The sequence below is a fragment of the Burkholderia sp. PAMC 26561 genome, from assembly GCF_001557535.2.
Taxonomy (GTDB): domain Bacteria; phylum Pseudomonadota; class Gammaproteobacteria; order Burkholderiales; family Burkholderiaceae; genus Caballeronia.
Genome location: NZ_CP014307.1, coordinates 917,393 through 975,063 on the forward strand (window position 1 = coordinate 917,393; position 57,671 = coordinate 975,063).

Below are 57,671 nucleotides of genomic sequence, written 5' to 3' on the forward strand. Positions count from 1 at the left end.
GCCCGATGATCGCGGCGTGCAGGTTTGCATCGCATATTGAAGACGCAAATCTTCTGGCGTTCGTGCGGCGCGTGCGGGTGGATCTGTTCGGTTCACTGGGCGCAACGGGCAAGGGTCATGGCACCGACAAGGCCGTGCTTCTCGGACTCGAAGGTCATCTCCCCGACTCGATCGATCCGGATGCGATCGAACCGCGTCTGCGGGCGATCCGCGAGTGCAAGACGCTGATGCTGCTCGGCAAGCATGAAGTGAAGTTCGATGAACGCGACCACCTCGGGTTTTTCCGCAAGCTGATGCCGGGCGCGCCGGGCTCGAGCGTCGTGCATCCGAACGGCATGCGCTTTCAGGCCTTCGATGAAAACGGCCAGTTGGTCGTCGAGAAAGAGTACTACTCGATCGGCGGCGGTTTTGTGATCAACCGCGAAGGAACGCGCGTGAACGGCGTGCAATCGGGCGGCGAAGTTCCGCATCCGTTTCGCACCGGCGACGACCTGATGCGCGTGTGCCGCGAGACGGGTTTATCGATTGCAGAAGTGACGATGTTGAACGAATGTGCATCGCGACCCGAAAGCGAAGTCCGCGAAGGTCTGCTCGCAATCTGGCGCGTGATGGCTGCATGCGTGAAGCGCGGCTGCAAGGTTCGCGGCGAATTGCCCGGGCCGATGCACGTGAAGCGCCGCGCGGCCGATCTCTCGGCGCAATTGCGCCACCGCTCGGAAGAATCGCTGCGTGACCCGTTGTCGATGCTCGACTGGGTCAACCTCTACGCCATGGCCGTGAACGAAGAGAACGCAGCGGGCGGTCGCGTGGTCACCGCGCCCACGAACGGCGCTGCCGGCGTGATCCCTGCCGTGCTGCACTACTACGTGAAGTTCATGCACAACGCGACCGATGAAGGCATTGTCACGTTCTTGCTGACCGCTGCTGCGATCGGGATCATCTACAAAGAGACGGCATCGATATCCGGCGCCGAGGTCGGCTGTCAGGGCGAGGTCGGCGTGGCGTGCTCGATGGCCGCCGCCGCGCTCGCCGCCGTCATGGGCGGCACGCCCACGCAAGTCGAAAACGCCGCTGAAATAGGCATGGAACACAACCTCGGCATGACCTGCGATCCGGTGGGCGGGCTCGTGCAGATTCCGTGCATAGAACGCAATGCTATGGGCGCGATCAAGGCGCTCAACGCCGCACGCATGGCGATGAAAGGCGACGGCACGCACTATGTATCGCTCGACAACGTGATCAAGACCATGCGCGAAACCGGCGCGGACATGAAGACGAAATACAAGGAGACGTCGCGCGGCGGGTTGGCCGTGAACGTCATCGAGTGTTGAATTAACAGGTTGCAAGCCAGTTTCGCAACATCAACAAGTTCCAGGGAAACACCATGAGCCGCTATTCGATATTCAGCCTGCTGCGCAACGGCATGTCGTATCACGAGAACTGGGAGCGCCAGTGGAAGAGCCCCGAGCCGAAACAGGAATACGACGTGGTCATCGTCGGCGGCGGCGGACATGGTCTCGCCACGGCGTATTATCTTGCGAAAGAGCATGGCGTGCGCAATATCGCGGTGCTCGAGAAGGGCTGGATCGGCGGCGGGAATACGGCGCGCAATACGACGATCGTGCGGTCGAATTATCTGTGGGACGAATCTGCCGCGCTGTATGAAAAAGCGATGCAGCTTTGGGAAGGTCTCTCGCAAGACCTGAACTACAACGTGATGTTCAGCCAGCGCGGCGTGATGAACCTCGCGCATACCTTGCAGGATGTCCGGGATACTGAACGTCGCGTGAACGCAAACCGGCTGAACGGTGTCGACGCGGAATTCCTCACGCCCGAACAGATCAAGCAGATCGAGCCGACCATCAACCTGAATAGCCGATACCCCGTACTCGGCGCATCCATCCAGCGTCGCGGCGGTGTCGCGCGTCACGATGCGGTTGCCTGGGGTTATGCGCGCGGCGCGGATCAGGCCGGCGTGGATATCGTGCAGAACTGCCAGGTCACCGGTATCCGCCGAAACGGCAGCCAGGTGACAGGTGTCGATACAACCAAGGGTTTCATCAAGGCGAAGAAGGTCGCGGTGGTCGCGGCAGGCAACACCTCGACACTCGCCGACATGGCCGGCATCCGCCTGCCTTTGGAAAGCCATCCGCTGCAGGCGCTGGTCTCGGAGCCGATCAAGCCCGTGGTCAATACGGTGGTGATGTCGAACGCGGTGCACGCCTATATCAGCCAGTCCGACAAGGGCGATCTCGTGATCGGTGCGGGCGTCGATCAATACACGGGCTTCGGTCAGCGCGGCAGTTTTCACATCATTGAAGGAACGCTCGAGGCGATCGTCGAAATGTTCCCCGTGTTCTCGCGCGTGCGGATGAACCGCCAGTGGGGCGGGATTGTGGATGTATCGCCGGATGCATGCCCGATCATCAGCAAGACGGATGTCAAAGGCCTCTATTTCAACTGCGGATGGGGTACGGGTGGCTTCAAGGCGACACCGGGTTCCGGTTGGGCGTATGCGCACACCATTGCCAACGACGAGCCGCATGCGTTGAACGCGCCGTTTTCCATCGACCGGTTTTACACGGGTCATCTGATCGACGAACACGGCGCCGCCGCCGTCGCCCACTAATCCGCCTTAGGAGAAAAGATATGTTGCTGATCGAATGCCCCTGGTGCGGACCGCGTGCCGAAACCGAATTCTCGTGTGGTGGCGAAGCAGATATTGCGCGACCGCTCGATACCGAAAAGCTCACCGACAAGGAATGGGGCGACTACCTCTTCATGCGCAAGAATCCGCGTGGCGTGCATCGTGAGCAATGGATGCACACACAGGGCTGCCGCCGCTGGTTCATGGCGCAACGCGACACCGTGAGCTACGCGTTCCAGGGCTATGACACGTTCGCGCGGCCACTCGCCGTGATGGAATCGAAAGAAGAAGGACAATCGAAATGAGCCAGAAAGACCGACTCGCTACGGGCGGGCGCATCAATCGCGCGATCTCGCTCACGTTCACGTTCAACGGCAAGACGTATCAGGGCCATCAGGGCGACACGCTCGCGTCCGCGCTGCTCGCCAATGGTGTGCACTTTGTCGCGCGTAGCTGGAAGTACCATCGGCCGCGCGGCATTGTGACAGCCGACGTTGCCGAGCCGAATGCGGTCGTCCAGCTCGAGACCGGCGCTTATACCGTGCCGAATGCGCGTGCGACGGAAATCGAGTTGTATCAAGGGCTGGTCGCCACGAGCGTGAACGCGAAGCCGAGCATTGAAAACGATCGCATGGCGGTGAACCAGAAGATCGCGCGTTTCATTCCCGCCGGTTTCTATTACAAGACCTTCATGTGGCCGCGCAAGTTCTGGCCGAAGTACGAAGAAGTGATTCGCGACGCCGCCGGCCTCGGCAAGGCGCCGGAACAAGTCGATGCCGACCGCTACGACAAGTGCTTCGCGCATTGCGACGTGCTCGTGGTCGGCGCGGGTCCTTCGGGCCTTGCTGCGGCGCATGCGGCGGCTTTGTCGGGCGCGCGTGTGTTTCTCGTCGATGACCAGCCGGAACTCGGTGGCTCGCTGCTGTCGTGCCGCGCGGAAATCGATGGTGCGCCTGGCTTGAAATGGGCGCAAAAGATCGAAGCCGAATTGCGCAAGATGCCCGATGTGAAGATCCTGTGCCGCAGCACGGCGTTTGGGTATCAGGACCACAACCTCGTCACCGTCACGCAGCGTCTGACTGAGCATCTGCCGGTATCGATGAGAAAGGGTACGCGCGAACTGATGTGGAAAATTCGCGCCAAGCGCGTGATTCTCGCGACCGGCGCGCAGGAACGCCCCATCGTATTTGGCAACAACGACCTTCCGGGCGTGATGCTGGCGTCGGCCGTGTCTTCGTATCTGCATCGCTTCGCCGTGCTGCCGGGACGTAACGCGGTGGTGTTCACGAACAACGACAGCGGCTACCAATGTGCACTGGATCTGAAGGCTGCGGGCGCGCAAGTGACCGTCGTGGACCCTCGTCTCGCCGATGAAAAAGGCGCGCTGCAGGCTCAGGCAAAACGTTATGGCGTAAAGGTGCTGAACGGATCGGTCGTGACGGTTGCGCAGGGCAAGCTGCGGGTTGCATCGGTTGAAATCAACGCTTATTCGAACGCCACCGTTGGCGCAAAGCAAGCCGACCTGCCTTGCGACCTGCTCGCCATGTCCGGCGGCTGGAGCCCGATCCTGCACCTGTTCGCACAGTCCGGCGGCAAGGCGCACTGGCATGACGAAAAACTGTGTTTCGTCCCCGGCAAGGCCATGCAAGCCGAGAGCAGCGTGGGCGGTTGCGCGGGCGAATTCACGCTTGCTCGCGCGATTCGTTTTGCCGTCGATGCAGGCGTGGATGCAGCGCGTGCGGTCGGCTTGATCGTCGCACGCCCGACGCCCGTGCAAGTCGCCGAGATCAGCGAAGCACCGTTGACGCCGCTTTGGCTCGTCGGCGGCCGCGAGCTGGCGACGCGGGGTCCCAAGCAGTTCATCGACTATCAAAACGATGTATCCGCCGCCGATATTTTCCTTGCGGCGCGCGAAGGTTTCGAGTCGGTCGAGCACGTGAAGCGCTATACGGCGATGGGATTCGGCACGGATCAGGGCAAACTCGGCAATATCAACGGCATGGCGATTCTCGCGCAAGCCTTGAACAAGACCATCCCCGAAACAGGCACGACGACCTTCCGTCCGAACTACACGCCGGTGACCTTCGGCACGTTCGCCGGCCGCGAGCTGGGCGAGTTTCTCGATCCGGTCCGCAAGACTGCGGTGCACGAGTGGCACGTTGAAAACGGCGCTGCGTTCGAAGATGTGGGCAACTGGAAACGGCCCTGGTATTACCCGCGTCCGGGTGAAGACATGCACGCAGCGGTCGCCCGTGAATCGCTCGCCACGCGTACGAGCGTCGGCATCCTCGATGCATCGACGCTTGGCAAGATCGACATTCAAGGTCCCGACGCCGCGAAGCTGCTCAACTGGGTCTACACAAACCCGTGGAGCAAGCTGGAAGTGGGCAAATGCCGCTACGGCCTGATGCTCGATGAAAACGGCATGATCTTCGACGACGGCGTGACCGTACGTCTCGCCGACCAGCACTACATGATGACGACCACCACCGGCGGCGCGGCTCGCGTGCTGACGTGGCTCGAACGCTGGTTGCAGACCGAGTGGCCGGACATGCGCGTGCGCCTGGCATCGGTGACGGATCACTGGGCGACCTTTGCCGTGGTCGGACCGAACAGCCGCAAAGTCCTGCAGAAGGTCTGTCGCGATATCGACTTCGCGAATGCCGCGTTTCCGTTCATGAGCTTTCGAGAAGGGACTGTCGCGGGCGCGGCATCACGTGTCATGCGCATCAGCTTTTCCGGCGAACTGGCATACGAAGTGAACGTGCCCGCGAACGTGGGGCGCGCGGTGTGGGAAGCGTTGATGGCGGCCGGCGCCGAGTTTGACATCACGCCTTATGGCACGGAAACCATGCACGTGTTGCGTGCGGAGAAGGGTTACATCATCGTGGGCCAGGATACCGATGGTTCCATGACGCCGTACGACCTTGGCATGGGCGGGCTCGTTGCGAAGTCGAAGGACTTTCTTGGCAAGCGTTCGCTGACGCGTTCGGATACGGCCAAGGCGGGACGCAAGCAACTGGTCGGACTGCTCGCCGAAGACGGGTCGTTCGTGATCCCGGAAGGCTCGCAAATCGTCGCAGGTCCGTTCAGCGGAGAGACAGCACCGATGCTCGGCCATGTCACCTCCAGCTATTTCAGCCCTATTTTAAAGCGCTCGATTGCGATGGCCGTGATCAAGGGCGGTCTCGACAAGATCGGCGAGTCAGTGATGATTCCGCTTGCCGGCGGCAAGCAGATGCCGGCAAAAATCACCAGCTCGGTGTTCTACGACAGCGAAGGAGCACGTCAACATGTGGAATGAAAACGGCAGCAATCAGACGGTCGTCGATCGTGCAATCGGGCAGGGCGTGTGGCAGGAATCGCCGCTGGTGGGCACGGACGGGCTGCTGAAGAAACATCTGGCTGCGGGATCGAAGGCGTTTCGTCTCGTCGAGCGGCCGTTCCTCGAACTGGTAAATCTGCGAGGCGATCTGCGCGATGCAGCGTTCGTTGCCGCCGTTGAAAGCGTGCTTGGCTGCAAACCGCCCGAGGAGGCGAACACCACGGCGACAGGCAATGGCTACGATCTGCTGTGGCTCGGTCCCGATGAATGGCTCGTGCGCTCGGTGGCATCGCATTCGGCCACGCAAGCGGCGCCGATGGAAGCAAAACTGCGCAACGCGTTCAGAGGTCTGTTCGCAGCCGCGGTGGATATCGGCAGTGGTTATACCGTGCTGGAAATAAGCGGTGCACGTACGCGCGATGTCCTCGCCCGCGGCTGTCCGCTCGACTTGCATCCGCGTTTGTTCGGCGCGGGACAATGTGCGCAGAGTCATTACTTTAAGGCATCGGTGACGATCGTTCCGACTGGAGATGACAGCTTCGACCTCGTGATCCGCCGCAGCTTCGCGGACTACTTCGTGAAGATCATGCTCGACGCGGCAGAGCCGCTTTTGTCGTGAAACTGTACGAACCGATCGGGCCTGGAGGCCGCGGCTGGCGCATCGTGGTCGATGAGCTGGTCGTGCCTACACGCATCGGCTTGTATGAACGCGAGTATCTTGCGCCGCAGCCCGTTGTTATCGATGCGAGCCTGCATTATCGATGCGTGCCGGTTGAAGGCGATCGCTCCGGGTTGATTGATTACGAGGCTTGGTGCACACGGGTCTCGACATATCTCGAGAGCAAGCCGCATACGCGTTTGCTGGAAACGCTCGCCGTCGAAGTGGCAGCGCTGTCGTTCACGGAGTGGCCCGCGCTCGATGCGCTCACGCTGCTTTTGTACAAGCCGAAGATTCGTGAGGGCACGCGGCGTGTAGGCGTCGAGCTAGACTGGCACCGGGCGGACTTCGACTCATGGCGCGCGTCTGCCGAGTCGCATTCGATTGCAGTGCACCGAACCGTCGATGACGTCCACGCGCATTGAAACCGCCGGGCTTTCGCAGCTTGCTTGCGAACAACGCGATGCAGAAGCGGCCCTCGCGCTGCTTGATAGAAGCATCGCATTGGGGCACCGACGCATAGCGCTTATCCGATACCTGCATGCGCAGTATCTCGATGCACCGCTTTCAGCGCAGCATCATGATTACGTGCACAAGATTGCAGAACGCCTGAGCGCCGAGACCATCGTGCGCATTGCGATGGCCGCTCGCTCGCGCTTCGAGCAATGAATCAGTCGACCCGGATGGCGTGCGCGGATCGCTGCACCACGACAAGCGACGCAAGCAGAACCGATCCGCACGACACCACCACCGACAGCGCCGCACCCACCACGCCGAATATCAGGCAAAGGCAGGAGAGCAATGCGAGTGACACGCCAACTTCCATTGTCGACAAGATGACGAAGGTTCGTTTGCTGATCGAAAACACGGTTATCGATATCAGCCTGCACGCGAACATCAGCGATGCACCTAAAAAGATCAGGAACAGGAACAGGCATTGTCTTGAAGGTGAACCAAGACTTGCCGTGGGAAAGAGCCTGATCTTGAAGGCGAGAAACGCGCCAAACGTCAGCAAGGCGCAGATCGCGATTGCAACGCCAAATAGGGACATTCTCGAAAGATGTCTGCGCAAGGCGCGCAGCCAGGCAAGCATTCGCGAATGAAGGACCAGCGCCAACGCTTGCCCGAAATTGAACGCGAGGTTATGCACGCTTTTCGCGCCTCGATACAGCGCGGCGCCCGCAGGTCCAAGAAGCATGGCGGCGATGATCACGTCGAGATGCTTCGCTCCTGAAAATATCGCGTTCGAATACCAGCTGCTGATCAGCTCCTTACCGCCGAGACTGACCAGATGCCGCAATGCGGCCGGACCCGCCGGTGCGGCAGGTTCAGGTGTACGCACTATCAGGTAAGCACCAAGCAGCATCGTCCCGTACGAACCTTCCACGAGCAAAAGCAAATCAGGCAGATAGAGCGACCATGACGGATGTGTCGCGATGAGCCAGACCACCGAGCAACGGCACAACGCCGACACAGTGGAGACAGCACATATCGCGGCGTTTCCGCCCTTGAGCCGAAGATAGCCGAGCGCAAAATGCGAGGTCGCATAACCGACGGGCGCGATGACGAGCATCGGCAAGATCTGAGGTAATGCGATCGCTCCCGAGGCGGACATGATCCAGGCCGCGATGCTGAAAAACAAAGCCGAACCTGTTGCGCTGACCGTGTCCAGAAACAGCAGACTTGGAAAACGCTCACGAATTTTAGTGACGCTATACAGCCGGGCAGAACCGAAATTGAATACATCTATTGAAACGAAAAACAGTGCCAGCAACGCGTAAGAGCGGCCTAGCCACGCTGCGTCCAGATACTTCAGTGCGAAGACGACCGCGACAAAATTGCTTACGGCCGGCAATGCCGAGCCGAGCATGACATAAACCAGATCCTTACGCATTGCCATGTGCCTTCAGCAGCGCGTCGCAGTAGGTTCGATAACGGGCTTGTAACGCGTCGAAACCAAAGGGGAGCGCCGCTTCTCGCGCGGCCTTCGCTCGTGCCTGCAGGAGTGACCGGTCCCGAGCCAGCATTTCGATGCTTGAAACCAGGGCGGCAACGTCGCCGGGCGCGACCATGCTCTCTTCGCCCAGCACTTCCGGAATACCGCCTACGTTCGACGCAATGACCGGCGTTCCCGCGGCCATTGCCTCCAGCATCGCGCGCGGCATGCCTTCCTGAAAGGACGGCAATACAAACAAGTCATGTTCTGCGACGTGATCCGCGACGAGATCGGCATTGACGATGCCGACAAACGTAACGTGATCGCCAAGCCCCAGTTGCGCCGCTTGCGTTTCGAATTCGGGGCGCAGCGCACCGTCGCCGATCAGGGTCAGTTCGACGGCGATGTCCCGCTTATGCAGATCCGCGACTGCTTGCAGCAGGACGCCATGGCCTTTGCTGTGGTTGTGCATCATCGCGGTGTTGATCAATCGTAATCCGCCGTCGGGGCGCGGCGTCCTGACCAGGGGCGTTTCAAACAACGCATCCTTCAGATAGACGTCGCTGAACCCAAACATCATGTCTGCGTGTGTTGCAGGATACTTGCGCTGCAGGTACTCGCTTGTCACGTAGCGGACGGTAACTGCACGAAGTGCAGCTATTCGCGTCGTCCAGCAATGAACGAGACGCGCAACACGCCGCAACGGGTGCCTTGATGCAGACGCGCCAAAGTAATCGGCAGGATCGGCGACGACTTCGGCCGAAAAGCGCTTGCCGCCGATCAAACAAATGAATAACGCAAGCGACGCAATATTTCCGGGGAACCGGATCAACACAACAGGCGCCGTAACAAGCTGTCGATAAAGCCTTATCAGCAAGCGCGGCACGCTCGTGATCAACGCACGCACGCCGCGATTCGCGCCGAGATCGACGAACGAAACGTGTTCGCCCGTCACGCGTTCACCAATTGCCTCCATTGCGGGAAATGAGCGCGCAACGATCACGACTTGATCGAAAGAATCTGTGAAGCGTGCGCCAAACCGCGCATAGCTCATGTGGGGACTCAGGATATCTTCACCGACACGACGGAAGTTACCGTCCATGATCAGCGTTATCGAACGTGCGCAGTTCATCTTTGATCGCCTCCACAAAGTGTTCATGGCTACGTTGAACATTCGACTCGACGCGCACCCAGTATTGCTCCTCGTCTTCTACGAGCAGGCGAACTGCATTCGCTACTGCAATGGGATCAAAGTCGCTCGCATGAAATACGAAGTCGTCGAGCCCCAGATCGCCAAACGCTGCATGGCCCTTGCGTTCGTATGCGATGTGCACGCTCGGAACACCGGCGAGCACGCTTTCGAGGCTGCCGTGAAGCCTCACCGAGACCACGATTGCAGAACGCTCGGCAAGCACGTCCTTGAGCATGGCCGCGTTGTCCACTCCGAGATGCTCGCGATAAAAGACATCGTCGCTGTTGCCGCGACCGCGCGCCTGTATCGCTAGCTTTGCGTCAGGCAGAAGCGTCATAAGCGCGTGCACGCGTTCCAGATATGCATTGCGGTAAGGCTTGTTCTGCAGGTCCCGAAAGACGAGGTACACCTGCGGCGCTGCGATCCTTGTATGCCGCAAGGTGCCTGCCCCCGCTTCCTGCGCAATCTCCAGCACTACCAGATCGCCGGTTCTCGTGGCCGCCGGATGCGCGAGTTCGGACACGCTTTTGTCGTCGCGCAGGAAAATGCGTTCTACACGGCTTCGCACGATGCGCGCAAGCAGCTTTCCGGCGAATGTGTCGAACGGTCCAACGCTTTGCGGAAAGTAAATCCGGCGGCTCGAACCGCCGAACGAAGACATGAGGATCTGGCTACCATGTGCGATCAATGACTTCCATCCTTCCGGTCTGCTCGATGCACGCAAGTAGCCACCGCCCACGCCGAAGTACACGGAACGTTGACGCAAGAACACGCCGAGAAACCGCCCGCGCAAGAATTCGCCGAGCGAAATGAGCCTGATATTCGCATCGTCGATATATCCGGCGAACGATTCCTTGTCCAGGCATACGACAGTGATCGTCCTGGTTATGCCCGCATCGCGGATCGCCTTGAGACTGAGTTTGACCAGCAGTCCGTCGCCGCTGTTGTGCGAACTATAGGCGTGCAGCAGATAATAATCAGGGGCGTTCATAGCAACTCATCAAGGTGTTGAGGAAGCGGTCGATCTGAAACGTACTTTCGAACACGTGACGCGCATTGGCGCCCATTCTTCTGCACTCGTCCAATGTGAGGCGGTTGAGGTTTTCGGCCAGGCACCTGCCCGTAAGCTCGCGAAGAATGACGCCGTTGTATCCATGGATGACCTGCTCGGGTAACGAACTCTCACCCGACACGACAATCACCTTGCCCGCGCGCATTGCCTCGATGGGCACGAGCGCAAGCCCCTCCCATCGCGACGGAACCACGATCACATCCATCTCGTGCATCGCGCGCCGTGTGCCGGCCGCATCCAGCCAGCCGTGATAGGTGATACGGGCATCGTTACCTGCTTCGATACCACCGCGTACCGCCGCGCCGAATGCGTGTATTTCAAGTCTTGCATCGAGTAACGGTAATGCTTCGAGAACGACATCAAAGCCCTTCTGATAATCAAGGCGTCCGAAATAACCGACTTTCGTTGAATTCGTTTCGGCACGATATTCAGGAATCTGAAAACGTTCGTCGGGGGCGATACCCGTATAGATGAATTCGATCTTGTCTGCTGGAATGCGATATTTGCGCGCCGCACGCAATTCGTCAAATGACATGCAAAGTATCCGGTCGCAGCGTTGTGCGAGTACGCGCTCGACCAGACCATACGCCAACTTTGCCGGTGTCGTCACGTCGGTTTTGAGAAACGACCACGCGTGAGGCGTATAGAGAACCTTCGCACCCGGATGATTTCGCAAGCGCACATACATGCCGGGAAACGAACTGTGGCAATGAACAACATCGGCATGCAGCGACGCGATGCGCAGTTGCAGTGCCTTGGATATGGACCAGAATCTAGCCGGGTTGCGGCTTGACCGGTAATCGGCTACTTCAATGCCATCTATCTTCAATCCGCCTTCCACTTTGCTGGTATCGCAAAGCAGTGTGATGTCATGGCCTAGATCGCGTTGCTTCGCGGCTAGTGTCTGTACATAGGTTGCAATTCCGCCGGTCCAGGTCTCGACTACGTGAACAATTTTCATGATGTTGGCCCTCCGAAGGCTGCGGCTTTGTTGTGGTCTTCGGAGAACCTCAATACAAAGGCCATCGGGAGAGCGAACAACACGATCCAGCGCACCACGTAGTACGCAAGGACGTTGGAATCGAACAGGAAAAACAGAAATGGCAATGGCATCAGTACGACTTTCAGCGGCAACCATTTCCGGTTGCGCGAACCGCTGATCGAGTTGACTGCGACCATCAATAACGCGGGTAGCGAGAAGGAAAGCACATATCCGATCAAGCCGAAATTCGCGAGGAATTCCCCAGGCATGCCGAATAACAATGTGGTCTCGGCGTCGCCCGACGATTGCACCTCGTTGACGATATCGCTCTTTTCTTCTGCAAACGTCGACGGACGGTCTTCCCACAATGCTTTCGGTATGACCGATGCGGCCGCGCCCACGAAGCTTCGTCCCATCGGCAGGTCGTAGGTGTTCTTCGTGACCGTTTCGATGGCTTGCGTCTGTACATCGAAGCGTGACAGATCACGAAACAAAAAGAAGCTGACGGGACCCATGCTGAGCTCGAGCGATCGCTGATCGGCGAAACGTTCGGTAAGATTGCCGAGATCGGAATAGTCAATACCGAACTTGATAGGCATCAGCACGAGTGCTACGACCGCCATCAGGATGGCTGACATCTTCGCTGTGCGACGGCTGATCGGTGCGACCAGGAAGTGATAGATCGACGCTGCGAACAGATAGGCGAAGATGATGCCCTGGCGATTCCCGAACACGCCCGATGCCAGCCAGCCCAACACGCCTATCTGGGCGAAGGCGACGGTTGTCATCAATCTGCTGCATCGCGGGCGCAACGTCAGGCATACGAAGATCCAGAGCGGCGCAGTATTTGCCAGTGCCTGCACAATGCCCAGGCCGCCGAGCGGATCGTATCCGGTCACGCTGCTCTGGAGCCGTTCGTCGTAGAGCTCGACGATCTTTGCGTAACCTCCCAGCTTCAAATAAATGAACGCGATGGCCGCGACCGACGTCAGGGTGAAAAAATAGACGAGTCCCGTAACACCGGACTGATCGGCCGGCGTGTTGTCGCGCTCGATTAGGCGACGCTGCGCCAAGTCCAGTGAAATCTTCAGAACCCAGATGCCCGCGACGCTCAGAAAGAACCAAAGCAAGACGGAGGTGCTGTCTTCCTTCAGCAGATCGAGATAAATCGCGTCGCCGGCAGCGAGCTGCCACGCCGGCAGCACGCAAAACGTCGCAAGCAGGAAGAGCTTGAACAGGCGCAGCAATTCGTTACGCGGACGTATCGCGAGGATGCTTGCAGCCAGGACTACAGAGAGCGTGGCAGTCGTCGCACTGAGCTTGCCGAGAAAGACTGCGGTCATTGTGACGAGCACCGCTATAGCCGCAAGCACGAGCATGGGAACTGACGGCTGCGTGCGGCGCGGGGTCAGACTGTACGGTTTCATTTCGGCGTCCGCTTGTCAGTCTTGCCGTATTCATACGCGACATAACGGTATTGGCCGTACTTCGAACCGTATCGCAAGCCTTTGGCGTCCAGGCCGTTGAAGATCACACCTTTTACGGCGACGTTGACCTGTTCGAGTTGCTTGTTCGATTCGAGCAACTCTCCGATAGTCGTACGCTTGAATCGCCCAATCAGGAATACGGTCGCGCAGTGGGCCGCGATGTTGACGGAATCGGACACTGCCAGGACCGGCGGCGTATCGACAATTACGAGATCGTATTGCGCGCTCATCTGATCGAGCACGCGCAGCATGCGTTCGTTCTGTACCAGGTCGGCCGAGTTCGGCGGGAATGCGCCCGTGCTGATGAAATCGAGGCCAGGCGCTACGTTGCGATGCACCGCCTGATCGAACGTTGCCGTTTCTATAAGCAGGTCTGAAAGGCCGCATGTGCGGGCTTTGCCAAAGTATTGATTAAGGTAGCCCTTGCGCAGGTCGGCATCCACCAGCAAGACGCGCTTGCCTGCGGCGCTGACCACCGCGGCAAGATTCGCGGAGATAAAGGATTTCCCGATACCCGGCGTAGGACCCGTGATGACCACGCGATTATTCGCTGCGCCGAGCAATGCAAATTGCAGAGCGGTACGAAAGCTGCGCAGACTCTCGATGGGCGCGTCGTTCGGATGGGATGCAGCCAGAAGATGAACGCCAGCTGTGCGTCCCTCGACGTTCTTCGCGAGTACGCCCTGTGCAGGCGAGAACGGCACAGAGCCATATACCTTCATACCGGTGTGTTGCTCGATCTCGTGCGCATCGGTCAGACCGCCAAAGAGACCGTCGCGAAGGAATGCAGCGGCCACGCCGAGCATCAGCCCGATCATCCCGGCCAGTGCAAGCACCATCCCTTTGCGCGGCTTGACGGGTTCTTCGGGAACGTTCGCATAGTCGATCTGGCGAACGGTGCCGACCTTTCCTGCCTTGACGAGCTTCAGGCGCTCGACGTTATTCACAACATTGACGTAGGTATCGCTGTCCACCTGAAGGTCGCGCATGAGACGCAGGGATTCCTGCTCGATGTCGGGCAGCGCCCTCATGCGCGATGCAATGTTGCCGCTCTTGGCGGTTACTGCCGCGATCTGGTTATCGAGCGCACGCAGCGCGGGATGCCCCGGCGCGAAGCGGGTCGCCATTTCGGCTCTCTTCTGCTTCAGTTCGAGCAAGCTCGTGTCCGATGCAACACTTTCCTGCAAGAACGCCGTACCTTCCTGGCTCAGATTGAACGTCCCGCTCCTGTTGCGAAGCGCGTTGTATCGTTCTTCGGATTCGCTCAGCTTCGCCTTTAGCCTCGGCATCTGGCTTTCAAGGTAGGTCAATGAGCTTTGCGCCTCCGCAGTCTTGCGCTCGACGTTCTGCGTGACGTATTCCTGTCCGATCTGGTTCACGATGGACGCCGTCAAAGCTGGGTCCTTGCCGCGAAGCGTCGCGCCGATAATGCCGCTCTGCTTGCCCTTTGGCTCAATGTCGAGGTTCAACTGCAGGTTCGAGACAGTCTTGGGCTGCGAGTTGCGCACGAGCGTGAATTGACCGCCGGGTTTCGCATGCAGTTCTGTAACGAGCAGCCGGATCGTGCCGATCTGCTGCGTGACCTGCAACGCAACGCCAACATGTCCCTTGATAGGCCGGTCGAGGTCGGGGTAGTCAAGCTGATAGTCACCGTTGCCCAGCGCAGTGAGCGTGAGCGCTTCACCTTCTACCGCCTTTGGAACGTCGAAGGTCGCGAGCTGCAAAGACTCGGCACCCCACACATATCCGCCTTTGCCGAACAGGCCTGGCGTGGACATGCCCTTGTTTCTGCCTGCAATCCAGGCGCCGACGACCGGGAAATACTTCGGCTTGGCGTCGATATATAGCTGCAGCGTGTCGACCGCTTTGCCGATAACCATGCGCGAACGCAGTATTTCAAGTTCGGCGGCTGCTTGTGTCTTTACGTCGAAAAGCGCCGATGCATCGCCAAGCAGGCTGCCGGCGCTCACGCCATTGTCTTCGACCTGGATCATCATGTCGGCTTCGTACACGGGAGGCGTGATGACCGCATAGGCCGCGCCAATTGCGAGCGTGATGGCGGTAACAGCACCAATCAGGCGGCGGTTAGCAAGCAGCACGTCGAGATAACGGACAAGGTCGAGCTCTTCTACTGGCGACATCTTGGCCGGGGTATGTGTTATTTCAGTTTTCATCAGGATTACTCCGCATTCGGTTGGTGAAGCGCCCGAATCGGGGGCACCCAGCTGTCGACACTTTGCTCGATCAGACGGAGCGCGTGTTCAAAGGAAGACCGAGGTTGGCGGTAAGGATCTGGAATATCGACCCGTTCGTGTTCTCCGATACAGAACACTTTTCCCGCCGAGGTCGGGTAACGCCGGTGCACTTCTTGTTGCTGCGCACGGTCCATGACGAGGATCAGGTCGGCTTGTACGATCATCGGCGTATTCACCAGTTGCCCGCGATGTGCCGCGATGTCCATGCCGGCTTCGTCCATCAATGCAACGGAAATGGGATCAGCGGGCGCGCCGATTACTGCATCAAGTCCGGCGGAATGGACGGTCATGGCAGGCAGCGCGCGGGACAAAAGCGCTGCCGCCATCGGGCTTCGGCAAATGTTGCCAATGCACAAGACAAGGATGTTTTTCATGACATCACTTCGCTACGACGGCGGCGGTGAGACCTGCGTTGATCGCGGGCATCAGCAAGCTGAGAACACGGCTGAAACGCACGAGGTTGCCGCTGTCCACGTACACCACGTCGTGCGGTTGCAGGTCGAACTGGTTGGCGAGGATCATTGCGACCGGAGACTTCGCATCGAGATGGAAGACCTTGGGGGTGTCGCCGAGCGAGTCGCGTATCACGTAGACCTGGCCGGGATTTGACGACGCCAGATTGACGCTGCCTGCCTGCGCCAAAGCGTCCGACAAGCTCAGCTTGCCGTTGCGCATCGGCATCGCGGTGGTCGGCTTGTTCACTTCGCCCATGACGAAGACGCCGCTTTCGTCGCGAGCAGGTACACGCAGCACGTCACCGCTCTTGAGCACGATTTTCGAAGGATTCTGACCGCGTTCCAGCATCTGCGAGAGGTTGATTGGATGCGAAACGCCATCGCGCACGATGACCATGCGGCTTTGATCAGCGGTCGGGCTGAAACCGCCCGCACGGCTGATGGCCTCGTATAGTCCCATGGGGATATCGTTGATCGGCTGCGGACCCGGCGTATGGATTTCACCATCTTTATAAATCTGCGACGCCCGGTAAGAAGCGACGCGAAGCGTGACCTGAGGTTCGACGAACGACTTTCCGAGTGCCCTCACCAGTACGGCCTGTGCTTGCTCCGCGGTGAGGCCGGCTACGTGCACGCGACCGGCGTATGGAAACATGACGTCGCCGCGCTGGTCGATGACAAATCCCGCTACCGGATCAGCCGCGCGCGTTGCAGTTTGCGTGGGTGCCAGCTGTGCGGCGGCGAGTTCCGGGTGGTCCCAGACGGTAATCTGCAGTACGTCGCCGGGGCCGAGAACATAGGGCGTCGCGGGCGAGATCAGCGATTCGTTCAAGCCGGGCGCCTGACGGCTCTCGTCGCGCAATTGCCTGATCAACGCAACGTCGATTTCGCTCGTGGCGGATTGCAGTTGCGCTTCTTTACTCGCGTCTTCAGCGCCGGCGGTTTGCATTTGCGCCGTAGTACTTGTAGATATGTTTGCAGCCGCGCCGGTATCCATTTTCCATCCCGGCACAGCGGCGCAGGCCGACAATAGCGTGCCGGCGGCGCCTAGCGCTGCCAGTCTGAGCACGGTCGAGCGGACGGGTGTATTTGGGGTATTCATGAGGTCCTTCCATTCAGTTCATTGATGTTTGGTTCGTGGCGGGTCTTGTGCGGAGCTTCAATAAGCATTGCCATGCTTGAGTCCTTTCAAGACCGTCGCGGCCACGATGCGCATGTCCAGCGCGAAGGACCAGTTGCGGAGGTAATAGAGGTCGTGGTCCACGCGACCCTGCATTTTTTCGACGCGGTCTGTCTCACCGCGAAAGCCGTTGATTTGTGCCCATCCCGTGATGCCAGGCTTGATGCGGTATCGATGGATGTAGTCATCGACCACTGTCTGGTAGAAAGCGTCATGTTCGATTGCGTGAGGTCGCGGACCGACGACCGACATGTCGCCGATCAGCACGTTGATGAATTGCGGCAGTTCGTCCAGGCTCGTCCGGCGCAGGAACGCGCCAACGCGCGTCACGCGCGGGTCATTGCGGGTGGCCTGCTTCAGGACACCTTCGTCGTGCTCATGCATGCTCATGGAACGGAACTTGAAAATCCGGAACACCTGTCCATCTGCGCCCTTGCGGCGTTGCGTGAACAACACCGGACCGGGAGAGGAGAGCTTCACGGCCAGCGCGATGACAATCATGAGCGGCGAAAGTACAAGCAGGGCGATCGCTGCGAACACACGATCGAACATGTCCTTGTTGGCAAGCGCGAGCGGCGACAAAGGCGACGCAACCAGGTTGATTGCAGGCATGCCGATCATGTCGATGACACCGCCATCGAAAAGGCTCAGGCTGCTGACGTCAGGGAAAAACCGGATGTTGATCAGGTCATTCCTGAACTCTTTTACGAGGCTCGTAATAAGCGGCTGTTCGGACAATGGCATCGCCAGCCAAAGCTCGCGAACGTTACCGGTGCGTACGTGCTGCACGAACGCCGGAATCGACGCATGGCGCGAAATGGCAGCGTTGCGCAACTGGTGACTGGCGTGCGGATCGAACGTCATGACCGCGTGAAAGCCTGACTCGCGTGATGCTTCCATCCTGCGGATCAGCAAGTCGCAATGCTCGCTCGCGGCGACGATCGCTACGCTGCGCAGGCTGGATTTCGCATGACGCATCCGTCCAAGAATGATGCGGGCGGTCAGGCGTGACAGCGCCAACGCGGCGGCGGTGATAAGGGTCCAATAGCCAAACCACAGACGCGATACAAGATCGGTCCTGTGGATGCAGAATGTCACGAGCAGTCCGCACAGTTGTGTCATCAGCCAGACGAATTCGATCTGTCCGAGCACGCTGCCGAGCGGCTTCGTCGCTTGATCGCTGTACACGTGAAATGCGTGAAACACGGCAAGCGAAAGCGCCATCGAAAAAGCCGTGGTGGACGCGACGATTGCTGCTGTTCCTGCCGGCGCGCTGTCGCCGAAGCGGAGTTGATAAGCCAGCGCGGCGCCGGCCAGGATCAGCGTGACATCCAGAACGCGGTTGAGAAGACCTTTGAGATTCAGCATGCTGGCCCCTGAACAGAGAGGGCCGCGCCAATGCTGTTTGAACGTGCGAATCCGGTCGACTCGATCACTGGCGCAATGCGAGCGTCGCATTTATCGCATTTATAGATATGCCATGTGTCTTTTAAAGTCATTATGATCACTTCAGTTAATCTGGTATTAAACAATTGCGTCCGATACTGCTGTTTTCGCGAGGCGGCTATCGATTGCTGAACGATCCGAATTAATCGTCGATTGCAAAACTTCGAGGGTTATGGGCGCGGGAAATGGTTTGCACCGAGGCAATGCGGACCTCCGAAATCATTCAGGAGGTCTGTGCCGGAAAGAGCCGTGCCCTGTCATCGAGTGGACGTATTCTCACTGATCGATGACCCCTTGCTGATCGGAGCAGTCTTAAAGAGATAGGGTTCAGTCTTAAAAGACGGTGTTGCGGATATGGGAATTAACTGTGTGAGATACGATTTTTAATCGTGGTTAAAAACAAAAAGGGCATCCCGATTATTCAAACCGGAATGCCCTTGGTTGATGATTAATCTATCAGACGATGATTACATTGAAGCAACCACTTCCATCTTCCGCGCCTTCACTCCCGATGCGACAAAATAGGGTGTATCGACACGAGCGAACGGCGCACGCCCGCGAATCGCGTCGGCGATCTTTTCAGCGAGCATGATGGTCGGCGCGTTCAGATTGCCGGTCACGATCTGCGGCATGATCGACGCGTCGACCACGCGCAGTGATTCGAGCCCATGCACGCGGCCTTCGCTATCTACGACGGCCATATCGTCGTAACCCATTTTGCACGAGCATGACGGATGGTAGGCAGTTTCCGCGCGTTGCTTGACGAAGGCATCGAGTTGATCGTCGGTTTTCAGATCAGCGCCGGGATGCAACTCGCGGCCACGATACTTCTTCAACGCCGGCTGCTGCATGATCTCGCGCGTAATGCGTATTGCATCGCGGAATTCACGCCAGTCGAGCGGGTCCGACATGTAGTTGAACAAGATGCTCGGATGTGCGTTCGGATCGCGCGACTTCAGCTTCACGCGACCGCGACTGGGCGAACGCATCGACCCGACATGCGCCTGGAATCCATGCATCTTGATGGGATTCGAGCCGTTGTAGTTGATCGCGACAGGCAGGAAGTGATACTGAATGTTGGGCCACAGATCGTCGTCGCGCGTGCGAATGAAACCGCCGGCCTCGAACTGATTGCTCGCGCCAATACCCGTGCCCTTCAACATCCATTCAATGCCGATCTGCGGCTGGTTCCACCACTGCAGCGCGGGATACAGCGACACGGGTTCGAGGCATTCGTACTGCATGTACATCTCCAGATGATCCTGGAGATTCTCACCCACGCCGGGCAGGTCGTGGACCAACGGGACGTCGAGTTCGCGCAGCCACGTGGAGCGTCCAACGCCCGAACGCTGCAGCAGTTGTGGCGATGCGATCGCACCGCTGCACACCAGCACTTCGCGACGCACATGGGCAGTCACGTTTTCGCCGCCATGCAGGTACACAACGCCGATGGCCCGCTTCCCCGCGAACAAGACCCGGTCGGTCACCGCGTGCGTGACGATAGTGAGGTTGGGCCGATCCTTCGCGCGGTCGAGATAGCCCCGCGCCGTACTCGATCTGCGGCCTTGCGGCGTCACCGTTCGATCCATTGGTCCGAAGCCCTCCTGACTGTAGCCGTTGAGGTCATCGGTGCGCGGATAGCCTGCTTGTACGCCGGCTTCGACCATTGCGGCGAACAATGGATTGTTGCCGGGCTTCGATGTCGTCACGTGGACCGGACCATCGCCGCCATGATAAGGATTGGGTCCGACGTCACGTGTCTCCGCTTTGCGGAAATACGGGAGGCAATCGGAATACGTCCAGTTTTCAAGGCCTTTTCTGTTGGCCCATCCATCGTAATCGAGCGCGTTGCCGCGGATATAGCACATGCCGTTGATCAGCGACGATCCGCCAAGCCCTTTGCCACGGCCGCATTCCATGCGACGGTTGTTCATGTGCGGTTCGGGATCGGTTTCGTAGGCCCAGTTGTATCGGCGGCCCTGCAACGGATAGGCCAGCGCGGCCGGCATCTGCGTGCGGAAATCGAAACGGTAGTCCGGTCCGCCAGCTTCGAGCAGCAGCACGGTAACGTCGGCGTCTTCCGTAAGACGCGACGCCAGTACGTTGCCCGCCGACCCCGCGCCGACGATGATGTAATCAAACTCCTTCGCGCTCATCGACCGCTCCTTAGAACACGGGTTGGTAGGGGCCCATCTCGACCTGAACGGACTTGATGCTGGTGTAGTGTTCGAGTGTGGTGATGCCGTTCTCGCGGCCGACGCCCGATTGCTTGTAACCGCCCACCGGCATTTCAGCGGGCGATTCGCCCCAGGTGTTGATCCAGCAGATGCCGGCCTGGATGGCATGAATCACACGATGTGCACGCGCAAGATTCTCCGTCACGACGCCCGCGGCCAGTCCATAAGATGTCGCGTTCGCTCGCGCAATGACTTCCGTTTCGTCATCGAAGGTCAGGATGCTCATGACTGGCCCGAAGATTTCCTCGCGCACGATCCGCATGTCGTCGCGGCAATCGGTGAAGACAGTCGGCTCGACGTATTGCCCTTGAGCAAACGCACCGTGCTCGATCCGCGATCCTCCCGCTATCAGCCGCGCGCCTTCCTGCTTCCCGCTTTCGATAAACCCCAGCACCTTGTGTAACTGAGCGGCGCTGACGAGGGGGCCGAAGTTGGTGCTGTCGTCTGTCGGGGACCCGATGCGAATGCGCTTCACCCGCTCGAGCAGCAGCGCCTCGAAGCGCGCATGGACGGTCCGCTGAACGAACACGCGCGTGCCGTTGGTGCAAACCTGGCCGGAGCTGAAGAAGTTGGCGCTCATTGCAATGTCGGCTGCGCGCTCGAGATTGGCGTCATCGAAAATGATCAGAGGCGACTTGCCGCCGAGTTCCATCGTGACTTCTTTCAACGATGAACCGCCGGCCATCGACATGACTTTCTTGCCGGTTTCAACGCCGCCTGTAAACGATATCTTTGCAATGTCGGGGTGCGTTGCCAGCATTGCGCCAACGCGGCCGTCGCCTTGCACGACATTGAATACCCCTGCCGGTATGCCTGCCTCCGTAAAGATTTCAGCGAGTTTCAACGTGCTCAGAGGCGTGACTTCACTTGGCTTGAAAATCATCGCATTGCCTGCGGCGAGCGCCGGCGCCGCCTTCCAGCATGCGATCTGGATCGGATAATTCCACGCGCCGATGCCCGCGCAAACGCCGAGCGGTTCGCGCCGTGTATAGACGAACGATGTCGGACGCAGCGGGATCTGCCGGCCTTCAATGGCCGTCGCGAGTCCAGCGTAGTACTCGATGACATCGGCACCCGTCACGATATCTACCGCGCGGGTCTCCGTAATCGGCTTGCCGGTGTCACGCGTCTCAAGCGCGGCGAGTTCGTCGTTGCGTTCGCGGAGAATGTCCACTGCGCGTCGCAAGATCCGCGAGCGTTGCATCGCGGTCATGGCGGCCCATTCACGCTGGCCTTCATGCGCCGATCGCACTGCGCGATCGATATCGGCGGCGCTCGCCTGCTGGACGCTTGCAAGCGTCTCGCCGGTGGCGGGATCGATGCTGTCGAACGTCTCACCGCTGGTGGCGTCCACGTAAGCGCCGCCAATATACAGGCGCTGCAATTCGAGTGCGGGCATGGTGTAGTCCTTTAGGTGAGAGTGCGGCCGCGTGTATCGAGCACGAGGTCGATGTAATCGTTGGCGAGCCGGATCGCCGACTTCGTATCGAACGGTTCGCCCGACAAGGCGCCGCGCAACCACAAGCCATCGATCAACGCGGCCAGCCCGCTTGCCGCACGACGCGCTGCAACACGCGGCAAGGCCTTCGAGAAATCCGCGCACAGATTTGAGTGGAGGCGTCGCGTATTGATACGCTGCAAGCGCTGCAATTGCGGCTTGTGCATGCTCTCCGACCAGAACGCGAGCCACGTCTTTGTTACGGGATTGCTGACTTGCGCTGCGTCGAAATTCGCGGCTACCACGGCGCGCAAGCGCGCCCGCGGTTCGTCTTTCGCCGCACGGCGCTTGCGCGAGGTTGCGTTCCACAAGTCGCGCAGCACGTGCCGCATGGTGGCTTCGAGCAGGCCGTCTTTGTCGCCGAAATAATGACTGACGATACCCGTGGAGATGCTCGCACGCTGCGCGACAGACGCGAGCGTCGTGCCGGGAAGACCTGCATGGTCGATGGTAAGCAGGGTCGCATCGATCAACTGCGCCCGGCGGATCTCGCGCATTCCAAGCTTGGGCATGGACATTCTCTCTTTAAAACGGTTGCCAGATGCGTGACCTGAATCCTAGGTATTTTATATTGAACGGTCAATCAATAAAAAACCGTCGTGTCGGTTTCGGCCAAACCCGTGTCGCGTTGGAGGCGCATGCCCCATGCGGGACGGGACTACGCTCCTGAGACGGTGCACGGCGTTGTCAGCCGTGCGGATCGTCCACGAGAGAAAGGAGACAAGGCAATGAGCAACAATCGCGGCGTTGTGTATTTAGGGCAGGGCAAGGTGGAAGTGCAGTCCATCGACTATCCGAAAATGGTTGACCCGGGCGGCCGGCAAATCGGCCATGGCGTGATTCTCAAAGTCGTCACCACGAACATTTGCGGCTCCGACCAGCATATGGTGCGAGGCCGCACGACCGCTCAAGTCGGGCTGGTGCTCGGTCACGAGATCACGGGCGAAGTGATTGAAGTCGGGCGCGATGTCGAGACGCTCAAGATCGGCGATCTGGTTTCCGTGCCATTCAACGTGGCATGCGGACGATGCCCGACCTGCAAGGCGCAGAACACCGGCGTATGCCTGAACGTTAATCCATCGCGTGCAGGCGGCGCTTATGGTTACGTCGATATGGGCGGCTGGATCGGAGGGCAGGCGGAATACGTCATGGTCCCTTACGCCGATTTCAATCTGCTGAAGTTTCCGGATCGCGAGCAGGCAATGTCCAAGATTCGCGACCTCACGTGTCTATCTGACATCCTGCCGACGGGGTATCACGGCGCAGTGATGGCGGGCGTGAAACCTGGCTCGACGGTTTATATCGCAGGCGCCGGACCTGTGGGGATGGCTGCCGCGGCGTCGGCGCGTCTGCTCGGCGCCGCTGTCACGATTGTCGGCGACATGAACGAAGAGCGGTTGGCGCATGCACGCAAGGTCGGATTCGAGACGGTGGATCTATCGAAGGATGCAACGCTCAGCGAGCAGATCGCGGCGATCCTCGGCACGCCGGAAGTGGATTGCGCCGTCGATTGCGTCGGCTTCGAAGCGCATGGCACCGGCAGCAGCGGACACCAGGAAGAAGCGCCAGCAACGGTGCTGAACTCGCTGATGGAAATCACACGCGTGGCCGGGGCGATCGGCATTCCGGGCCTTTATGTCACCGACGATCCGGGCGCCGCCGATGCAGCCGCGAAGAAAGGTGCATTAAGCATTCGCTTCGGTTTGGGCTGGGCCAAATCGCATTCGTTTTTCACAGGGCAGACGCCTGTCATGAAGTACAACCAGAACCTGATGCAGGCGATCTTGTGGGACCGCTTGCCGATTGCGGATATCGTGAACGTGTCGGTGGTGACGCTCGATCAGGCACCGGATGGGTATCGGCAATTCGATGGGGGTGCGCCGCGCAAGTTCGTAATCGATCCGCACGGGTTGCTGAAAGCCGCTTGAGGCTCGTGCTCCAAGGGCGTCGTTATGAGGCTTTAAATAAGGCCTTAAGCGGCGCTCTGGACGACCGCCATTGAAGGAACGACGGCGAGCGGTGGCAACTGGCGGCGGCGTTCGCGAGTGGGCGCCGTTCCGAATGCATCGCGATAACTCTTGCTGAAGTGGCATGCCGACTGGAATCCGCAAGCCATCGTGATGTGCATGATCGACATATCGGTCTGCAGCAGCAGTTCGCGCGCGCGACGCAGCCGCAATGTCAGGTAGTAGTGCGTCGGCGTCATGCCGAGATGTTCACGAAATAACCGCTGCAATTGCCGCTGTGACATCCCCGCGAGCCGCGCGAGTTCTTCTCGCGACAACGGCTCTTCAATGTTGTTTTCCATCAGCGAGATCACTTCGAACAGCGACTTGTTCGCCGACCCGAGGCGCGCGACGAGCGGCATGCGCTGCTGCGCGCTGGTATCGCGAACATGCTCCACGATGAACTGTTCCGCGATCTGCGTGACCTTCGCGGAACCCACACGCGTGGCGATCAGGTTCAGCATCATGTCGAGCGGCGCGACGCCGCCGGTACACGTCACACGATCCCGGTCGATAACAAAAAGCTCCTTGAGAAATCGTGTGTCGGGAAATTCTTCTTTAAGCGCCGACATGTTTTCCCAATGGATCGCGCATGCGTAACCGGCGAGCAGACCCGCGCGTGCGAGTGCATACGTTCCGGTGCAAAGGCTCCCCAGCGCGCTGCCGAGTCGCGCGAAGCGGCGCAACGCAGCGAGATGGGCCGCCGTGGTTTCACGTTGCACATCGATACCGCCCACCACGAACACGATATCCGGTTGCCCTACGCAATCGACCGGGCCGGTATCGACGGAAAGACCGTTGCTTGCCGCCACCGGCCCACCTTCCGGGCTCACGATGGACCACGTATAAAGCTTTTGCCCCGTCAGATAGTTCGCCATGCGCAGCACTTCGATAGCGTTGGTGAACGCGATCATCGTGAAGTTCGGTAGCGGCATGAACGCAAAGTGCGCGAGCGACGCGGTGCGATCGGGGGACATGGAGGAATGATTCCTTCGAATCTTTGGGTTGCTGTGTCGTGGGGCACGACTATGGACATTTTGTAGATGTTTGCAACTAGCATGCCATCAGGCTAAACCCTATTGGCATTGAAGCTTACGCAAATGTAAGTGCCAAGCAGCGCACCGGGACGGGGATAGTGTGCAAGTCGCGCACCGCGCGAGCGCGCGAATTGTCCGCCGCAGTGCAGCAACAGACCGCATAACTCAAAGCGCGCGATGCGACTTGTGTAAAACGGACGCTCATGTCGGAAAAGGCCAAGAATACGTCTAAATTCATAAATTGGCGGATTCAGCGAAAGTCAAGAATAGACGCATCAGGAAGGGGTTTCAAACGCTTCGGCATGACGAATTCACTTTCCAAAATACGACTTGTCCCCGAACCACGGATGCTTCAATGGCAAATTCCACGACCCGCCCCGCCGCGCCTTTCTTTGACGAACCGCTTGCCACTCGCGATGCATCCGTGCGCAGCGCGATCCTCAAGGAACTGGAGCGCCAGCAATCGCAAATCGAATTGATCGCGTCGGAAAACATCGTGTCGCGTGCGGTGCTCGAGGCGCAGGGTTCGGTGCTAACGAACAAATACGCGGAAGGGTACCCGGGCAAGCGTTATTACGGCGGTTGCGAATTCGTCGATGAAATCGAAACGCTTGCCATTGATCGCGTGAAGCAGATCTTCAACGCGCAGTTCGCGAACGTGCAACCGCACTCGGGCGCACAGGCCAACGGCGCGGTGATGCTGGCGCTGACCAAGCCTGGCGACACGGTGCTCGGCATGTCGCTCGATGCGGGAGGCCACCTGACACATGGCGCCAAGCCAGCCATGTCCGGCAAGTGGTTCAACGCGGTGCAGTACGGCGTGAATCGCGAGACCATGTTGATCGATTACGAGCAGATCGAAGAACTTGCGATGCAGCACAAGCCGACGTTGCTGATCGCAGGTTTCTCAGCCTACCCCCGCGAACTTGACTTCGCGCGCTTGCGTGCCATTGCCGACAAGGCCGGCTCGAAGCTCATGGTCGACATGGCGCACATCGCCGGCGTGATCGCAGCGGGGCGTCATCAGAATCCGGTCGAGCATGCGCACGTGGTGACATCTACCACGCACAAGACCTTGCGCGGTCCGCGTGGCGGCTTTGTGCTGACCAACGACGAAGACATCGCCAAGAAGATCAATTCCGCGGTTTTCCCCGGCCTCCAGGGCGGCCCGCTCATGCATGTGATCGCCGGTAAGGCCGTTGCCTTCGGCGAGGCGCTGCAGCCTTCGTTCAAGACGTATATCGACAATGTGCTGGCGAATGCCAGGGCGCTGGGCGAAGTGCTCAAGGCCGGTGGCGTGGATCTCGTCACGGGCGGCACGGATAACCACTTGCTGCTCGTCGACCTGCGTCCGAAGGGATTAAAGGGCAATCAGGTCGAGCATGCGTTGGAACGCGCCGGTATCACCTGCAACAAGAACGGCATCCCGTTCGATCCGGAAAAGCCCACCGTTACTTCGGGCGTGCGCCTCGGTACGCCGGCCGGCACCACGCGCGGTTTTGGCGTGGCCGAATTCCGCGATATTGGCCGCCTGATCGTGGAGGTGTTCGACGCGCTGCGCGACCATCCGGAAGGCCATGCCGACACAGAACACCGCGTGCGCCGCGAGATCTTCGCGCTGTGCGAACGCTTCCCCATTTATTGATTACGTCCTCCCATTCTGGAGCATGAGATGAGCACACTGCACGACACCAGCATCATCATCGACGGGCTGAATATTTCGAAGTTCGAGCCTTCTGTGTTCGAGGACATGAGAAAGGGCGGCGTGACCGCAGTGAATTGCACCTTGTCGGTCTGGGAGAGCTTCCAGAAGACCGTGGACAACATCGCCGAGATGCGCCAGATGATGCGCGAACACAGCGACATTCTCACGCTCGTGCGCACCACCGACGACATCCGCCGCGCCAAGCAGGAGAACAAGACGGGCATCATCTTCGGTTTTCAGAACGCGCATGCGTTCGAGGACAACCTCGGTTATATCGAAACGTTCAAGCAGCTCGGCGTGAACGTCGTGCAGCTTTGCTACAACACGCAGAACCTGGTTGGTACAGGATGTTATGAGCGCGACGGCGGTCTTTCCGGGTTCGGCCGCGAAGTGATCCAGGAAATGAATCGCGTGGGCATCATGGTCGACCTTTCGCACGTGGGCGGCAAGACGTCTTCGGAAGCGATCGCTGCATCCACGAAGCCGGTCTGCTATTCGCACTGCTGCCCTTCGGGCCTGAAGGAACATCCGCGCAACAAGACCGACGAACAGCTCAAGGAAATCGTCGACGCCGGCGGTTTTGTCGGCGTGACGATGTTCGCGCCGTTCCTCAAGCGCGGCCCGGATGCAACCGTCGAGGATTATCTTGAGGCGATTGAATACGTGGTCGACCTGATTGGCGAAGACAACGTCGGTATCGGCACGGACTTCACGCAAGGCTATAGCACGGAATTCTTCGACTGGATTACGCATGACAAGGGTCGTTATCGCCAACTGACGAACTTCGGCAAGGTCGTGAATCCGGAGGGCATCCGAACGATTGGCGAGTTTCCGAATTTGACCGCCGCGATGGAACGCGCGGGCTGGAGCGAGTCGCGCATCAAGAAGGTCATGGGCGAGAACTGGGTTCGCGTGTTCGACAGCGTCTGGAACGTCTAAAGCCCTCATCCTTAGGAAGAAAACACAATGCAACCGCAACTGCCTATCGACGTCGATCCGGAAACCGGCGTCTGGACAACCGACTCACTGCCCATGTTGTACGTGCCGCGTCATTTCTTTACGAACAACCATGTGGCTGTCGAAGAAGCGTTGGGACGCGAAGTGTATGCAAAGAGCCTGTACTCGGCGGGCCACAAGTCGGCGTACCACTGGTGTGACAAGGAAGCGAAGCAGCACGGTATCAGCGGCATGGCGGTGTTCGAACATTATTTGAAGCGTTTGTCGCAGCGCGGCTGGGGTTTGTTTTCCATCGTCAAGAGCGATCCGGCTGCATCTACTGCCACCGTGCACTTGCACAACTCTTCGTTCGTGCTTGCGCAGCCGGGCAAGGAAGGCAAGCTTTGCTACATGTTCGCCGGATGGTTTTCGGGCGCGATGGACTGGGTCAACGATACCGCGCCGGAAGGCGCGAAGAGAGGTCCGAAGTCCTCCTCCGTCGAAACGCAATGTGCTGCGGAAGGCTATCCGCACTGCGTTTTCGAAGTGACGCCGCTGGCCGCATGAACGCGTGACAAGCCGCACAGTACATAGATAAATCCGAGGTCGATCGCGATGCGCTACCCCAACCTTTTCAAGCCTCTCACGCTGAATAAGCTGACTCTGCGCAATCGCATTGTCAGCACCGCGCACGCGGAGGTCTATGCGGAACCGGGCGGTTTGCCGGGTGACAGATATATCCGTTATTACGAGGAGAAGGCGAAGGGTGGTGTGGGATTGGCGGTTTGCGGCGGGTCGAGCCCGGTGTCCGTGGACAGTCCGCAAGGCTGGTGGAAGTCGGTGAATCTGGCGACCGACCAGATCATCGACCCGCTTGCGCGTCTTGCCGAAGCCATGCACAGGCACGGCGCGAAGATCATGATCCAGGCAACGCACATGGGCCGCCGCACCGCTTATCACGGCGAGCATTGGCCTCACCTGATGTCGCCTTCGGGCGTGCGCGAGCCAGTGCATCGCGGTAACGCAAAGATCATTGAAGTCGAAGAAATCAAGCGCATCATTTCCGATTTTGCAGCCGCTGCAAAACGCATCCAGGACGCCGGTATGGACGGCGTTGAAATCTCGGCTGCACACCAGCACCTGATCGATCAGTTCTGGAGCCCACGCACGAATTTTCGTACCGATGAATGGGGCGGCTCGCTCGAGAACCGCCTTCGTTTTGGTAACGAAGTGCTCATGGCCGTGCGTGAAGCTGTGGGTCCGGATTTCTGCGTCGGCCTGCGCATGTGCGGCGACGAATTTCACGAAGACGGACTCGATCACACGCAGCTGAAAGAGATCGCTCAGTCGATGTCCGAGTCGGGTCTTATCGATTACATCGGTGTGATTGGATCGGGCGCGGATACGCACAACACGCTTGCGAACTGCATGCCGCCGATGGCCTTGCCGCCCGAGCCGTTCGTGCATCTTGCAGCCGGGATCAAGTCGGTCGTGAAGGTACCGGTCATGCACGCGCAAAGTATTCGCGATGCGGGCCAGGCTGAGCGCCTGCTCGAATCAGGCATGATCGATCTGGTCGGCATGACGCGTGCGCAGATCGCTGATCCGCATATGGTCATCAAGATTCGCGATGGCCGCGAGGACGAGATCAAGCAATGCGTGGGCGCGAACTATTGCATCGACCGCCAGTACAACGGGCTCGATGTGCTGTGCGTGCAAAACGCGGCGACATCGCGTGAATCGACCATGCCGCATGTGATTGAAAAGTCGCGCGGGCCAAAGCGCAAGGTGGTTGTCGTCGGCGCGGGTCCTGCCGGACTGGAAGCGGCACGCGTTGCGAAATCGCGTGGCCATGATGTGGTGCTGTTCGAGAAGAACGACTATGTCGGCGGGCAGATCATGCTGGCCGCGAAGGCGCCGCAACGCGAGCAGATGGCCGGCATCGTCCGCTGGTTCGATATGGAAACGAAGCGCCTTGGCGTGGACCGCCGCCTGGGTGTCGCGGCTGACGAAAAGATGATCATGGCTGAGAAGCCGGACATCATCGTGCTGGCGACGGGCGGTTCGTCTTTCACGCAACAGGTTCCGGCGTGGGGCGTCGAAGAAGGGCTTGCCGTGAGTTCCTGGGACATTCTTTCGGGCAAGGTCGAACCGGGCAAGAACGTGCTGGTGTATGACGGCGTCAGCATGCACGCAGGTGCGGGCGTGGCGGATTTCATTGCGAGCCGTGGCGCGAATGTCGAGATCGTCACGCCCGACGTCAAGGTCTCGGATGACGTTGGCGGCACGACGTTCCCGATTTTTTATCGGCGGCTGTATGCGCAAGGTGTGATCTCCACGCCGAACTACTGGCTCGATAAAGTCTATGAGGAAGACGGCAAGAAGATCGCCGTGATCCGCAACGAATACACCGAAGAGCAGGAAGAGCGCGCGGTCGATCAGGTCGTGATCGAAAATGGCATCACGCCAAACGATAACCTCTACTGGAAGCTCAAGCCCGAGTCGCTCAATCGTGGGCAGGTCGATGTCCACAAGCTCTTTGCGTCCGAGCCGCAACCGTCGTTGAGCGAAGAACTCGGCAATGGCCGTTTCCTGCTGTTCCGCGTTGGCGATTGCATCTCCATGCACAACATCCACGGCGCGATCTACGACGCGCTGCGCCTTGTCAAGGACTTCTGATAATGAGCCCGGTGTTTGTCATTACCGCGTTGTTGTGGTTGTCGGTGGCGGGTCTGGCATTCGCATTGTTCAAACGCGCATCGTACTGGCGTGAAGGGCGCGCAACGGCCGCGGGTGCATACGGCTGGAACAATCTGCTTTCCATTCCAAAGCGCTATTTCGTCGATCTGCACCACGTGGTCGCGCGTGATCCGTATATTGCCAAGACGCACGTAGCGACGGCGGGTGGCGCCATCGCTGCAATGGGGCTCGTGTTCATCAACTACGGGCTGGCGATATATTCGCCATGGATCGACAAGCTGATCTTCCTGGCTGCGTTGATCATGCTCGTGGGCGCCGTGTTCGTATGGCGTCGCAGGCATGGCGCGAAAGCGGTCCCGGCGCGTTTGTCGCGTGGTCCGTGGGACAGCCTGCCGCTGTTGCTGGGCTCGTTTGCGCTCGGGCTTGCGCTGTTCATCATGTTGCCTGCATCGGCCATGTCAGGCGCGCTGGCGATCATCGTTGCGCTGCTGATTGCAGCCGGCGCGTTCACCATGACTTTCGGCGCTGCACGCGGCGGTCCGATGAAACACGCGCTCGCAGGTTTGCTGCATCTCGCGTTTCATCCACGCCAGGAACGTTTCACTGGCCGCAGCCATGAGCATGACGTGGTGCCGCCGACCGCCCTCAAGATGCCCGTGCTCGATGCAAAAGAATATGGCGTATCCAGGCCGGTCGAGTTCCGCTGGAACCAACTGCTCAGTTTCGATGCGTGCGTGCAATGCGGTAAATGCGAGGCGGCGTGTCCCGCCTTTGCGGCAGGCCAGCCGTTGAATCCGAAGAAGCTGATCCAGGATCTCGTGACGGGCATGGTCGGTGGAACGGACGCGGCGTATGCGGGCAGCCCCACGCCCGGAATTCCGCTCGGCAAGCACTCCGGCGCGCCGTCGAAACCGCTGATCTCCACAATGATCGAAGCGGACACCATCTGGTCCTGCACCACATGCCGTGCGTGCGTGCAGGAATGCCCGATGTTGATCGAGCACGTGGACGCTATCGTCGATATGCGGCGCAACCAGACGCTGGTCGAAGGCATCGTGCCGGGCAAGGGTCCGGAGACGCTCGCGAACCTGCGCGAGACGGGCAGCGCGAATGGCTTCGACATTGGCGCGCGTTATGACTGGGCGGTCGATCTGCAAGTCCAGGTTGCGCAACCCGGCCGTCCGGTTGACGTGTTGCTGATCGCAGGCGAAGGCGCGTTCGACATGCGCTACCAGCGCTCGCTGCGTGCATTGGTCAAGGTGTTGAACAAGGCCGGCGTGGATTACGCCGTGCTTGGCGGCATGGAAACGGATACCGGCGACACTGCCCGTCGTCTCGGCGATGAAGCCACATTCCAGCAGCTCGCTACGCAACTGATCGCAACGCTCTCGCAGTATTCATTCGGAAAAATCGTCACCGCCGATCCCCACGTCATGCATAGCTTGCGTAACGAATATCGCGCGCTTGGTGGCTTGTATGAGGTTCAGCATCATACTGCGCTGATCGCGGAACTCGTGGCGAGCGGCAAGCTGAAACCCTCGGCGGAAAGCGCGCTCGCGACGGGCAAGACCGTCACGTATCACGACCCGTGCTATCTCGGCCGCTATAACGGTGAAACGGAAGCGCCGCGCACGTTGCTCCGGACCATCGGCATCAAGGTGGTCGAGATGGAACGCAATGGCATGCGCGGCCGATGCTGCGGCGGGGGCGGGGGCGCTCCTCTCACGGACATTCCCGGCAAGCAGCGCATTCCCGATATCCGGATCAACGACGCTCGCGCGATCAACGCGGAGATCGTCGCGGTCGGCTGCCCGAACTGCACGGCGATGCTCGAAGGGGTGGTGGGTGCGCGTCCCGAAGTGCTCGACGTGGCCGAACTCGTTGCAGCGGCGCTGGAGTAAGCAATGCATACAATCAAACGAATCGATCCGCGCCGGCCGTTCTCTGTCACGGCTGAAGGTCTCAAGCGCATTACCCTGGGTGTTGTCGGCGCAGCAGGCGACGCTGACCTTGTGGCGCTCGGCGGCCATCGCGAACAGGTTAAACCGCAGCGCATGACTTCTGCGGCGCTTCGTTCGCTGCTCGTGGCGGCGCACAGCGATCGCGGATCACTCGATGACCACGCGCGCCAGACGCTTGCCGCCGCCGCGTTGCTTGCGGACGCGGCCACGCAAGTGGTGCTGCTGGTCTTTGGCGAATTGAAGGACGATGCAGCCGCGCTCGGCGCGGACAAGGTTATCGCAATGCCTGCGTTCGACCGGCGCGCGTTCACGCCCGATGCCGCGCTGGACGCGCTCGCTGCGTGTGTTGCGGCGTATTCGCCATTGCATATCTTTTTGCCCGATAACGCCGCCGGTGACGGCGACCTCGGCCGTCGATACGCGGCGCAAGCCAAGGCATCGGTCGCGACGCAAGTCGTCGAAATCGACGCCACGCACGTCTCGGTTCACACGCAAGTGCGCAAGGCTTATGCGGTGCGTGCATTGCCCGACGTGATCCTGCTCGCACCGAATGCGGTCGATGTCCGTTTGCCTTTCGTCGGCGCGGGCGAGCAGGTTGCGGCTGAACAATTCGCCACGGCGAGTTTGAAAACAGCAAGCCCGTACAAGGACCTCGGCATCGAGGAAATTGACGCCGCGCAGGTTGCGCTGGAGGAGGCGGACTTTATCGTTTCGGCAGGCAACGGCGTTACCGATGTTCCCGCGTTCGAGCGGCTGGCGAGCACGGTCGGCGCGGCGGTCGGCGCGAGCCGCGTTGCCGTGGACGACGGCAAATTCCCGCGCGATAAACAAATCGGTGCGACAGGCAAGACCGTTGATGCAAGCATCTATATCGCCTTCGGGATCTCGGGCGCCGTGCAGCATTTGCAGGGCATCAAGGATTGCCGCCACGTGATTGCAGTGAACCTCGACGCCAGTGCTCCGATAGCAAAACGCGCGAACCTCACGATCATCGGCGACGCGGCCGAAACGATTGCAGCACTGACCGATGCCGCCGCCGCAGCACGCAGCGCACGTGCAAATCCAGGCGTAATGGCGGCGCACGGCAGCAATGTGCCGAACGCAGCAAAGCTGGAAGGAGCGCTCGCATGAACTCCAACGCATCGACGGCGAAACGCGCGGCGCGAATCGCGGTGCTCGTATCGGTTGGCCGTCATCCCGTGAGTGGCACTCAGCGCTATAGCCGCAACGACGCCGCTGCGCTGACCCTCGCCACATCGCTTGCCGCAAGACATCACGCGACGCTCGACGTGATCCACGCCGGCGACCCCACGAACGCGGCGTTGCGCGAATACCTCGCGCTGGGCGCGGCGAAAGTCGAAGTGCTCTCGGTGGCCGAGGGTGATGAAATAGCGCCGTCATTGAGCGTTCGCCTGAAGGGCTACGACCTTATTCTCACCGGCACACGCGCGGAAGGCACGCAGGACAGCGGCATGTTGCCGTATCAACTTGCCGACGCACTCGACATGCCGTTGCTTGCATCGGCGGTGGACATCGAGGTCGAAGCGGACCACGTGACGGTCCGGCAATTCCTGCCGAAAGGTTTGCGCCGCCGCGTGCAGGCGATGCTTCCGGCGCTGATCGCCGTGCATCCGATGGCCAACGCCGCGCCGCGCTACGCGTACGCAAAGCTGCGCGAAGGTTCCATCGAAGAGGTGCTTGTCAGCGCCGCCAGCGCATCGGACAACACGGCATGGTCCATCAAACCCGCGACCGCAAAACCGGTCCGTCTGGCCGCTGCCGAGAAACGCTCGGGACACGCGCGCATGCTCTCCGCGACGACGACTGAAAGCCGCGGCGGAAGCGTCGTAATTGAAGGGACTTCCGTCGAAAAAGCACAAGTGATCCTGGCGTATTTGCGCGAGCATCAACTCGTGGATTATTGATTCGCCATATGAAATTTCCCGCGCGTTCAAGGTCGCACGGGGTACCAAACCTCGGAGTACACGATGAAAGTTTCCGCTGACGTTCGCGCAATGATCGAACGCCGCAAGAAGGGCCACACGCTCGAAGCGCCGTTCTACGCGAGCGAGGAAATTCACGCACTGGACATGGACGTGATCTTCCGCAAGCACTGGATTCAGGTGGCGGTCGAGCCGGATGTGCCGGAAGCGGGCGACTACATGACAGTGGAACTTGGCAACGATTCCATTTTGATCGTGCGCGACGACGACATGCAGATCCGTGCATTTCATAACGTTTGCCGCCATCGTGGCGCGCGTCTGTGCAGTTCGGAAAAGGGCTCGCTTGGGAATATCGTGTGTCCGTACCATAGCTGGACATACAACCTGAACGGCGATCTGATGTTCGCCGAGCATATGGGCGAGCAGTTCGACAAATGCAAGCACAGTTTGAAGAAGGTCCATCTCGAGAACCTTGCCGGGCTGATTTTCATCTGCCTCGCGGAAACGCCGCCTGCCGATTTCGCGGTGCTGCGTGCGTCGATGGAACCTTATCTGCTGCCGCATGGTCTTGCCAATTGCAAGGTCGCGGCTTCGATCGACATCATTGAAAAGGGTAACTGGAAGCTCACGATGGAAAACAACCGCGAGTGCTATCACTGCGTCGCGAACCATCCTGAACTGACCATCTCGCTCTACGAATACGGCTTTGGTTATCAACGTTCCGCCGATAATGAAGAAGCAATGGCCGCGTTCGACAAGACCGTTGAAGAGCGCACGAAGCAATGGGAAGCGATGAACCTGCCGTCGAAGGAGATCGATCGACTCGCAGACCTCGTCACCGGCTTTCGTACGCAACGCCTGCCGCTCGATCGCAGCGGCGAGTCGCAGACCATGGACGCCAAGGTTGCATCGACAAAGCTCCTGGGCGGTTTCGAGCAAGCGGATCTCGGCGGCCTGTCGTTCTGGACGCAACCGAACTCATGGCATCACTTCATGAGCGATCACATCGTAAGCTTCTCGGTGATTCCGCTGTCAGCGGGTGAAACGCTCGTGCGCACCAAGTGGCTGGTGAACAAGGACGCGCGTGAGGGTATCGACTACAACGTGGATAACCTCACGGCCGTCTGGCGCGCGACCAACGATCAGGACCGCGCGCTGGTTGAATTTTCGCAGCTCGGCGTGACCAGCAGCGCATATGAGCCGGGTCCGTATTCGCCATTCACCGAAGGCCTCGTGGAGAAGTTTTGCGAGTGGTATATCGGGCGTCTCGAAGACTACGCGAATACGCCGGATGAAGCGGTCGTGCCGTCTTCGCACGGCGAGAAAGTCGTGTCGTTCAAGCGTTGATTACAACGCGGCACTCAGGTCTTAAGCGGAGAAACAGATGATGCGCGATCAGGCGACGTTCGAGCCCGCCCCGAACCGAGTCACCCAGCCCGAGTTCTGGGGCAAGCTTCCGGCGCGCTGGGACAGCGATATCGACGACACACTCGTCTGCTGCCACGTGCGTCAGGAAACGCATGACGTAAAGAGTTTTTTCTTTCGCGCGCCGAATGAGCGGACCTTTGTTTTCGAACCGGGCCAGTTCATTACGCTTGAACTCGAGATAGACGGCGAGTCGATCAATCGCTGCTACACCATTTCGTCGCCTCCCACACGGCCGCATACCATCTCGATCACGGTGAAGCGCGTGCCGGGCGGAAAGGTTTCGAACTGGCTTCACGATAACCTGCAGACCGGTGGCAAGGTTCGCGTGCTGGGACCCGCCGGTGAATTTACTTGCGCGCGGCATCCCGCGCGCAAGTTTCTGTTTTTATCGGCGGGATCGGGGGTCACGCCTCTGATGTCCATGAGCCGCGCGCATCACGAGCTGGGCGAAGATCGTGACATCGTGTTCCTGCATAGCGCCCGCACGCCGGACGACATCATCTTCGCGCGCGAGCTCGACCTGATCGCGGCGAACCAGGCGAACTTCCGGACTGCCTTCGTGTGCGAACGCGTCGGCGCGAGAACGAACTGGCCGGGTGTGACCGGTTTCCTGACATTGCCCTTGCTCAAGCTCATCGCGCCGGACTTCATGGAGCGCGAAATCTTCACGTGCGGTCCGGCGCCGTATATGAAAGCCGTGCGCGATCTCCTGGCGGAAGGCGGCTTCGATATTAAGCATTATCACGAGGAAAGCTTCTCATTCGAGACAATCGCCGAGGTTGCGGCTGAACTCACGACGGCGCATGTCGCCGATGCTTTGCGGTCTCACGAAACGTTCGCCGAAGCACGTGAAACGGCGATCGGCTTCGCGCCGGTGCCCGAATTCGAACCAATCGCCGCGCCCGTTGAAACCACGTTCAAGGTCAGCTTCGCCAAAAGCAATCGCGAGATTGAATGCGGCAGCGGACAACATGTGCTCGATGCGGCGAAGAAATCCGGCGTCCGTCTGCCGGCATCCTGCACTCAGGGCATGTGCGGCACGTGCAAGGTCAAGTTGATTTCCGGCGAAGTGCAGATGAAGCACAACGGCGGCATTCGTCAGCGGGAAATCGATCAGGGCATGGTGCTTTTGTGCTGCAGCAAGCCTCTGACCGATCTTGTTGTAGACAAGTAAGGGTATTCATCAGGACCGGCGACGCACCGGGATAAAACGAGGTCGCATCCGGACAACTGGGTGTCGAAAAAAAACCAGTCGGCGTATTTCTGGCCAGTGATTCTAAAGCCTCAATAGTGTGTACCGCGAAGGGGAGAAGACAATGAAACTGATCAAGAAGCTAGTGGTATTAAGCGCGATGAGCGCAGCGTTGGCCGCAGCCAGTGTGTCCGCCATCGCCGCCGATGCAAAACCGACCATCAAGATCGGTTATGTGGAAGGCTGGGATGACAGCGTGGCGACGTCGAACGTGGCGGCGCAGATCATCGAGAAGAAGCTGGGTTATCCCGTGCAGCTCGTGCCCGTGGCAGCGGGTGTGATGTGGCAGGGCGTGGCGCGCGGCGACCTCGATGCAACCTTGTCGGCATGGTTGCCGGTCACGCACGGCGCGTACTGGGAAAACTTCAAGACGAAGGTCGTCGACGTCGGTGTGAACTTTCCTGATGCGAAGATCGGCTTGATCGTTCCGGAAGATGCGCCGGTCACGAGCCTTACGGACCTCGAAGCGAAGAAGGCGGATTTCGGCGGACGGATCGTGGGCATCGATGCAGGCGCGGGTGTGATGTCGAAGACATCCGAAGCAATCAAGGCCTATAACCTCGACTACACGCTGATGCCAAGCTCGGGCAGTGCGATGACAGCGGAACTGGCCCGTGCCGAGAACGCGAACAAGCCGATCATCGTGACAGGCTGGAAGCCACACTGGATGTTCGCGAAGTACAAACTGAAGTTCCTGGAAGATCCGAAGAAGGTGTTCGGCGAATCCGAGCACGTGGACAGCGTGATCAATCCGGGACTTGAGACGAAGGCACCGACAGTGGTCGCATTCTTGAAGAAGTTCCAGTGGAAACCGGGTGAGATCGACAGTGTCATGCTCGCGACCACGAACGGCGCAAAACCGGCCGCTGCTGCGGATGCGTGGGTGAACGCACACGCGGACCGTGTTTCGAGCTGGACGAAGTAAATTCGTTCTAACGCTTCAACGAGAAACGCCGCTTGATTCAAGCGGCGTTTTTTATTGGTAGATCGAAACGACTACAGCACGACCGTCCGATCGCCGTTGATAAACACCCGCCGCTCGATAAACGCCTTTACCGCCCGCGCGAGCGTGATGCATTCCACATCGCGTCCGGTCGCAAGCAAGCGCTCCGGCTTGTATGAATGGTCCACGCGTTCGACCACCTGTTCGATGATCGGACCTTCATCCAGATCATCGGTCACGAAATGCGCGGTCGCGCCGATCAGCTTGACGCCACGCGTGTGCGCCTGATGGTAAGGCTTTGCGCCCTTGAATCCGGGCAGAAACGAATGATGGATGTTGATCGCGCGTGCGGCGAGCTTGCGGCTTGTCTCGCCTGAAAGGATCTGCATGTAGCGCGCGAGAATCATCAGCTCGGCGCCGGACGTGTCGAACAGGTCGAGCAAGCGCGCTTCCTGCTGCGGTTTGGTATCGGCGGTGACGGGGAGATGATGAAACGGCAAGCCATGCTGGATTGCAAGCGGTTCAAGGTCACGATGGTTCGACCCGATCCCCACGATATCCATCTTCAGCTCACCCATGCGCCAGCGGAACAGCAAGTCCGCAAGGCAATGCTCCAGCTTCGAGACCAGAATCAGCACCTTGGGCCGCGCATCGACGTTATGGATGGCCCAGGTCATCGAAAAACGCTCGGCGATGGGCGCGAATTCCTGCTGCAGCGCGGCGATCTGCAGCGTTTCATCGCGATCCACGCCGTGGAAAACGCAGCGCACGAAAAAGCGCTGGCTGAGGTCGTCGTCGAAGACGGTGAGTTCATCGACGTAATAGTTGTGCCGGTCGAGGAAGCCGACCACGGCTGCAACCTGGCCCGCGGCGCTTGGGCAAGCGACCGTGAGCACGAGTCGATGGGGTTGGGCTATAGACGCCATATCGCTGGACATGCGGTTCTCCACTCTGCAAAGGGCAGCGCCGCGAAGGCAGCGCGTGTACTTCGCAGTAGAGCAAACCGCACAGGACTGCGGCTAGAAGTTATGCGCCGTGATAATGGTATCGGAGCGTCAAGCGGGGGTATGGGAAGCCAGGCCGCACTCGGCCAGCAGCCAGTCGCGGAATGCGCAAACTGCCGTTGTTTGTGCGCGCGGTGAGCTGAGCAGATATCCGCCATCGGTCATGACTGGTTTATCGAATAGTTGTACCAGTTGCCCGCTTGCGATGAGTTCGTCCACGAGCGGCGCCCATCCGAGGGCCACGCCCTGGCCCATGATCGCGGCGTGCGCTACGAAGCCGTAGCTGTTGAATGTAATGCCGCGATGCGCGGGCGGCGCGGTCAGCCCGTGCGCTGCGAACCATCCGTGCCACGAAAGCCATCGTTCCGGATTCGTGGGTTCAAGGTGCAACAAAGGCCATTCGCTCAGGTCTGATGGTCTTACCGGTTTGCCACGCCGCGCGAGAAACGCGGGGCTGCATACGGGCGTGACCTGTTCCGGAAACAGCTTGAGCGCGCCGCGCCCGGGCCAGTTCATGGCAACGTGGCCGAAGCCGATCACGATATCCGCATGATCGTGCTCCGCCGCCAGGACGTCTTGCGCGGTGGTGATCCTTACATCGACGTCAGGCATGAGCGCCTTGAATTGCGAGAGCCTTGGCATCAACCAGTATGTCGCAAAGCCGAAGTCGGTCAGAAGGTTGAGCGACTGCTGCGAAGGTGCGGCATGACGCGCGCGGATATCGTTCGTGGCGATGCGGATGGTTTCGAGACTCTGGCGCACCGCTTCGAAGAGGCGCACGCCGTCTTCGGTCAACGTCACGCCGCGATGCCCACGCTCGAAGAGCGGCGCGCCGAGATTCTCTTCGAGCTGCACCACGCGCTGGCTGACGGCCGGCTGCGTGGAGCCGAGCTCACGCGCGGCCGCCGTAAAACTGGCGAGACGCGCGGCGGACTCGAACATGGATAACGCCTGCATTGGCGGCAAACGATCCTGTCTCGACATAAGTGCCCCTTATGAGCTCATAACGTTTTGCTCTCTTCACAGCCGCGATTTGAACGGCAATAGTGATACGCGATGCAGTGTGCCAGCGTTCCACCTTCCGATTCTATTCGAGCCTCGCCCCGATGCTTAAGCCAAGACAAAATATCCTCATCCTGATGGCCGACCAGATGACGCCGTTCGCGTTATCGGCCTATGGTCATCATGCGACAAAAACCCCGAACATGGACGCGCTCGCGGCGCGCGGCGTGGTGTTCGATTCCGCCTATTGCGCGAGCCCGCTTTGCGCGCCGTCGCGTTTTTCATTCTTGTCCGGGAAGTTGCCGTCCAACATAGGTGCCTACGATAACGCCGCCGAATTTCCATCGCAAACATTGACGTTCGCGCATTACCTGCGTGCCGAGGGGTACAGGACCGTTCTTTCGGGGAAGATGCATTTCTGCGGTCCCGACCAGTTGCATGGCTTTGAAGAGCGCCTGACCACGGACATCTATCCCGCCGACTTTGGCTGGACGCCGAACTGGGATGACTTCGAGACCCGCCCGAGCTGGTATCACAACATGAGTTCGGTTATTGATGCAGGTCCTTGCGTGCGTACCAACCAGCTCGACTTTGACGATGAAGTCACCTACACCACGCGCCAGAAGCTGTTCGATATAGCGCGTGAGCGGCAAGCCGGCAAAGATGCGCGGCCGTTTTGCGTGGTGGCTTCCCTGACGCATCCGCACGATCCTTACGCGATTCCGCAGAAGTACTGGGACATGTATCGCGATGAAGACATCCAGATGCCTTCGTATCGCGACACGCTGGACGCCGCCGATCCGCATTCAAAGCGCCTTCGCCATGTCTGCGAAACCGACAAGACGCCGCCGACCGATCAGCAGATCCGCAATGCGCGTCACGCGTATTACGGCGCGATTTCTTACGTCGACGCCCAGTTCGGCGCGATCCTCGAAGCGCTCGATCAGTCCGGCATGGCTGATGACACCATCGTCATCGTGACGTCCGATCATGGCGAGATGCTCGGCGAACGCGGCCTTTGGTACAAGATGACGTTCTTCGAGGGCGGTTGCCGCGTGCCGCTGATCGTGCATGCGCCCGGGCAATTCGAGGCGGGGCACGTGAAGGCTTCGGTCTCGCATCTCGACTTGCTGCCAACGCTCGTTGAGCTCGGCCGCGGTTCGGCGCGGCCCGCGTGGCCTGACACGCTCGATGGTCAAAGCCTCGTGCCGCATCTTCGCGGCGACTCCGGGGCGCACGATGAAGCCATCGGCGAGTACCTTGCCGAAGGCGCGATTGCGCCCATCGTCATGTTGCGTCGGGGCGATTTCAAGTTCATCCATACGCCGGCCGACCCCGACCAGCTCTTCAACGTCACTGCCGATCCGCTGGAACGAACGAACCTCGCGACGTATCCGGAACATGCGGAGCGGGTCGCTGCGTTCGTCAAGGAAATAGCGCAGCGCTGGGACCTCGTAAAGCTGCGAGAGGAAGTCGTGCAGAGCCAGCGCCGCCGTCAATTCCATTTCGACGCCACCACGCAGGGCGTGATCGAGTCATGGGACTGGCAGCCGTCAGTCGATGCCAGCCAGCGTTACATGCGAAATCACATCGACCTGGACACGCTTGAAGCGATGGCACGTTTCCCCGCTGTCAAAAAATAAACAAGTGCTCGCATAAAAACACACCCACAGGAAGCCACCATGAAAAAGCCCTTCAAACAAGCATTATTCTGCATCGCAGCGCTATGCGTATCCGTCGGATCGGTGATTGCGGCCGAGCCTCAAAGCTGCTTGCAGGTGAAGATGGCGGACCCGGGCTGGACCGATATCGATGCAACCAACGCCATGGCCGGCGTCGTGCTGAAGGCATTGGGCTACAAGCAGACCGTGTCGAATCTCTCGGTGCCGATCACCTACCAGGGTTTGAAGAAAGGGCAGATCGACGCGTTCCTGGGCAACTGGATGCCTGCGCAAGCACCGATGGTCAAACCTTTCGTCGATGAAAAATCGATCGAGGTCGTGCATCCGAACCTGACCAACGCCAAGTTCACACTCGCGGTTCCCGACTACGTGGCAGCGGCCGGCGTCCATACGTTCGCCGATTTGCAGAAGAACGCGGACAAGTTCGAAAGCAAGATCTACGGCATTGAACCGGGCGCGCCGGCGAACCAGAACATCAAGAAGATGGTCGATGAAAAGGCTTTCGGACTCAACGGCTGGAAGCTCGTCGAGTCGAGCGAGACCGGCATGCTCACGCAAGTCGAACGCGCTGTCCGCGAGAAGAAATGGATCGTGTTCCTCGCATGGGAACCGCATCTGATGAACACGAAGTTCCATCTCACTTACCTTGATGGCGGCGACAAATACTTCGGTCCGAACTTCGGCGGCGCGACGGTCAACACAGTTGCACGGACCGGGTATATCGGCGAATGCCCTAACGTTGGACGCCTCTTGAAGCAGATGACCTTCAACGTCGACCTCGAGAACGGGATCATCACGGACGTGCTGGAAAACAAGACCAACATTGACACCGCTGCCACAGCGGCGCTCAAGCGCAATCCCGATGTCGTGAAGGGCTGGCTCGATGGCGTGACCACCGCCACAGGCGGAAATGGTTTGCAAGCCGTACAAACCGCGCTTGGCTCCAAATAACAACACACGTCGCACATAGGCAGGTTTGCGTCGCAAACCGTCGAGCCCCGGTAAATATGGACTCGTACTTTTGCATGGCTGGTTCCTGCATCGGAAAGTACCGCAGCAGGCGCCGGCGTCACAAGCTTCAGATCACCGTACCAAGCCAGTCTCTGCAATAAAAATCGAGCGGGAAGCGTTGCGCGGCGCCGGCTTTCGTGGCGGCTTCGCTGGAGCAGCGCGGGACACGCTTTATCCAACGAACGAGCAAACACGGGTATCAGGGAGAATCAACGATGAAGAAGCGAAATGCCGCAAAGCTGGCGGCCCTTGCATTGAGCGCAAGCGCCGTATCCGCACCCGCCGTGGTCCACGCGCAAGGCAGCGTGACCCTGTACGGCATTCTGGATGCGGGTATCACCTACGTGAACAACACGGGCGGTTCGCACGCCTTCAGGTTCGAGGACGGCATCTCGTACGGCAACCGGCTGGGCTTCAAGGGCGTTGAAGATCTCGGCGGCGGATTGAAGGCGATTTTCGCACTTGAATCGGGTTTTCATATCGGCACCGGCAAATACGCGTTTGGTGGCGCCGAGTTCGGACGCCAGGCATACGTTGGCTTGCAGAGCCAGTGGGGGACAATATCGCTGGGTAACCAGCTCGACATGACCAACGAGTTCATGGAGGGCTACAACATTTCCTCGTTCGCGAGCGGCTACGCGATCCACCAGGGCGACTTCGACCGCATGAACGGCGACCGTTTGCCGAACGCGATCAAGTACATGTCGCCCAATATCAGCGGCCTCACATTTGGCGGCATGTACTCGTTCGGCAATGTGTCGGGAAACTTTCATCAGCAAAGCGCGTACAGCGCGGGCGCGCATTATGCGCACGGCGATTTCACCATTGGCACGGCCTATACACGCCTGAACAACCCGAACGGCATCTACGCATTCGATCCCTACGCGATGATCGGCACGAAGACCTTCCTCGGCCAGACCGTTGCGACCGTGGACCCGGCGACCGGCGCGGTCAACGACCTGTTCAGCAGCACTCCCCTTGCCGTCGATAGCCAGGCGACTTACGGCATCGGTTCGTCGTATGCGTTCGGAAACCTGATGCTGCTCGGCAACTATACGTACACGACCATCAAGGGTTTTGGACAGTCATCGCACATGCATGTGGGCGAAGGCGGTGCGTCCTATAACTTCACGCCGGCGCTTATTCTGTACGGCGGTTATCAGTTCACGGCTTTCGAAGGACACAAGTGGAACATGGGTTCGCTTGCGCTGCATTACCTCTTGTCCAAGCGTACCGATCTTTACATCTCGGGCGACTATCTGAGGGCATCGAACGGAGTGGATGCGGTCATTGGCTATAGCTTCACGCCATCGACATCGAATACGCAAAGCGACGTTCGTATCGGCTTGCGTCACTCGTTCTAGATCGATCAAGCCAGCGCGGCGGTATCCTGAAGCGGGACCGCCGCGCGTGGCGAAGCGCGGTCCTGTCGCGGGCTTGAACCAAAGCGCGTGCGATAAGTGCGCGAGAAATGCGATGGTGATTCGAAGCCGCACGCCACGCAAACCGTCGTGATCGACATATCGGTTTGCTGCAGCAACTCCCGGGCACGCGCCAGGCGCAGCCCGAGATAAAAATGTGTCGGTGTGTCTTTCAGCGCCGAGCAGAAGAGGCGTTCGAGCTGACGTCGCGTCACACCGATTTCCTCTGCCAGTGCATCTGGCGACAGTGGTTCCTCCATGTGCTGTTCCATCACGCCGATTACTTGAATCAGCTTGCGATTGTGGATGCCGTAGCGCGCCGCGATCTCCATGCGCTGATGATCCGAACGCTGCCGGATACGGCCGAGCACGAATTGCTCGGACACCTGCGCGGCGAGTTCCGCGCCGTGGCGGCGGCCGATCAGATCCAGCATCAAGTCGATGGAAGCCGTGCCGCCCGCGCACGTGATGCGCCGTGCATCGATTTCGAATAGCTCCTGGCTTACCGCCAGCGATGGATAGCGTTCCTGAAACGCCGATGCCGCTTCCCAGTGCAAGGTCACGCGTTCGTGCTGAAGGAGGCCGGCTTCGGCGAGGATGAAGCTGCCTGTATCGATACCGCCGAGCGTTGTGCCTGCGCGGTCCAACTTGCGGAGCCATTCGGCGAGTTCGCGGGAGTATTGGTCGAGCGGGTTGAACCCGGCGACCACGATCACGTTCTGAGCTGATTTGACGTCGGCGAGGGCGCATTCGGCGTTCAGGGAGATGCCGTTGCTGGCGCAGACCGGGCCGCCGTCGATGCTTAGAATATGCCAGCGATACAGGTCGCCGCGAAAGCGATTTGCCACGCGCAGCGGTTCGATCGCCGACATGAAGCCGATGGAGGAAAACTCCGGTAGCAGCAGGAAGTGAAAGTTTTCGGTCGGTGGCATCGAGGGTGGGTTTTTTTTCCGGTCTGACCGGGGAAGGTAGCAAGTGGAAATTGCTGGCGCAATGGGGAGGTTTCCGGAGGGCGGGGCGGGGCGGGGTTTCTCGGGGCTGGGTCGGGGTTGGGTCGGGGTTGAGGCCGGGTTGCTACTTTTTAGGCTACCGCGCGTTCGTTGCTATCTGATTTTTTAGCACTATTAGCCACTGTCCGTGGCGGGACTTCATTTCTTTTTCCAACGGCGAAAAAGAAACGAAGCAAAGAAAACGCCTTCCAACCGCTAATTCTTAAGTGTCTCGAGCGTGCACGTACAACTGTTTGGTACTTCAGAAGAACGCTCGACGCCGCAATCAAGAACACTTGAAACCCTCCCCCTCCGTCAACAGATACCCACACGCTTCGCCACCAGTAATTGTGGCAGTCAATACGGAAACCTGGCCTAAGTAAACAACGGGTTGAGCACGTGACGGCGCTACAGCATCCTGAACTTGCCGAGACATCGCCACCGGTGGTCTCAGGCTCGCGCGGGCAAAACGGAACCAGTACAGCCAAGCCCGTCGTTTGGGCGTCAGCGCGCGCAGCGCGGAGGCCTAATTAGCGGATTCCCACACTGGTGGCGAAGCGTGTGGGTTGCCGATTACGGAGGGGGAGGGTTTCAAGTGTTCTGAACTCCGGCGTCGAGCGTTCTTGTGAAGTACCAAACAGTTGTCACTGCACGCTCGGGACACTTATGTGCCGTCGGTGGAGAGGCGTTTTCTTTGCTTCGTTTCTTTTTCGCCGTTGGAAAAAGAAATGAAGTCCCGCCACGGACAGTGGCTAAAAGTGCTAAAAAATCAGATAGCGATGAACGCGCGAAAGCTTGAAGAGCAGCAACCCGGCATAGACCCCGCCCCCGCCCCCCGCCAACCCCGCCCCCCCGAAAAAACAGTGCGAACGCCCCACCTTGGTCGCACATGGTCAAAACCCGGTCGCAACCGGTCGCCTCAGCGGTATTCTGCGGCAGTACCTTTACCCACGGTCAGTTGGGACCGAACCGAAGCCGCCCAGTCCAACCAGAACCCATCGGAACAGAAATCCATGCCCACCTATCCGGCCACGAAAAAGCTGTTCGCCTGCCTGTTTCTCGCGCTGACTTCATTCGGTGCCTCCGCCCAGAGCAAGGAAGACGCAACCTGCCACACGGTCCGTTTCGTCGATATCGGTTGGACCGACATCACGTCGACCACCGCGCTGGCATCGGTGGTATTCGAAGGCCTGGGCTACAACCCCAAAGTCACCGTCGCCTCGGTCCCCATCTCGCTGGCAGGCCTCAAAAGCAAGCAGATCGATGTATCGCTCGGATACTGGTGGCCAGTGCAGGAAAAGGTGGTACAGCCGTTCATCGATTCGAAAGCCATCGACAAACTCGATCCGCCCAATCTCTCCGGCGCAAAAGCCACGCTCGCCGTGCCGAGCTATGAATACGACGCGGGCCTGAAAACGTTCCAGGATATCGCGAAGCATAAGGATGAACTCGACGGCAAGATCTACGGCATCGAACCGGGCAGCAGCGCGAACGCGCAAATCCAGAAGATGATCGATACCAACCAGTTCGGACTCGGCGGTTTCAAGCTCGTGCAATCGAGCGAAGCGGGCATGCTGGTCACGGTCGATCGCGCAGTCCGCGACAAGAAATGGGTCGTGTTCGTCGGCTGGGAACCGCATCCCATGAACATCCAGGTCAAGATGAATTACCTCGCCGGCGGCGACGAAGTCTTCGGTCCGAACTACGGCGAAGCGCGCGTCTACACGCTGACGAACCCTGACTTCCTGACGCGTTGCCCGAACGCCGGAAAGCTCGTATCGAATCTTCGCTTCACAACGCAACTCGAGAATCAGTTGATGATTCCCGTCATGGCGAAAGAGCGCGCGACCGACGCGGCAAAGGCTTATCTGAAGAAAAATCCGCAAGTGCTCGACGCATGGCTTGCGGGCGTGAAGACAGTGGACGGCAAGGATGGCTTGCCGGCAGTCAAGCAATATCTTGGCCTTTGAAAGGACGGCGTGACATGAACTACGAAGTAATCGTGACGTGCGCGGTAACGGGCGCAGGCGACACCACCGGCAAACATCCGGCGATTCCGGTCACACCGAAACAGATCGCGGAAGCGGCGATCGAAGCCGCGCATGCAGGCGCAACAGTCGCGCACTGTCACGTCCGCGATCCGAAAACGGGGCGCGGCAGCCGCGATCCGGCGTTGTATCGCGAAGTCGTGGACCGCATCCGGTCATCGGACGTGGACGTGATCATCAACCTCACGGCCGGTATGGGCGGCGATCTGGAAATCGGCGCAGGCGAGTCGCCGATGGAATTCGGCGCCGCCACGGATCTCGTCGGTGGATTGACGCGCCTCGCGCACGTGGAAGAGTTGCTGCCGGAGATCTGCACGCTCGACTGCGGCACGCTCAATTTCGGCGACGGCGACACCATCTATGTTTCGACGCCCGCGCAACTTCGGGCGGGTGCAAGACGCATCCAGGAACTGGGTGTGAAGCCCGAACTCGAGATCTTCGATACCGGCCATCTCTGGTTCGCGAAGCAAATGCAAAAGGAAGGGCTGCTCGACGACGCCCCTTTGTTTCAGCTTTGCATGGGCATTCCATGGGGTGCGCCGGCCGACGTCGGCACGCTCAAGTCGATGGTCGACAACATGCCGGCGGGCGCGCAGTGGGCGGGCTTTGGTATAGGCCGGATGCAGATGCCGATGGTCGCCCAAGCAATGCTTTTAGGCGGTCATGTTCGCGTCGGACTGGAAGACAACTTGTATCTGGATCGTGGTGTGCACGCGAGCAACGGGACGCTCGTACAGCGCGCGGTTGAGATCATTGAACGGCTGGGTGGGCGTGCGCTGACGCCTGCCGAAGGCCGCAAGAAACTCAAGCTCCCCGCACGCGGCGAACGTTTGCTCGATCGTCGCAAGATCGAGCAGTTTGCTTGAATTCAGATTACTAAGGAATCCAGTATATGCAAGTGAAGACGTTTGCTGCGTTGGGCGTTGGCGTGATCGGAAGCGGATGGGTATCGAGGGCACTGGCGCACGGACTTGACGTGGTTGCGTGGGACCCGGCGCCGGGCGCCGAGGAGCAGTTGAGAAAGAATGTGGCCAATGCCTGGCCCGCACTTGAGCGGGTCGGGCTTGCCGAAGGGGCATCGAAGGGACGGTTGCGGTTCGTCGAGACGGTCGAGGAATGTGTCGCCGACGCCGACTTCATCCAGGAAAGCGCGCCCGAGCGCGAAGACCTGAAACTGAGCCTTCACGAGCGTGTTACGAAGGCGGCGAAGCCTGAAGCGATCATTGCTTCGTCAACATCAGGCTTGCTGCCAACGGACTTTTACGCGAGGGCAAAGGACCCGTCGCGTTGCATCGTCGGCCATCCGTTCAATCCGGTTTATCTCTTGCCGCTCGTTGAAGTTTTGGGCGGCGAACAGACGTCTGAAGACACGTTGAAAGCGGCATCGACTTTTTATGAATCCATCGGCATGCGCCCGTTGCGCGTGAGGAAGGAAGTGCCGGGGTTCATTGCGGACCGGCTGCTTGAGGCGCTGTGGCGCGAAGCGCTGCATCTGGTGAACGAAGGCGTGGCGACGACCGGTGAAATCGATGACGCCATTCGTTTTGGCGCCGGCATCCGCTGGTCGTTCATGGGCACGTTCCTGACCTATACGCTTGCGGGTGGAGAGGCCGGCATGCGCCATTTCATGCAGCAATTCGGACCGGCGCTAGAATTGCCGTGGACCAAACTGGTTGCACCCAAGCTGACGGATGAACTCATCGACCGCGTGGTGGAAGGCACGACCGAGCAGCAAGGTTCGCATTCGATCAAGCAACTGGAGCGTTATCGCGATGACTGCATCACGAGCGTCCTCACTGCGATAGCCGAAGCGAAATCGCGCCACGGCATCACGGACTAAGCGGCCATCAATGGAAAACTGCACTATCCATCGCGACACGGTGAGGCCCGAGTGGGTCGACTACAACGGACATTTGCGTGACGCGTTCTACATGCTGATCTTCAGCCTCGCCACCGATGCGTTCATGGAGCGCATCGGTCTGGATGAAGCGGGCCGTGCAGCCCGTGGCCGCTCGCTGTTCACGCTCGAGGCGCACATCAATTATCTGCATGAGATCAAGGAGGGCGCGGCGGTTCGCGTGGAGGCATCGGTGCTTGCGTTCGATGCCAAGCGCGTCCACCTCTACATGGAGATGTTCGAAGGCGAGGGCGCCGAGCCCGTCTCGGCGAGTGAGCAGATGCTGCTGCACGTCGACATGACGAACGGCGCGAAGTCGGCAGTCTTCGATACGGATGTTGCCGCCCGTATCGAAGAGATGCATGCCGGGTCGATCAAGGAGGCGCGTTACGCCGGGCGCGTGATCGGCTTGCCTTCCAGATCCCGTTCGCCCGCTGGAAGCAAACCCGCGTGAGCGCGCCACGTCCGCAGCAACAATGCGTTCGTCACTACGCTCACGCTTGAGAACGCCATCGCGGCGCCGGCGAGCATCGGGTTGAGCAGGCCGAATGCGGCGAGTGGAATGCCGATCAGGTTGTACACGAACGCCCAGAACAGGTTCTGCTGGATCTTGCGATACGTGCGCCGCGCGATATCGATGGCGTCCGCCACCAGCGCCGGGTCACCGCGCATCAGCGTGATACCGGCGGCTTCCATGGCGACATCGGTGCCGGTCGCCATCGCTATGCCGATGTCCGCTGCGGCGAGCGCGGGTGCGTCGTTGATGCCGTCGCCGGCCATCGCGACTGCGCCTGTGGCACGCGCTTTCAATTCGGCGATCACGCGCGCCTTGTCGGCGGGGAGCATTTGCGCGTGCACGGCATCGGGCGCAATGCCGAGCGATTTTGCAACGCTCGCCGCGCTGCCGGCGTTGTCGCCGGTAATGAGGACGCTCTGGATGCCCATCGCGCTCAATCGGGCGATGGCTTCGCGCGCACCGGGTTTCATGGAGTCACCAAAGGCCAGCAGCGCAAGCACGCGGGCGGGAGCGCCCAGGTCCACTAGCCACGACACCGTATTGCCGAGTTTTTCCAGTTCTGCGGCCCGTGTTGCAAGACCGTCCGGTGCGACAAGCCGCAATTCTTCCAGCCAGCGCGCGCTGGCAACCGCCAGATGACGCTCGGCGACGCGCGCTTCCACGCCGCGTCCGGCGACGGCCTTCGCGTCGCTTGCGTCGACCGGCTGAAGCGACTCGGCATCGGCGGCGGCAACGACCGCGCGCGCCAACGGATGATCGCTCAGCCGCTGGACGGCGGCGGCCAGCGCCAAGGCTTCTTTCCTGTCCACGCCGTCAGCGGCATCGAACGCGGTCATCGACGGACGGCCGACAGTCAGCGTGCCGGTTTTATCGAAGGCAACAATTCTGATCCGATGCGCCATTTCCAGCGCCTGGGGGTCCTTGATCAGCACGCCGTGCCGCGCCGCAACGCCGGTCCCGGCCATGATCGCGGCAGGCGTCGCGAGCCCGAGCGCGCACGGACATGCAATCACGAGCACCGCGACCGCGTTCAGCACGGCCGTCTCGGCGCCCGCGCCCACAGCCAGCCAGCCGACCAGCGTCACGAGCGCGATCACCAGGATCACCGGCACGAAGATCGCCGATACCCGGTCGACGAGCCGCTGTATCGGGGCTTTCTCGGCCTGCGCCGATTCCACCAGCCGGATGATCCGTGCAAGCGTCGTTTCCGCGCCGGTCGCAGTCGTTTCGACGGCAATCGCGCCTTCGCCGTTGATCGATCCCGCCGTCACCCGCGCGCCGGTTTCCTTCGCGACCGGCAGGCTCTCGCCGGTAATCAGCGATTCATCCACGTGCGTGCGGCCCTCGCGGATCACGCCGTCCACGGGCATCCGTTCGCCCGGCCGGACGATCGCCACATCGCCTTTGCGCACTTCGGCCAAGGCGATATCGCGTTCCTGGCCGGTCGCGGCATCGCGAATCCGGGCACGGTCGGGGCGCAGCGCGTCGAGGGCGCGGATGGCGTCGGTGGTCTGGCGCTTCGCGCGCGCTTCCAGCCATTTGCCGAAGCGCACGAGCGTGATCACGACCGCGGCGGCCTCGAAGTAGAGGTGGGCCGACTGACCGGGATGTGCAAACAACTCGTAGACGCTCAAACCCCACGCCGCCGATGTCCCCAGCGCGACCAGCAAGTCCATATTGCCTTCGCCGGAGCGCACCGCCTTGAAGCCGCCGACGTAAAACCGCGCGCCGAGCGCGAACTGGACGATGCTCGCCAACGCGAGCGATACCCACACGCCAAGGTTCAGATTGACTCCCAACATCGGCAAAACGAGCGGCAGCGTGAGCAGCGCCGACGCGATCACCGCGACGAGTTCGCCCCTATGAGCGGGCGCGGCCACTGGCGCGGCTTCCGGCTCGATGAACGTAGCTTCATATCCGGCCTTCGTGACGGCGGCCAGCAACTGGTCGCGCGAAACGGACGGCCCGGCGTGAACCGTGGCTTTCTCGGTCGCGAGATTGACGGACACGGTTTCCACGCCCGGCACCTTGCCGAGCGCCTTTTCGACGCGGCGCACGCACGAGGCACAGGTCATCCCGCCAATAGAAAATTCAGCCGTGTTCGACGCAACAGCCATGTTCTGACTTGTACCAGCAGACATAAAAGCTTCCCGTTTCATTGCGGGCCATGAGATTCAGCTCGATAAAACCACTATCGACATTCCAATCATTGGAAGGTCAAGGTGTATTTTCAAGAGAGTTTGTCCCTTTTTGCTGCGGCGCGTGAATAAAAAACCGGCACTATGTAGGTAGTTACCGATGGCTCGATTAACGAAACATCAGACTTATTTCGAGGCTTCGTCACGCGCTTCTTGCCTATCCTCATTGGATAAGATAAAACGCGTTTTCAAGATAGCTTGAACGTCGGCGTGCAGATTTGCGGGGCTTTAATTTAAGAACCCGCCAGCGCGCGCGTCGGACGAAGTAAAAAAGCCTAAACAGACCTAATTCGAATGAAAAATAACCGACGCTGGGCAGTTCCGTTGTTTCCGTTGCGTGGGGCACGCTGGATGATTGCCGGTTTGAGCACGCTGGCAATACTGGGCGGGTGCTCGACGCAGGCGCCGGTCGCGACGAACGGCGACGGCTGGCGCAAGGACCAGGTCGCCGATGCCTATGTGTTCGGTTATCCGCTGGTGGCGTCCGATCTGTGGCGCGAAAAGACGACGGGCGGCGACGCATCGAAGCCCGGTCAGGCGGCGGTAAACACCTTGCGGCACACCACCGCGTTGCCGCCGGTCGGCGCGACGGGACGGCCGAGCGTGGATACGCTGGAATCGTCGGCATGGCTGGATGTATCGAGTGGACCGGTGCTGGTTTCGTTGCCGGCGTTGTCTTCCGTGCAGTCCACGCCTTCCGGAACGTTACGGGGCCGCTACTTTGATGCTCGCGCCTTCGATACCTGGACCAACGTGATCTATTCGAGCATCGGTGCCGCGCCCGCCGTGCCCGCGCCTGTTCCCAAGAAGCGCAGCAAAGCCGCGCGCATGGCCGCGGAGCAAGCCAGCATCCTTGCGTTCGTCACCAAGGGCTACACAGGCCCGCTGCCGGACGGCGTGACACGCGTGGAAACGCCTACGCGTTATGCATGGTTGTCGATCCGCGTGCGCGTGAACGGCCAGCGCGATGTGCGCGAAGCGCGCAAGCTGCAGACCGCAATGCGCATTGAAGCGCCTCCCGCCGATAAAACCAGTCCCACCACCGCCGGCGCCGCCTGGCCGAATGTGACGGCCAACACGCCGGCCGTGGTTCCGAGCGGCGACAAGGCCGAGTCACTCGATGCCACCGCGTACTTCACGCGCCTGGCCAAGGCCCTGGAAGACAATCCGCCCGTCCCCGACGATCCGCACGCCGTGACCCTGCTCGCGCAATTGGGCGTTAAACCGGGTGAGCCGGTGCAATTCCGCCCATCGGATTCGGCCTTGCTCGCAACGGGTCTCGCCGATGGCCGCGCGCGCGTCGACACGGTTCCCTCTAACGCGCTGAGCCGCAACGGCTGGGTCTGGTTCGGCGACGCCGTCGGCAACTACGGCACCGACTACACCTTGCGCGCGTTCCTTGCCAAACGTCAGCCCGCCAGCGGCACGAAGGACGACGAAGTGAAGCCCGTCGCTTTCCTTGACAGCGACGCCCACCCGCTCAACGGCGCGAACACCTACGTGCTGCACTTCGCGCCGAACCAGTTGCCGCCGGTGCGCGGCTTCTGGACCTTGACCGCGTACACGAAGGAAGGCGCGCTGATCGACGATAAAGCCTTGCGGCTTTCACTCAGCGACCGAGACCGCCTGAAGAAGAATCGCGATGGCTCGACTGACGTGGTCGTTTCCGCGACGTCGCCGGGCAAGGCGCGTGTGTCGAACTGGCTGCCCGCGCCGGACGGCGACTTCCAGTTGATGATGCGTTTGTACGCACCCAAGCCCGAAGCGACGTCGGGGGCGTGGGCGCCGCCGGCTATCGAACGGCAATAGATGCAGGCTGTACGGACCATCGCTGATTCAAATTGACGCTGTCGCGTCGTATACTCGGGCCTTCCGTTTCCCCCAGGTCACGCGCGGTCTCATGACGCGTGACCGCGCTGTGAGGCCCGCATGGCAAGCCTGAACAAGACTTCCCTGACATCCGCCGGCCGTGGGCTGATCGATCGGGCAAATGCGGTTGCGAGTTCGAACCGCACGCGCCGGGTCGCGATTGGCCTGGTTCTGTTTGTCATCGTGATCGGGCTGCTGGGGTTTTTCGCGGCTCCCCCTCTAATTCGTCATATCGCCGAGCAGCAGATTTCCGCCCAGCTTGGCCGCCCGGCCACGATCGGCCGGATTGCGCTCAATCCCTATACGCTCAGCTTCGAAGCCGACCACGTTCATATTGGCGAGGCGCAAAGTAATCTCCCGGCTGATTCCAGAAGCAGCGATTTCATCGATATTGAACGGCTGATCGTATTGCCTTCGTGGTCATCGCTGTTCCGGCTCGCGCCCGTAATCAATGAACTGAAGATCGATTCGCCGCGCTTTCATATCGTCCGGTACGACGCGCAGCGCTTCAACTTCTCGGATCTCATCGAAAAGTTTTCGAAGCCATCTGCCAAACCATCCGATAAACCCGCGCGGTTTTCGGTATCGAATATCCGGATCGCGAACGGGCGCATCGATTTCGATGACCGGTTGCTCAAGACGCAGCATGTGATCGATCAGTGGTCAGTCGGGATTCCGTTCATTGCCAACCTGCCTTCGACGACCGAGTTGTTCGTCACGCCGTCGTTGCAGGCGCGCATTGATGGCTCGCCATTGTCCATCAAGGGCCGCACCAAGCCGTTCGCCGAATCGCGCGAGTCGGAAGTCGCGGTGCAGCTCGACGGACTCGATTTGCCGCAAATCGTTTCTTACGCGCCGGAGTCGCTGCCGGTCGCGGTCAAGAGCGGCAAGCTGTCGACCGATCTGGACGTGAGTTTCTCGCTCACCGGCGACGCGCCCGTTGTACGCATCAAGGGCACGGCCGATATTGCAGATATCGACGTGACGGACAAGCAGAATGCGCCGCTGTTCGCCGCGCAGTCGCTGCACGTGAATGCGGTGAATCTGGAGCCGCTGCGCAATGTTTATCAACTGTCAGAGATAAAACTGTCGCAACCCGACGTAAAACTGTCCCGCGATAAAACCGGCGCCTTCAACTTCCAGAAACTGAGCGGTCCGCCGGCCAACAACCCTCCGGCGGCTGAAACCAAGGCCGCGGCCGAGACGCAACCGCTGGATTTATCGATCAGACATATTGCGATCGACCAAGGCCAGGTCGCCTTCAACGACAGCCTGATGGCGCAACCCGCGCAACTCGGTCTGAAGGCGCTGGACGTCACGCTCGACGACTTCTCGACGCTCGGCAAACCGCCCGCGCGTTACGTGCTGAAAACCGCGCTGGATCACGGTGGAACGCTGGCGGCATCGGGCGGATTCACCTTGCCCGGCAAGGACGCCGACGCGAAACTCACGCTCGCCGATTTGCCGCTGCCGCCGCTGCAACCCTATGTGGCGAACGCGCTCGCCGCGCGGATATCGGACGGCGCGCTCAGCGCGAACCTGCCGCTCCACGTGGACTGGTCGACGCCCGAGCCGTCCATCCAGGTCGGCGCCGGGGACGTCTCGCTCAAGTCGCTGAAACTCGTTCCGACCGCAAACACGGCGCCGGTCGCGTTGGCTTCGGCCCAGGCAAAGATCACTAAAATCGATGTAGCCGCACGCACCGCCGCGTTGGAGAGCGTGACGCTGAACGGTCTTTCCGTCGATGCAAAACGCCTGAAGGATGGCAGCATCGACCTCGCGGCGCTTGCCGGTCCGCACGAAACCGCGCCGGAAGCCAGCGCCACGCACAAGGTGGAGAAGGCCAACGCTGCGGGTCCGGCGTGGCGTTATCAGATCGCGCAGATCGCGCTCAACGACAGCACCGCCGATTTCACCGATGAAACCACGCCGACTCCGGTGAAGCTTCATATCGCGCCGCTGCAGGTGAGCGTGAAGCAGGTCACCGATGACCTGACAAAACCGCTCGCCGTGGATGGCCGGCTGACCATGAACGGCAAGGGCACACTGGCGACAGCCGGGACGCTGACCATCAAGCCGCTGAGCCTGGCGCTGCATGTGGACGCAAGCCAGCTCGATGCATCGGCGTTCGAGCCGTATTTCGGCAGCTCGCTGAACGCATCGCTTTCCAGCGCGTTGCTCACCGCGAACGGCGACGCGTCTTACTCGGGAGAAGGACGCACGCTGAAGGCCGGCTACAAGGGCGACGTGTCGTTGTCGAACGTGCGCTTGATCGACCGGGTGAGTTCCCAGCCGCTCGCGGGCTGGAACCTGCTCGGCCTGACGAAGCTCAACGCCCGATACGACGAAAAGGGCGCCGACGTGGAAGCTGCGCGCGTCACCTTTGCCAACTTTTATGGCCGCGTTCTGCTTGATGCGCAAGGGAAGCTGAATTTGCGCGATATCGTGGTGAAGGACAAGACGGGCGGAAAAGCAACGGCAGCGACGACAGCAACGGCAGCCGCCGAGCCCGCGCCAGTGGCCTCCGCCCCGGTCGTGCCCAAAGCGGCATCGACATCGCCCACGCCCAATCTGCGCTTCGGCCAGCTCGTGCTGCAAAACGGCCGTGTGACCTACACCGATAACTTCATCAAGCCGAATTTCACGGCGAACCTGGTTGCGATCACGGGGACTATCGGCGCATTCGGAACGCATTCGACCGTCTCCGCGCCCGTCGATGTCGCCGCGAAACTCAACGCAAACGGGCCGGTATCGATCAAGGGCACGGTGAACCCGCTGATTGCGAAACCCGCGCTGGACCTGACCGCGAGCGCGCACGACGTCGAATTGCCCAATATCTCGCCGTATTCCACCAAATACGCGGGCTATCCGATCACCAAAGGCAAGCTGAATGTGGACCTGCACTACCAGCTTGCCGACGACAAACTCTCGGCGAACAACCATCTTTTCATCGATCAGCTCACGTTTGGCGACCACGTCGACAACGCCACCGCGACCAAGTTGCCGGTGCGCCTGGCCGTATCGCTGCTGAAGAACTCGCGCGGTGAAATCGACGTGAACATCCCGATTTCCGGCTCGCTTTCCAATCCGGAGTTCTCGGTCGGTGCGCTGGTGTGGAAGGCGATCGTGAACCTGCTGGAGCGCGCCGTGACTGCGCCGTTCTCGCTGCTGGCAAACGCGTTTGGCGGCGGCAAGAACGCCGAGGAACTCGGCTACGTGGAGTTCGACCCGGGCTCGTCCACGCTCAGCGACGCCGGCAAGGAGAAGCTCGACACGATCGCGAAGGCGCTGGCGGACAAACCGTCCATCAAGATGGATCTGTCGGCGCGCGTCGATCCCGCCGTCGATGAACCCGGCCTGCGCGCCGCCTACGTCGACCGCCAAGTAAAGCTCGCCAAGATGAAGGATGCAAACGACGACAACCCGAACATCAGTCCTTCGACCATCACACTTTCGCCCGATGAATACACGAAGTTCCTGACCAAGGCGTACAAGGACGCCGACTTCAAGAAGCCGCGCAACATGATCGGCATGACGAAGACGTTGCCCGACGCCGAGATGAAAGCGGCGCTCGCAGCAAACGCGCCCATAGACGAAGCCGCGCTCGGCACGCTGGCGCAAAAACGGGCATCGGCGGTGAAGGCTTACTTTGACGGGAAGATCGACAGCAAGCGGATTTTCATCGTCTCGCCGCACATGAACGCCGATGGCATCAAGGACAAAGGCGCGCCAACCCGAGTGGATTTCGGCTT

General features: G+C 60.0%; 44 protein-coding genes (2 of these 44 running past the window's edge). 27 read left to right on the forward strand and 17 right to left on the reverse strand.

From position 1 onward, the window contains the following. The 7 genes in view from AXG89_RS19830 to AXG89_RS19860 are tightly spaced (at most 53 nt apart) and all read left to right on the forward strand, a layout consistent with a single transcriptional unit that may run on beyond the window. Positions 1–1,331, forward strand: partial view of an L-serine ammonia-lyase gene (locus AXG89_RS19830; RefSeq protein WP_062171923.1) — the 3' portion only. The gene continues 64 nt to the left of window position 1, outside the view; 1,331 of the gene's 1,395 nt are visible here — the last part of the coding sequence; its start codon lies off the left edge, out of view; the stop codon is at positions 1,329–1,331. A gap of 53 nt (positions 1,332–1,384) precedes the next feature. Beyond that, the gene (locus AXG89_RS19835; protein ID WP_062003550.1) at positions 1,385–2,629 is read left to right on the forward strand and encodes a sarcosine oxidase subunit beta family protein; all 1,245 of its coding nucleotides are present in this window, start codon (positions 1,385–1,387) and stop codon (positions 2,627–2,629) included. A 20-nt stretch (positions 2,630–2,649) separates the two neighbouring features. Continuing rightward, entirely contained in the window at positions 2,650–2,952 is a 303-nt protein-coding gene (locus AXG89_RS19840; RefSeq protein WP_062171925.1) for a sarcosine oxidase subunit delta, read from the forward strand. Continuing rightward, positions 2,949–5,951 (forward strand): sarcosine oxidase subunit alpha family protein, encoded by a 3,003-nt coding sequence (locus AXG89_RS19845; protein ID WP_062171928.1) that lies wholly within the window; start codon positions 2,949–2,951, stop codon positions 5,949–5,951. The genes AXG89_RS19840 and AXG89_RS19845 overlap by 4 nt, the downstream gene beginning before the upstream one ends. After that, the gene (locus tag AXG89_RS19850) at positions 5,941–6,591 is read left to right on the forward strand and encodes a sarcosine oxidase subunit gamma (protein ID WP_062171931.1); all 651 of its coding nucleotides are present in this window, start codon (positions 5,941–5,943) and stop codon (positions 6,589–6,591) included. Before AXG89_RS19845 ends, AXG89_RS19850 begins: the two co-directional genes overlap by 11 nt. Beyond that, complete coding sequence (locus AXG89_RS19855) at positions 6,588–7,055, forward strand: dihydroneopterin aldolase (protein WP_062171934.1); 468 nt, start codon at positions 6,588–6,590, stop codon at positions 7,053–7,055. Before AXG89_RS19850 ends, AXG89_RS19855 begins: the two co-directional genes overlap by 4 nt. Continuing rightward, on the forward strand, positions 7,036–7,299 hold the full coding sequence (locus AXG89_RS19860) for a hypothetical protein (protein WP_062003559.1): 264 nt from the start codon (positions 7,036–7,038) through the stop codon (positions 7,297–7,299). The genes AXG89_RS19855 and AXG89_RS19860 overlap by 20 nt, the downstream gene beginning before the upstream one ends. A gap of 1 nt (position 7,300) precedes the next feature. On the opposite strand, the gene AXG89_RS19865 is transcribed toward AXG89_RS19860, so the two are convergent. The 12 genes from AXG89_RS19865 to betI all read right to left on the reverse strand — a co-directional run bounded on the left by AXG89_RS19865 (position 7,301) and on the right by betI (position 22,882). After that, complete coding sequence (locus tag AXG89_RS19865) at positions 7,301–8,530, reverse strand: hypothetical protein (RefSeq protein WP_086386325.1); 1,230 nt, start codon at positions 8,528–8,530, stop codon at positions 7,301–7,303. After that, positions 8,517–9,698, reverse strand: a complete 1,182-nt coding sequence (locus AXG89_RS44255) for a glycosyltransferase family 4 protein (protein ID WP_236873427.1) — start codon at positions 9,696–9,698, stop codon at positions 8,517–8,519. Before AXG89_RS44255 ends, AXG89_RS19865 begins: the two co-directional genes overlap by 14 nt. Next, positions 9,658–10,749: a polysaccharide pyruvyl transferase family protein gene (locus AXG89_RS19875; RefSeq protein WP_062171941.1), complete on the reverse strand. Its 1,092-nt coding sequence runs from the start codon at positions 10,747–10,749 to the stop codon at positions 9,658–9,660. The genes AXG89_RS44255 and AXG89_RS19875 overlap by 41 nt, the downstream gene beginning before the upstream one ends. Further along, positions 10,736–11,791, reverse strand: coding sequence for a glycosyltransferase family 4 protein (locus tag AXG89_RS19880; RefSeq protein ID WP_062171944.1), 1,056 nt, complete (start codon positions 11,789–11,791; stop codon positions 10,736–10,738). Before AXG89_RS19880 ends, AXG89_RS19875 begins: the two co-directional genes overlap by 14 nt. Continuing rightward, the gene (locus AXG89_RS19885; protein WP_062171947.1) at positions 11,788–13,239 is read right to left on the reverse strand and encodes a hypothetical protein; all 1,452 of its coding nucleotides are present in this window, start codon (positions 13,237–13,239) and stop codon (positions 11,788–11,790) included. The genes AXG89_RS19880 and AXG89_RS19885 overlap by 4 nt, the downstream gene beginning before the upstream one ends. Next, positions 13,236–15,473 carry a polysaccharide biosynthesis tyrosine autokinase gene (locus AXG89_RS19890; RefSeq protein ID WP_062171951.1) on the reverse strand — a complete coding sequence of 746 codons (2,238 nt, stop codon included), beginning with the start codon at positions 15,471–15,473 and terminating at the stop codon, positions 13,236–13,238. Before AXG89_RS19890 ends, AXG89_RS19885 begins: the two co-directional genes overlap by 4 nt. 5 nt (positions 15,474–15,478) lie before the next feature. Then, on the reverse strand, positions 15,479–15,928 hold the full coding sequence (locus AXG89_RS19895) for a low molecular weight protein-tyrosine-phosphatase (RefSeq protein ID WP_062171953.1): 450 nt from the start codon (positions 15,926–15,928) through the stop codon (positions 15,479–15,481). Positions 15,929–15,932: 4 nt separating this feature from the next. After that, on the reverse strand, positions 15,933–17,111 hold the full coding sequence (locus AXG89_RS19900) for a polysaccharide biosynthesis/export family protein (protein WP_062171956.1): 1,179 nt from the start codon (positions 17,109–17,111) through the stop codon (positions 15,933–15,935). A gap of 57 nt (positions 17,112–17,168) precedes the next feature. Further along, the gene (locus AXG89_RS19905) at positions 17,169–18,557 is read right to left on the reverse strand and encodes an undecaprenyl-phosphate glucose phosphotransferase (protein WP_062171959.1); all 1,389 of its coding nucleotides are present in this window, start codon (positions 18,555–18,557) and stop codon (positions 17,169–17,171) included. 545 nt (positions 18,558–19,102) lie between these two features. Beyond that, a complete protein-coding gene (gene betA / locus AXG89_RS19910; protein ID WP_062171963.1) occupies positions 19,103–20,791 on the reverse strand; it encodes a choline dehydrogenase in 1,689 nt (562 codons plus the stop codon). 10 nt (positions 20,792–20,801) lie between these two features. Continuing rightward, a complete protein-coding gene (gene betB, locus AXG89_RS19915; RefSeq protein ID WP_062171966.1) occupies positions 20,802–22,271 on the reverse strand; it encodes a betaine-aldehyde dehydrogenase in 1,470 nt (489 codons plus the stop codon). An 11-nt stretch (positions 22,272–22,282) separates the two neighbouring features. Continuing rightward, on the reverse strand, positions 22,283–22,882 hold the full coding sequence (betI, locus tag AXG89_RS19920) for a transcriptional regulator BetI (protein WP_062172604.1): 600 nt from the start codon (positions 22,880–22,882) through the stop codon (positions 22,283–22,285). Between the two features lie 216 nt (positions 22,883–23,098). Here betI and fdhA point away from each other — a divergent pair, with 216 nt between their 5' ends. Continuing rightward, positions 23,099–24,298 (forward strand): formaldehyde dehydrogenase, glutathione-independent, encoded by a 1,200-nt coding sequence (gene fdhA, locus AXG89_RS19925; protein WP_062003571.1) that lies wholly within the window; start codon positions 23,099–23,101, stop codon positions 24,296–24,298. Positions 24,299–24,342: 44 nt separating this feature from the next. On the opposite strand, the gene AXG89_RS19930 is transcribed toward fdhA, so the two are convergent. Then, positions 24,343–25,353, reverse strand: coding sequence for a GlxA family transcriptional regulator (locus AXG89_RS19930; protein WP_062171969.1), 1,011 nt, complete (start codon positions 25,351–25,353; stop codon positions 24,343–24,345). A 415-nt stretch (positions 25,354–25,768) separates the two neighbouring features. Between AXG89_RS19930 and AXG89_RS19935 the strand changes: the two genes are divergently transcribed. The 10 genes from AXG89_RS19935 to AXG89_RS19980 all read left to right on the forward strand — a co-directional run bounded on the left by AXG89_RS19935 (position 25,769) and on the right by AXG89_RS19980 (position 38,263). Further along, entirely contained in the window at positions 25,769–27,058 is a 1,290-nt protein-coding gene (locus AXG89_RS19935; RefSeq protein WP_062171970.1) for a serine hydroxymethyltransferase, read from the forward strand. Between the two features lie 27 nt (positions 27,059–27,085). Continuing rightward, on the forward strand, positions 27,086–28,057 hold the full coding sequence (locus AXG89_RS19940) for a dipeptidase (RefSeq protein ID WP_062171973.1): 972 nt from the start codon (positions 27,086–27,088) through the stop codon (positions 28,055–28,057). Between the two features lie 27 nt (positions 28,058–28,084). After that, the gene (locus AXG89_RS19945) at positions 28,085–28,621 is read left to right on the forward strand and encodes a DUF5943 domain-containing protein (protein ID WP_062171976.1); all 537 of its coding nucleotides are present in this window, start codon (positions 28,085–28,087) and stop codon (positions 28,619–28,621) included. Between the two features lie 48 nt (positions 28,622–28,669). Then, positions 28,670–30,733 (forward strand): NADH:flavin oxidoreductase, encoded by a 2,064-nt coding sequence (locus AXG89_RS19950; protein ID WP_062171978.1) that lies wholly within the window; start codon positions 28,670–28,672, stop codon positions 30,731–30,733. Positions 30,734–30,735: 2 nt separating this feature from the next. Next, entirely contained in the window at positions 30,736–32,655 is a 1,920-nt protein-coding gene (locus AXG89_RS19955) for a (Fe-S)-binding protein (RefSeq protein WP_062171981.1), read from the forward strand. 3 nt (positions 32,656–32,658) lie between these two features. After that, on the forward strand, positions 32,659–33,846 hold the full coding sequence (locus AXG89_RS19960; RefSeq protein WP_062171984.1) for an electron transfer flavoprotein subunit alpha/FixB family protein: 1,188 nt from the start codon (positions 32,659–32,661) through the stop codon (positions 33,844–33,846). Beyond that, positions 33,843–34,640 carry a drug:proton antiporter gene (locus AXG89_RS19965; protein WP_062171987.1) on the forward strand — a complete coding sequence of 266 codons (798 nt, stop codon included), beginning with the start codon at positions 33,843–33,845 and terminating at the stop codon, positions 34,638–34,640. The genes AXG89_RS19960 and AXG89_RS19965 overlap by 4 nt, the downstream gene beginning before the upstream one ends. A gap of 63 nt (positions 34,641–34,703) precedes the next feature. After that, complete coding sequence (locus tag AXG89_RS19970) at positions 34,704–36,005, forward strand: aromatic ring-hydroxylating oxygenase subunit alpha (RefSeq protein WP_062171990.1); 1,302 nt, start codon at positions 34,704–34,706, stop codon at positions 36,003–36,005. 37 nt (positions 36,006–36,042) lie between these two features. Next, a complete protein-coding gene (locus AXG89_RS19975) occupies positions 36,043–37,260 on the forward strand; it encodes a hybrid-cluster NAD(P)-dependent oxidoreductase (RefSeq protein ID WP_062171993.1) in 1,218 nt (405 codons plus the stop codon). Positions 37,261–37,402: 142 nt separating this feature from the next. Beyond that, a complete protein-coding gene (locus AXG89_RS19980) occupies positions 37,403–38,263 on the forward strand; it encodes a glycine betaine ABC transporter substrate-binding protein (protein WP_062171994.1) in 861 nt (286 codons plus the stop codon). A 71-nt stretch (positions 38,264–38,334) separates the two neighbouring features. On the opposite strand, the gene purU is transcribed toward AXG89_RS19980, so the two are convergent. Then, positions 38,335–39,207: a formyltetrahydrofolate deformylase gene (gene purU / locus AXG89_RS19985; protein ID WP_062172605.1), complete on the reverse strand. Its 873-nt coding sequence runs from the start codon at positions 39,205–39,207 to the stop codon at positions 38,335–38,337. 129 nt (positions 39,208–39,336) lie between these two features. Continuing rightward, a complete protein-coding gene (locus AXG89_RS19990; RefSeq protein WP_062171997.1) occupies positions 39,337–40,269 on the reverse strand; it encodes a choline sulfate utilization transcriptional regulator in 933 nt (310 codons plus the stop codon). Positions 40,270–40,391: 122 nt separating this feature from the next. Here AXG89_RS19990 and betC point away from each other — a divergent pair, with 122 nt between their 5' ends. The 3 genes from betC to AXG89_RS20005 all read left to right on the forward strand — a co-directional run bounded on the left by betC (position 40,392) and on the right by AXG89_RS20005 (position 44,344). After that, positions 40,392–41,930, forward strand: a complete 1,539-nt coding sequence (gene betC, locus AXG89_RS19995; protein WP_062172000.1) for a choline-sulfatase — start codon at positions 40,392–40,394, stop codon at positions 41,928–41,930. 39 nt (positions 41,931–41,969) lie between these two features. Further along, the gene (locus AXG89_RS20000) at positions 41,970–42,920 is read left to right on the forward strand and encodes a choline ABC transporter substrate-binding protein (RefSeq protein WP_062003583.1); all 951 of its coding nucleotides are present in this window, start codon (positions 41,970–41,972) and stop codon (positions 42,918–42,920) included. A gap of 275 nt (positions 42,921–43,195) precedes the next feature. After that, positions 43,196–44,344, forward strand: coding sequence for a porin (locus tag AXG89_RS20005; RefSeq protein WP_062172004.1), 1,149 nt, complete (start codon positions 43,196–43,198; stop codon positions 44,342–44,344). 5 nt (positions 44,345–44,349) lie between these two features. Here AXG89_RS20005 and AXG89_RS20010 read toward each other — a convergent pair whose 3' ends face one another. Further along, positions 44,350–45,333: a GlxA family transcriptional regulator gene (locus AXG89_RS20010; RefSeq protein WP_062172006.1), complete on the reverse strand. Its 984-nt coding sequence runs from the start codon at positions 45,331–45,333 to the stop codon at positions 44,350–44,352. A gap of 1,070 nt (positions 45,334–46,403) precedes the next feature. On the opposite strand from AXG89_RS20010, the gene AXG89_RS20015 reads away from it, so the two are divergent. Genes AXG89_RS20015 through AXG89_RS20030 form a run of 4 tightly spaced genes read left to right on the forward strand, consistent with a single transcriptional unit; the run spans position 46,404 to position 49,789 of the window. After that, positions 46,404–47,360, forward strand: a complete 957-nt coding sequence (locus tag AXG89_RS20015) for a choline ABC transporter substrate-binding protein (RefSeq protein ID WP_062172009.1) — start codon at positions 46,404–46,406, stop codon at positions 47,358–47,360. 14 nt (positions 47,361–47,374) lie between these two features. After that, entirely contained in the window at positions 47,375–48,304 is a 930-nt protein-coding gene (locus AXG89_RS20020; protein ID WP_062172012.1) for a 3-keto-5-aminohexanoate cleavage protein, read from the forward strand. A 26-nt stretch (positions 48,305–48,330) separates the two neighbouring features. Then, a complete protein-coding gene (locus AXG89_RS20025; RefSeq protein ID WP_062172015.1) occupies positions 48,331–49,278 on the forward strand; it encodes an L-carnitine dehydrogenase in 948 nt (315 codons plus the stop codon). Positions 49,279–49,288: 10 nt separating this feature from the next. Further along, on the forward strand, positions 49,289–49,789 hold the full coding sequence (locus tag AXG89_RS20030) for a thioesterase family protein (protein ID WP_062172018.1): 501 nt from the start codon (positions 49,289–49,291) through the stop codon (positions 49,787–49,789). Here AXG89_RS20030 and AXG89_RS20035 read toward each other — a convergent pair. Continuing rightward, complete coding sequence (locus AXG89_RS20035; RefSeq protein WP_236873428.1) at positions 49,723–51,993, reverse strand: heavy metal translocating P-type ATPase; 2,271 nt, start codon at positions 51,991–51,993, stop codon at positions 49,723–49,725. The genes AXG89_RS20030 and AXG89_RS20035 overlap by 67 nt on opposite strands. Before the next feature lie 351 nt (positions 51,994–52,344). On the opposite strand from AXG89_RS20035, the gene AXG89_RS20040 reads away from it, so the two are divergent. Then, entirely contained in the window at positions 52,345–53,859 is a 1,515-nt protein-coding gene (locus tag AXG89_RS20040) for a DUF1254 domain-containing protein (RefSeq protein ID WP_062172021.1), read from the forward strand. A gap of 120 nt (positions 53,860–53,979) precedes the next feature. Beyond that, positions 53,980–57,671: the 5' portion of a DUF748 domain-containing protein gene (locus AXG89_RS20045; protein WP_062172024.1), read on the forward strand. 7 nt of this gene lie beyond the right edge of the window; the window shows 3,692 of its 3,699 coding nt (coding positions 1–3,692); it begins with the start codon at positions 53,980–53,982; its stop codon lies beyond the right edge, outside the window.

Bases quoted from the DNA above. Each gene is read 5' to 3' on its own strand.
- AXG89_RS19905 (WP_062171959.1), bottom strand. From the start codon at position 18,557: ATGCTGAATCTCAAAGGTCTTCTCAACCGCGTTCTGGATGTCACGCTG.
- AXG89_RS19955 (WP_062171981.1), top strand. From the start codon at position 30,736: ATGAGCCCGGTGTTTGTCATTACCGCGTTGTTGTGGTTGTCGGTGGCG.
- AXG89_RS20030 (WP_062172018.1), top strand. From the start codon at position 49,289: ATGGAAAACTGCACTATCCATCGCGACACGGTGAGGCCCGAGTGGGTC.
- AXG89_RS19965 (WP_062171987.1), top strand. From the start codon at position 33,843: ATGAACTCCAACGCATCGACGGCGAAACGCGCGGCGCGAATCGCGGTG.
- fdhA (WP_062003571.1), top strand. From the start codon at position 23,099: ATGAGCAACAATCGCGGCGTTGTGTATTTAGGGCAGGGCAAGGTGGAA.
- AXG89_RS19840 (WP_062171925.1), top strand. From the start codon at position 2,650: ATGTTGCTGATCGAATGCCCCTGGTGCGGACCGCGTGCCGAAACCGAA.
- AXG89_RS19845 (WP_062171928.1), top strand. From the start codon at position 2,949: ATGAGCCAGAAAGACCGACTCGCTACGGGCGGGCGCATCAATCGCGCG.
- purU (WP_062172605.1), bottom strand. From the start codon at position 39,207: ATGGCGTCTATAGCCCAACCCCATCGACTCGTGCTCACGGTCGCTTGC.
- AXG89_RS19865 (WP_086386325.1), bottom strand. From the start codon at position 8,530: ATGGCAATGCGTAAGGATCTGGTTTATGTCATGCTCGGCTCGGCATTG.
- AXG89_RS19975 (WP_062171993.1), top strand. From the start codon at position 36,043: ATGATGCGCGATCAGGCGACGTTCGAGCCCGCCCCGAACCGAGTCACC.
- AXG89_RS20010 (WP_062172006.1), bottom strand. From the start codon at position 45,333: ATGCCACCGACCGAAAACTTTCACTTCCTGCTGCTACCGGAGTTTTCC.
- AXG89_RS19935 (WP_062171970.1), top strand. From the start codon at position 25,769: ATGGCAAATTCCACGACCCGCCCCGCCGCGCCTTTCTTTGACGAACCG.
- AXG89_RS20025 (WP_062172015.1), top strand. From the start codon at position 48,331: ATGCAAGTGAAGACGTTTGCTGCGTTGGGCGTTGGCGTGATCGGAAGC.
- AXG89_RS19970 (WP_062171990.1), top strand. From the start codon at position 34,704: ATGAAAGTTTCCGCTGACGTTCGCGCAATGATCGAACGCCGCAAGAAG.
- AXG89_RS19990 (WP_062171997.1), bottom strand. From the start codon at position 40,269: ATGTCGAGACAGGATCGTTTGCCGCCAATGCAGGCGTTATCCATGTTC.
- AXG89_RS19875 (WP_062171941.1), bottom strand. From the start codon at position 10,749: ATGAACGCCCCTGATTATTATCTGCTGCACGCCTATAGTTCGCACAAC.
- betI (WP_062172604.1), bottom strand. From the start codon at position 22,882: ATGCCCAAGCTTGGAATGCGCGAGATCCGCCGGGCGCAGTTGATCGAT.
- AXG89_RS19960 (WP_062171984.1), top strand. From the start codon at position 32,659: ATGCATACAATCAAACGAATCGATCCGCGCCGGCCGTTCTCTGTCACG.
- AXG89_RS44255 (WP_236873427.1), bottom strand. From the start codon at position 9,698: ATGAACTGCGCACGTTCGATAACGCTGATCATGGACGGTAACTTCCGT.
- AXG89_RS19860 (WP_062003559.1), top strand. From the start codon at position 7,036: ATGACGTCCACGCGCATTGAAACCGCCGGGCTTTCGCAGCTTGCTTGC.
- AXG89_RS20000 (WP_062003583.1), top strand. From the start codon at position 41,970: ATGAAAAAGCCCTTCAAACAAGCATTATTCTGCATCGCAGCGCTATGC.
- AXG89_RS19940 (WP_062171973.1), top strand. From the start codon at position 27,086: ATGAGCACACTGCACGACACCAGCATCATCATCGACGGGCTGAATATT.
- AXG89_RS19835 (WP_062003550.1), top strand. From the start codon at position 1,385: ATGAGCCGCTATTCGATATTCAGCCTGCTGCGCAACGGCATGTCGTAT.
- AXG89_RS20040 (WP_062172021.1), top strand. From the start codon at position 52,345: ATGAAAAATAACCGACGCTGGGCAGTTCCGTTGTTTCCGTTGCGTGGG.
- AXG89_RS19930 (WP_062171969.1), bottom strand. From the start codon at position 25,353: ATGTCCCCCGATCGCACCGCGTCGCTCGCGCACTTTGCGTTCATGCCG.
- AXG89_RS19880 (WP_062171944.1), bottom strand. From the start codon at position 11,791: ATGAAAATTGTTCACGTAGTCGAGACCTGGACCGGCGGAATTGCAACC.
- AXG89_RS20005 (WP_062172004.1), top strand. From the start codon at position 43,196: ATGAAGAAGCGAAATGCCGCAAAGCTGGCGGCCCTTGCATTGAGCGCA.
- AXG89_RS20035 (WP_236873428.1), bottom strand. From the start codon at position 51,993: ATGTCTGCTGGTACAAGTCAGAACATGGCTGTTGCGTCGAACACGGCT.
- AXG89_RS19895 (WP_062171953.1), bottom strand. From the start codon at position 15,928: ATGAAAAACATCCTTGTCTTGTGCATTGGCAACATTTGCCGAAGCCCG.
- AXG89_RS20020 (WP_062172012.1), top strand. From the start codon at position 47,375: ATGAACTACGAAGTAATCGTGACGTGCGCGGTAACGGGCGCAGGCGAC.
- AXG89_RS19885 (WP_062171947.1), bottom strand. From the start codon at position 13,239: ATGAAACCGTACAGTCTGACCCCGCGCCGCACGCAGCCGTCAGTTCCC.
- AXG89_RS19950 (WP_062171978.1), top strand. From the start codon at position 28,670: ATGCGCTACCCCAACCTTTTCAAGCCTCTCACGCTGAATAAGCTGACT.
- AXG89_RS19850 (WP_062171931.1), top strand. From the start codon at position 5,941: ATGTGGAATGAAAACGGCAGCAATCAGACGGTCGTCGATCGTGCAATC.
- AXG89_RS19945 (WP_062171976.1), top strand. From the start codon at position 28,085: ATGCAACCGCAACTGCCTATCGACGTCGATCCGGAAACCGGCGTCTGG.
- AXG89_RS19890 (WP_062171951.1), bottom strand. From the start codon at position 15,473: ATGAAAACTGAAATAACACATACCCCGGCCAAGATGTCGCCAGTAGAA.
- betC (WP_062172000.1), top strand. From the start codon at position 40,392: ATGCTTAAGCCAAGACAAAATATCCTCATCCTGATGGCCGACCAGATG.
- betA (WP_062171963.1), bottom strand. From the start codon at position 20,791: ATGAGCGCGAAGGAGTTTGATTACATCATCGTCGGCGCGGGGTCGGCG.
- betB (WP_062171966.1), bottom strand. From the start codon at position 22,271: ATGCCCGCACTCGAATTGCAGCGCCTGTATATTGGCGGCGCTTACGTG.
- AXG89_RS19980 (WP_062171994.1), top strand. From the start codon at position 37,403: ATGAAACTGATCAAGAAGCTAGTGGTATTAAGCGCGATGAGCGCAGCG.
- AXG89_RS19900 (WP_062171956.1), bottom strand. From the start codon at position 17,111: ATGAATACCCCAAATACACCCGTCCGCTCGACCGTGCTCAGACTGGCA.
- AXG89_RS20015 (WP_062172009.1), top strand. From the start codon at position 46,404: ATGCCCACCTATCCGGCCACGAAAAAGCTGTTCGCCTGCCTGTTTCTC.